Raw genomic sequence first — 56,459 nt, 5'->3', positions numbered from 1 at the left:
GTATTCGGCATGGGCCGGCACCGTGAGGTCGATGGTCTCGCACGGCACCATCTCGACGTCGAGGCCGGTGATGGTGCCCACCATCTCCATCTCGCCCCACAGGTCCATGTGCAGGCCCGAGAAATTGGCCATGATCTCGTAGGCCGGGTGCACGCCGAAGATGAGGGCGATCGGCATCTCGGCGCGGCCGATGCGCCGATACTTGTCCATGATGAGATGAGTGTGCGGCGTGGCGAAGCTCATGACGCCGTGGTCGGGGCCGAGCGGGTTGGTGCCGGCGTGGGAGGAGTTGTAGAAGCCGGTCTCCGGGTCCTTCACGATGTTCATCGCCGTGATGTAGGGTAGCGGGTCCTGCTCCGAGTGCACCGGCACCGGCAGCTGGCGCAGCCAGTCGACGCGGTCACCGGTCAGCACAACCTCCTTCACCGGCCCGCTCGCCACGGGCACGAAGCCGCGCGGTGGCAGGCGCAGCCGGTAGGCCAGGGTCTTGAGATAATCCCGCTCCGGCACGCCCAGGGCGCGGGCCTGCAGGTGCCGGTGCTTGACCAGGATGTCGCACAGGCGGCGGCCGGGATGCTCGACGATCGTCTCGAACAGGATCGGCTGCTCGCTCTGCGCCGAGAGGGCGCCCACGTCGTCGATGCTGACCGGCTTGGCGATGGTCGTCACCACGTCGGCGTTGCGGGCGAGGAAGCCGCGCAGGTCCTTGTCGAGCCGGGCCGGGCCGGTGTCCGCCACGGCGGGTGTGAGAAGCTCTGACATGACGGCTCCGTGCGGGATTGGTGACGACGGCCGCGACGCGGCCGGCCGCGTTCAGGTGCGGGCGAAGGTCTGCAGCAGCGTCCAGCCGCTCTGATCGATCTGCATCACGTAGGCGGGCTTGACGGCGTCGCGGTCGCGGTCGAACGCGATCACGCCCTCGATCGTCTCCGCCGGCGCCATCGTCTGCAGAGCATCGCGCACGGCGCGGCGCTCCTGCTCCAGGCGTGCCGGATCGCCGGTGGCGTTCGTCGCCGCCAGCGCGCGGGCGTAGAGGTGCACGATCGAGTGGGTCGAGGCATCGAATTGGGCCGGCCGGGTGCGCTGCAGCCCGGCCGCCTTGGCACGCGTCTCGAATTCGGCGGCGAACGCCCGGGTGCGGTCGTTCAGCTGCCACCAGAACGTGGTCGGCACGATGGTGCCGTCGCCGCCGGCGCCCATGCGCTGGGGCAGCTCGACATCGAAGATGGTCGCTCCGGCGATCAGCCGGCCGCGGTGGCCCTGCCGCCGCATCTCGCGTGCCAGATTGATGGCGGCCTCGGGCGGTGCGCCGACGGCGACGAGGTCCGTCGGGCGGCCCATCAGCTTGGAGACCTGCGGGGCGAAGTCGAAATCGGCGACGCGAAAGTCGACGACGGCCTCGACCGGGATCTGCGCCTGCTGCAGCGCGGCGGGCATGACCTTGGTGCCTACCGCCTTCGATACCGCGTCGTCGGTGGCATAGGCGATGGCGGCGGAGGTCGCCGGCAGGCCCTTGCTGCGGATCGTCTCGACGACGCTGGCGAACATCTTCTGCTCGCCCATGTTGTTGCGGAAGGCATAGCTGTAGGGGGCCGAAAGGCCCGGTGCCGACGAGGCCATGGACATCGTGCAGATCATCAGCCGCTCGCCCTGCGGGAACGCCACCTGGCATTCGGTGGTGGAGAACGGCCCGATGACCGCCAGGGCGCCCTCGTCGGCCGCGAGCTTACGCAGGCCCGCCACCGCCTGCTCGGCGCGGCCGGCGGTGTCGAACTCGACAAGGCGCAGGCGGCGCCCGCCGATGCCGCCCTGGGCATTGATCTCCTCCGCCGCCATGGCGGCGGCGATGCGGTTGCTGCGCGACAGGCTGACGAAGGGCCCGGAGCCGGCGGTGAGGTAACCGAGCACCAGTTCGGCGGGCGCGGCCCTGGCCGCGTGCAGGGAGCCGAGGGACAGGGCTCCCGCAAGGAAGCCGCGACGGTCGATGGCCATGGTGTTCCCCTTCCGATCGAGATACGGGCGCCACGCCCCGGCCGAGGGGGCGTCGCCGCGCCGCAAGTGTGCCGGGCTTGAGCAGGATTGCTAAGATACTAATTTACTAGATTAGCTTCTTTTATAAGCTAAATGATTGCCGTGCGGGCAATGCGACGGGCTCCGCCCTCGCCCTCAGCCGGACGATTTGCCGGCGGCGCGCGACAGCCGCCGCGCCGCCGTCTTGGCATCGAGCAGGGTGTGCTCGCCGCTGCCGATCAACTCCGACACGATCGTGGCGAACTGCTCGAAGCCGACGCCGCTCAGCGACCGGAAGAAGCGGTCGTTGAAGGCGCGGATCAGCGGCGCGACGCGCTGGATCTCGCTGCGCCCGAGTGCGGTGAGCACCACCAGGACGCCGCGGCCGTCCTCCGGGTTCGGCTGCTTGGCCAGGAGGCCCCGGTCGACCAGGCGGTTGACCTGGGTGGTGACGAAGGCCCCGCTGACGTGCAGTTCGGCCGCGGCGTCGGCGACGCTGACGCCACCGCCGGCGTGGTGCTCGGCCACCACCATCAGGATGTTGTACTGCGGCGGCGTCAGGTCGAACTGAGCCGCCAGGTGCTGTCGGGACTGGGCCAGGAGCTCGCCCAGGTGGTTGAGGTCGTAGAGCAGGCGGCGGAAGCGGTGATCGCTGCCGCGCACCAGGAGCGCATCGCGCGAGATCGTCGCGGGCAGGGCGAAGGACGGTGGCTCGGGAGCGGCCCCCCGCGCTCTTGCTTTAGCCATGAACGTATTTCGCATCCTCGATGAGCTCCGCCTCGACGGGGATCCGCAGGGCGTCGTGGACGGTATTGTAGAATTTCCAGAAGCCGACGACACAAGCAAGCTCGACGATCTGCGGCGGCGTGAGGTGCTGCTTCAGCCGCCCGTAGATCTCGTCCGGCATGGCCGTGGCGTCGGTCGAGGACAGCCTGACGAAGTCGAAGCACACGCGTTCGAACTCGTCCTTGGGCTCGAAGTCGTCGGCAAGCAGGGCTTCCACCTCGCCTTCGGCAAGGCCCCAGCCCTCCGCAAGCGAATCCCGGCCCTTCTTCAGCATCGAGCAGCTGTGGGCGGTGCAGTAGGCGCAGCCGTTGGTCTTGCTGGCGAGAGCGGCCAACCTCCGCTTGAGGAACTGCGGCAGCGTCTGGCTGGTATCGCGCATGATGTCGCTGTTGAGCTTCCACAGCGTGCCGGCGATCTCCGGCCGGTGGGCGTAGAGCTTGAGGGCGTTGGGCAGGAAGCCCATGCGCTGCTTGTAAGGCTCGACGAGGGGCCGCAGGTGCGGCGCAAAAGCGTCCTCCGGCACGTAGGGAATGAAGGGCTCGGCCTCCGTGCGGGGTTGGGTCTCGACAGGCTCGTTCATCTGCTGCCCTCGGCGTGTGGTGCGGTTGGCGACGATCGAGCCGGCGGTCGCGGCCCGATGTCGAAGGCAATTTACTAACTAGATTAGCTAAGTCAATAAGCATTATATCGACGACCCGAGCCGCCGCGCGACCGCCGGCTCCGCATCTAGCGCAGGATGAATCTCCGATGGCTCATACGCATACCAAGCTTCTCATCATCGGCTCCGGCCCGGCCGGCTACACCGCCGCCATCTATGCAGCCCGTGCGATGCTCGAACCGGTGCTGGTCTCCGGCTATCAAGCGGGCGGCCAGCTGATGATCACCACGGACGTGGAGAACTATCCGGGCTTCGCCGATCCGATCCAGGGCCCCTGGCTCATGGAACAGATGCGGGCCCAGGCCGAGCACGTCGGCGCTCGGCTGGTGTCCGACCACATCGTGCACGTCGACCTCGCCGTCTATCCGTTCCGGGCAACGGCCGACAGCGGCGACACGTTCAGCTGCGACGCCCTGGTGATCGCGACGGGCGCCCAGGCGCAATGGCTCGGGCTGCCCTCGGAAGAGGCGTTCCAGGGTTTTGGCGTGTCCGCCTGCGCGACCTGCGACGGCTTTTTCTTCCGGGGCAAGACCGTGGTGGTCGTCGGCGGCGGCAATACCGCGGTCGAGGAAGCGCTCTACCTGGCTAACCTTGCGGCCAAGGTCACGCTGGTTCACCGGCGCGGCACGCTGCGCGCCGAGCGCATCCTGCAGGAGCGGCTGTTCAAGCACCCGAAGATCGAGGTGCTGTGGGACCAGGCGGTCGACGAGATCTGCGGTGGACGCGAGCCCCCGTCGGTGACCCACGTGCGCCTGAAGAGCACGCGGACCGGCGCGATCACCGAGCTTGCGACCGACGGCGTGTTCATCGCCATCGGCCACAAGCCGGCGAGCGAGCTGTTCGCCGGCAAGCTCGACATGAAGCCGGCCGGCTATATCTGGACCGCGCCCGACTCCACGGCGACCAACATCCCCGGCGTCTTCGCCGCGGGCGATGTCACCGACGACGTCTTCCGGCAAGCGGTGACCGCCGCCGGCATGGGCTGCATGGCGGCCCTGGAGGCGGAGCGCTGGCTGGTGGCCCAGGAGCTCGACCGGGCTGCCGCGGAGTGATGCGGGACGGATTGCATCCGAGCTGGGAGCGCCCCCGGCATGGCAACGCGGACGAGGCTGAGGCTGCGACGCGCGGAAGGCGGCTTGGGTGCTACTCCCGCCCGGTCCGCAAGCCATCCACGAACACGTCCACCAGCCTGAGCACGCTCGCCTGCCAGCCGGGCTGGTCGTTCATGTAACACATGCCGATCAGCGCCCTCAGGATGTCGTCGGCGCTCACGTCGGCGCGGATGCGGCCGCTGGCGGCGGCGCGGGTGAGGAGGGCGCCGATGGCCTGGGTCAGCCGCTCGTAGGAAAACGCAGCGAGGTCGGTCTTGCCGTGGGCGGCGACGGCAAGCGCTGCGGCCATGCCCTTCTTGGTGGCGACGAAGGCGACGTTGGAGTGCAGCCAGCGGCGCAGCGCCTCCACCGGGTCCGGCTCGCCCTTCAGGGACTCGGCCAGCTCACCGAGCTGCTCCACCTCGCGCCGGTACACCGCCTCGTAGAGCGCATCCCGCGTCGGGAAGTGGCGGTAGAGCGTGCCGATGCCCACGCCCGCCTGCCGCGCCACCGCCTCCAGGCTGGCGTCGGCCCCACCGGCGCTGAACACCACCTTGGCCGCCGCCAGCACGCGCTCGCGGTTGCGCACCGCATCGGCGCGGGGCTGCCGCGGGCGCTTGCCGGCAGGATTCATGGTGGCGGGCTCGTCGGCCGGGGGAACTGTCATGGCTCGTGTCTCGTTCCTCCTGCCGCTTGCAAGGCGGAGGCATCCTCCATATCTTGAAATGCGGAGGGGGCCTCCGCATATGTAGGCGTAGGCACCCCATGTGCCCAGCCCGCCCGGTGCCGTGCATCGGCGCCGGAGCCCTCACGCGTCCCGAACACCCCGCCGGCGTCCGCGAGCCGCCGGACCCCGCCGCACGCCCGTGCGCGCGGCCGAATCCCCTTTGCTCGAACGATAACACTGATCGGAGCAGTGCCATGCCTTTCTCCATCAGCCTCGCCGTCAACGGCGTGCGGCGGGACGTCGAGCTCGACGATCCGCGCGTCACGCTGCTCGACCTCCTGCGCGAGCGCCTCGACCTCACCGGTACCAAGAAGGGCTGCGACCGCGGCCAGTGCGGCGCCTGCACCATCCTGGTCGACGGCCGGCGCATCAATTCGTGCCTGGCGCTGGCGGTGAGCCACGACGGCGCCGCCATCACCACCATCGAGGGATTGGCCCAGGGCGACGAGCTGCACCCGGTGCAGGCCGCCTTCATCGCCCACGACGGCTTCCAGTGCGGCTTCTGCACACCGGGCCAGATCATGAGCGCCGTCGGCCTGATCGAGGAAGGCCAGGCCGGCGACGATCCGGAGCACATCCGCGAGGGCATGAGCGGCAATCTCTGCCGCTGCGCCGCCTACGCGGGCATCACCGAGGCGGTGCTGGAGGCGCGGAAACGCCTCGCTGCGCGCGAGCAGGAGACAGCGGCATGAAGAGCTTCGATTACGTCAGGCCCGCCACCATCCCCGAGGCGGTCGCCGCCGCAGCCCAGCCCGGCGCGGCCTATCTCGCCGCCGGGACCAATCTCCTCGACCTGATGAAGGGCGGCATTGCGCGCCCGCAGCGGCTCGTCGACGTGACGCACCTGCCCGGGCTCGACCGCATCGAACGCCTGCCCGATGGGGCGACGCGCATCGGCGCCCTGGTGCGCAACGCCGACCTCGCCCACGACCGGGCGTTTGCCGCCGCCTATCCGGCGGTGGCCGAGGCCCTCCTGTCGGGCGCCTCGGCCCAGCTGCGCAATGCCGCGACGGTCGGCGGCAACCTGCTGCAGAAGACCCGCTGCGGCTACTTTTACGACACCGCTAGCGCCTGCAACCGCCGCCAGCCCGGCGCCGGCTGCGATGCGCGTGGCGGCGAGAACCGGCTGCACGCGGTGCTGGGCTGGAGCGAGGCCTGCATCGCCACCCACCCGTCGGACTTCTGCGTGCCGCTGGTGGCGCTCGATGCGGTGGTGGAGATCGAGGGCAGGGCAGGGCGGCGCCAGGTGCCGGTCGAGGCCCTGCACCGGCTGCCGGGGGATGCGCCCGAGCACGAGAACGTGCTGGCGCCGGGCGACCTGATCGTGGCGCTGCGCCTGCCGGCGGAGGCCGCGCGCTTCGCCGCCCGGGCCCGCTACCTCAAGGTCCGTGAGCGCACCTCCTATGCCTTCGCCGTGGTGTCGGCGGCCGCTGCCCTGGACGTCGCGGGCGGCACGATCCGTGCGGCGCGGCTGGCGCTTGGCGGCGTCGCCGCCAAGCCGTGGCGGGCCCGCCCTGCCGAGGCGTTGCTCGTCGGTGCCAAGCCGGACGAAGCCACCTTCCGTGCGGTGGCGGAGGCGGCGCTGGCCGAGGCCAGGCCCTCCGGCGACAACGCCTTCAAGATCGAGCTCGCCCGCCGCCTCGTCGTGCGTGCGTTCACGCTCGCCGCCGCCGGCACGCCGGCGCGCCTGCCGGCCCTGCCGGCTTCCCCCTTCGCCGCCCAGCTCGGAGCGCCCTCCCATGCCTGAGATCAGCCTCAGCCCGGCGCCGGCCCATCAGCGCCACGGCTCCAACATCGGCCAGCCGCTCACCCGCCGCGACGGCGTCCTCAAGGTCACCGGCGCCGCCCGCTACGCCGCCGACAACCACCCGGCCGGCATGCTCTATGCGGTCATCGCCACCGCGACGATCGCCCGCGGCCGCGTCGCCGCCCTCGACGTCGCCGCCGCCAAGGCCCATCCGGGCGTCGTCGAGGTGATGACGCCGGCCCACAAGCCGCCGCTGGCGGAGGACCCGGACGCCAAGACCAACCCGTTCATGTTCCGGCTCGAGCTGCTGCAGAACGACGGCGTGCGCTACGCCGGCCAGGCGATCGCCGTGGTGATCGCCGAGAGCCTGGAAGCGGCCACCGAAGGGGCGGCGCTGCTTGCGCCGCGCTACGAGGCGCTGCCGGCCCGCGTCGGCCTCGACGGCGACGCGAGCTTCCGGCCGCCGGCCGTGGGCATCGGCAACCCGGCGGCGGTGGCGCACGGGGACGTGGAGGCGGCGCTGGCCAGCGCATCGCTGCGCGTCGAGGCGACCTACGAGACGCCGGCGCAGTACCACAACGCCATGGAGCCGCACGCCATCGTGGCGGCGTGGGAGGGCGATGCGCTTTCCGTCGACACGCCGAGCCAGGGCCTGGCCATGGCCCAGGGGCGCATCGCCGGGCTGTTCGGCATCGCTCCGGAGAACATCCACATCCGCAGCCCGTTCCTCGGCGGCGGCTTCGGATCCAAGGGGCTGATCTCCGGGCCGCAGCTGCTGGGCATCATGGCGGCCAAGCTGGTCGGCCGGCCGGTGAAGCTGGTGCTGCGCCGCGAGCAGATGTACGGGCCGGTGGGCCATCGCCCGCCCACCCGCCAGCGGCTGCGCATCGGCACCGACGGCGACGGCCGGCTCACGGCCATCGCCCACCATGCCAAGACGGTGACGAGCAGCTTCGACGACTTTTATGAGCCGGCCGCCGACGCCTCGCACACGCTCTATGCCGCACCCGCCATTGCCACCTCGCACGAGGCGGTGCGGGCCGACGTCGGCACACCGCTGTTCATGCGCGCCCCCGGCGAGGCGACCGGCTCGATCGCCCTGGAGAGCGCCATCGACGAGGCGGCGCACGCCTGCGGCCTGGATCCGCTGGCCTTCCGCCTGGTCAACTACGCCGAGGTCGAGCCGATCACCGGCAAGCCGTTCTCCTCCAAGGCGCTGCGCGAGTGCTACGCGCAAGGGGCGGCGCGCTTCGGCTGGTCGGGCCGACCGCTCGCGCCGCGGCAGATGCGCGATGATGACGGCTTCCTCGTCGGCTGGGGCGTCGGCACGGCGACCTTCCCGGCGCTGATGTTCGCCGCCGAGGCCCGCGCCGTGATCCGCGCCGACGGCCGCGGCGTGATGGAGACCGGGGCGCATGACATGGGGCAGGGCGCCTGGACGGCGCTGGCCCAGATCGCCGCCGACGGTCTGGGGCTCGCCATCGACCAGGTCGAGTTCCGCGCCGGCACGTCGGACTTGCCGGATGCCGGCATCGCCGGCGGCTCCGCCCACACCGCCACCGCCGGCATGGCGCTGCACAATGCGGGCGCGGCGGTGATCGCCAAGCTGGCGGACCTGGCGACGCGGGACGAGCGCTCGCCCCTGTTCGGCGCCGGCAACGCCGGCGTGATCGCCCGCGACGGCCGCCTCGTGCGCCTCGACGACGAGAGTCGCGGCGAGCGCTACGGCGACATCCTCGCCCGCGCGGGCCTTGCGGAGGTCGAGGCCCGCGGTCAGGGCGTGCCGGACCCGGCGGCCCAGTCGACCTATGCCATGCACGCGCACGGCGCCGTGTTCGCCGAGGTCAAGGTCGACCCGGAGCTCGGCCAGATCCGCGCCACGCGCCTGGTCGGCGCCTTCGCCGCCGGGCGCATCATCAACCCCAAGCTGGTGCGGAGCCAGCTCTATGGCGGCATGATCTGGGGCGTGTCGTTCGCCCTGCACGAGGAGGCGGTGACCGACCGCCGCTCCGGTCGCATCCTCAACGCCGACCTCGCCGAGTACCACGTGCCGGTCAACGCCGACGTGCCGTCGCTGGAGGCGGTGCTGGTCGACGAGCACGACCCGCACGTCAACGCGTTGGGCATCAAGGGCGTCGGCGAGATCGGCGTCACCGGCTCGGCCGGCGCCGTCGCCAACGCCGTCTGGCACGCCACCGGGGTGCGCGTCCGCCGCTTCCCCATCCGCATCGAGGAGCTGCTCGTGCCGCGGTAGGGCGGTGCGGGAGTTGGCGAGCTGGCTAAACGACCGGCCCGCCAATTGATAATGGAAGCTCAACCCAGCGCCACGCCCGCCAGCGCCAGCAGCACCACGATAATCCAGGGCGGCGCTTTCCACACGGTGAGCAGCAGGAAGCCCGCGAGGGCCAGTGCGAAGTCGCGCGGCGCCAGCACGCTGCTGGTCCACACCGGGTCGTAGAGCGCGGCGCCGAGGATGCCGACGACGGCGGCGTTGGTCCCGCGCATGGCCGCCTGCGCCGCGGCGCGGCGCCTGAGCGCGTCCCAGAACGGCAGTACACCGGCGACCAGCAGCAGGCCCGGCAGGAAGACGGCGACGAGCGCGATCGCGGCACCGGCGAGGCCGTTGGGCGCCGGCCCCATCACCGCGCCGAGATAGGCAGCGAAGGTGAACAGCGGCCCGGGCACTGCCTGGGCCAGGCCGTAGCCGGCAAGGAAGGCCTCGTTGCTCACCCAGCCCGGCGCCACCGTCTCGGCCTGCAGCAGCGGCAGCACCACGTGCCCGCCGCCGAAGACGAGGGCGCCGGAGCGGTAGAAGGCGTCGAACAGGGCGATCGGCTGCGCGCCGGTGGCGCCGGCCAGCACCGGCGGGAGCAGCAGCAGAGCGGCGAACAGCGCCAGGCAGACGGCGCCGGTGCGGCGCGACAGGGGGACGCTCAGGTGGCTCGCCGGAGCGGGTGCCTCGCCGCGGCAGAGCCACAGGCCGGCGAGGGCACCGAGCGCGATGGCGGCGATCTGGCCGAGCGCGCCGCCGGCGAACACCACGATCAGCACCGCGGCCAGCGCGATGGCGGCGCGCGGCCGGTCCGGTGTCAGGCTCCGCGCCATGCCCCAGATGGCCTGGGCGACGACGGCGACCGCGACCAGCTTCAGCCCGTGCAGCAGCCCGCCGGCTCCGCCGAGCGCAGCGGCGCCCAGCGCACAGGCGACGAGCAGGATGGCAGACGGCAAGGTGAAGCCGGCCCAGGCGGCGAGGCCGCCGAGCCAGCCCTTGCCGCGCAGCAGGCCGAGCGAGAAGCCGACCTGGCTGGATGCCGGGCCCGGCAGGAACTGGCACAGCGCCACCAGATCGGCGTAGCCGGCCTCGTCGATCCAGCGGCGGCGCACCACCAGCTCGTCGCGGAAATAGCCGAGATGGGCGATGGGCCCGCCGAACGAGGTGAGGCCGAGCTTGAGGAAGACACGGAAGACCTCGCCGGGGCCGCCCGTGTCCGTGTCGGCGCCGAGGCGCTCGTCCGGCTGTTGCAACTCGTCGGTCATCCGGGGCCTGTGGCGGGGTGGCGTGGCCGGCGCTTCGTGGCCGGCGCCGGCACGCCTGTCAACGGATGGCGCCACGCCCACCCGCCACGCTCGGGCACGCCTCCGGCGGCTGCAATCAGTTCTGCCGGGAGGTGTCGTCCGCCCCGCCGGCCGGGCCGGGCAGGCTCGTGCTCCTGGCCGGGCCGTTGGCGCTGCGCTGCGTCCCGTCCAGCAGCGCCTCCACCGGATTGCCGCCCGCGAAGCCGGCCTGGGAGAGGATGGCGTCGACGATCGGCTTCTGCGCCCCGAAGCTGAGCAACTGGCTGCTGAGGTCCGAGATCGGGCTCGCCGCGCCCGGCGCCGCGCCGCCGGGGCCGACGGCACCGAGCAGGTTGCCGGCGCTGAAGATCTTGATGTCAGAGATCTTTTCGACCGGCTTCATGGCTTGCTCGAGCGCCTCGGGGATGACGGCGATGCGTTGCTTGGTGAGCTCGAAGTCGACCATCTGCGGCGACAGCGCGTTGCGCGCTTCGTTGAGCGCCCGCTCGCGCTTGGCCTCGGCCTCGCCGAGCTCGATGATGCCGCCGGCGCGCACCTTGTTGGCGTCGGCTTCCGCCTGCGCCTGGGTGAGCATGGCGGCCGCCAGGTTTTCCGCCGCCTCACGCTCGGCCTCGGCCTTGACGGTCACTCCGGTCGCCGCCTGCTCGGCCTCCTTGCGGGCCTCGATCACGGCGATCTTCTTGGCGCGGTCGGCCACCTCGACGGCGCGTGCGGTCGCCACCTGCTCCTCGGCGGTGACGGCGGCGGCGCGGGCTTCCTCGGCCTTGGCCTTGGCCTGGGATTCGGCCTCGCTCTTCTGGGCGACGGCGATGGCCGCCTCGATGCGGGCGGTTTCGGTGATGCGCTTGGCTTCCGCCTCGTTCTCGGCAATGCCGCGCTCGGCCAGGATACGCGCCGTCTCCTTGGCCTGCCAGGCCTCGGCTTCGCTCTTGGCCACGCCGCGCTCGGTCTCCAGCCGCGACGTCTCTTCGGCCAGACGCGCCGCCTGCTCGGCGCGCGCCTGCTCGGCCCGCGTTTCGGCCGTCTTGTTGGCGATGTCGCGCTGCTGGCTGAGCTCGGCGTCGCGTTGCTCGCGCTCGATGGTCAGCCGCTGCAGCACGGCCTCGCGGTCCTTGGTGGCGATCGCCACCTCGTTCTCGCGCACGATCTCGTTGCGCTCGCGGCGGCGCTCCTCGGTGACCCGGGTGAGCGCCGTCAGGCCCTCCGCGTCGAAGGTGTTGTTGGGGTTGAAGTGGACGATGTCGGTCTGGTCGAGGCGCGTCAGCGACACCGATTCGAGCTCCAGGCCGTTCGACTGGAGGTCGGCGGCGACTGCATCCTGCACCGCCTTGACGAAGTTGGAGCGCTTCTCCTGCAGGTCCTTGAGCGTCATGGTGGCGGCGACCGAGCGCAGCCCGTCGACGAACTTGGCCTCCACCAGCGTCTTCAGCAGGTCGGCGTTGTTGGTGCGGTCGCCGAGGGTCTGGGCGGCGAGCGCGATGTTTTCCTCGTCGGGCTTCACCCGCACGTAGAACTCGGCGGTGATGTCGGCGCGCATACGGTCGGCGGTGATCAGCGACTCGCCCTGGCTCCGCTGCACCTCGAGCCGCAGGGTGCTCAGCTGCACCCAGGAATAGGAGTGGAAGATCGGCAGGATGACCGAGCCGCCGTCGAGCACCACGCGCTTGCCGCCGAGGCCGGTGCGCACATAGGCCTTGTCGCGGGTGGCGCGCGTGTAGAGCGCGGCCATGACCAGGCCGATGCCGATGATGAGCGCGATGATGACGCCGGCAATGGTGAGCATGGAAGCAAAGGTCATGAGCATGTTCCCCCTGGTTCGGCCTGGAGCGGCGGCTCCTGCGGAGGCGGAGCTGCCCGTTCGATCTCGTCACGGCACCGGATCCGCCCCGCGGCGGGGACCGGTGCCCTAGCTGGACGCGCCCAGCTCGTCCGGCGCCGGAATCGCCTCGAACACGCCGCCGGCGCCGTCGACGACGATCACCAGCGCGCCCTGGGCGATGATGTGGCCCGGGGCGGCCCGCGCCCGCAGCACGTGGACGTTGCCGTGGCGGTCCTTGATGCGCACGCGGCCGGGCTTGTCGTCGTCGAGCGGGCCGAGCGTCACGGTGCCGATGGAGCCGATGAACTCGGCCTGGCTCACCACGGCGGTCTCGTCGCGCGGAAAGATTCGTCCCGTCCAGCGCGACAGTGTCCGGGTGAGCGGCGCCGCCGCCACCAGCGCGGCGAGGCTGGCGATCAGCGTCGGCAGCGGCGCCGCGACCGCCTGGGCGACGCCCTGAAGCACCAGGCCGGCAATGGCGAAGGCGGCCAGTGCGATCATCATCAGCACCAGCAGCGGCACGCCGCCGGCGTTGAGCCAGGACATCCAGGCACCCATCACGCCGTGGTCGCCGTAGTCCGGATGCGGCACGAGGCCGTCGTCGACGAGCGTCGAGACCGACAGGCCCACGATCAGGGCGAGAAGCTCGACGGCCACCAGGCCGACGAGGATCAGCGCGGCGATGGTGAAGGGATAGAAGCCGGGCGCGGTCAGCACGCTCATGAGCCGGTGCGTCCCTTGTAGAGCGCCAGCCGCTGCTGGATGGCTTTCTCGCGCTGCAGCCGTGCCAGCTCCTCCACCTCCGAGGCCCCGGTCGCCGGCCGGGCAGGGACGCCGGTGACGCGCCCGACGGTGTCGAGCGAGCGGGCGAGCCGGTCGTCGTTGCGAACCGAGGCGCTGGCGCTGTCCGCGCCGTTCGCGGCGCCCTTGCTGCGCTTCAGCGCGGCGAGGCGGGCGACCGCATCCTGCCGCGCCGAATGCACGGCCTGCAGCGCCTTGGCCGCCTGCTCGATATCGGTCACGACTTCGGCCAACGCCGTCTCGAGCGCCGCACGCTGGGCCTCCAGGTCGATCTGCAGGCCGACCACCGGCTTCACCAGGTCCTCCCGCCCCTCGGCGAGGCCGAGCTCGATCTTGCCGGCGAGGTCCTCGATCTCGTCGTCGATCTCGGCGATCTTGGCCTTGAGCCTATGCTCCTCGGCACGCGCCCTGGCGGCGCCGCTCCGGGCGTCGTCGGCGACGGCGTCGATCTCGCGGATCGATTGCTCGACGGTGGCGACGGCATTGGCGCCCTCGAACGTGTCGACGGCTCCGTGGGCGACGCCGGCGATGACGCGGCCGATGCGCGACAGGACTCCTTCGGTGGCCATGGCGGTCTCCTTCGGTTTGATCGCGGCGGGAATGCCGACCAGGATGAGAGCTTCGCCGTCCTTGAGCACCAGCCTGGCTTCGGCATGGTCGGCCCAGCCGGCCGTATAGCCCTCGACGGCATAGGGAATGAGCCTGCGCCCCTCGACCGTGGCGAGGCTCAGATGGGTCGGGCTCTTGATGGCGTAGAGGCGGCCATCCAGCGGCAGATCGGCAATCGGCACGCCGGCCGGGCGGCCGGCATGATCGCGCAGGCCGAGCGTCACCAGCCGCGCTGGCAGGCGGGTGCGCTCGCGGATCAGCGCATAGGCCTGCTCATGCAGGGTCACGAGGTTCGCGCTGGCGCCGCGATCGTGCTCGATCTCGTCGAGAACGGCCATCATCACGGCGTAGTCCGCGAGGGTCGCCCGAATCGCCCGCATGTCGTCCGGCGTGGGCGACAGCGCGCAACTCATGGTGGATTGGAAGCGCAACACCATGTACGATATCTAAGGAACGTCTTTTGTGCTTTCAAGGTGTCGCCACGCGAGTCTGAACGCGCGGCGAGCAGACCAGCGGCGCGGCCGCACAGGGATGTCGACGGATTGGTTCGCCGGCGCAGCGCCCGACGCCTCGGTCGGCCGGACCGGCCGGTCTCGCAAGGGCGCCCTTAAGCTATCTAATCGCTCGCCAGGATCAGGTTGCGCACCAGCGGGTAGATCTGGTTCTCCCAGCGGCGGCCGCTGAACACGCCGTAGTGGCCGACGCCGGCCTGCAGGTGGTGGCGCTTGAGGTAGGGGCGCAGGCGGCTGCACAGATCGTGGGCGGCCAAGGTCTGGCCGACGGCGCAGATGTCGTCACGCTCGCCCTCGACGGTGAGCAGCGCGGTGCGGGTCACGGCCCGCGGATCGACCTTGTGGCCGCGATAGGTGAGCTCGCCGCGCGGCAGCATGGCGCGCTGGAACACCCAGTTCACCGTCTCGATGTAGAACTCCGCCGGGAGGTCGAGCACGGCGAAGTACTCGTCGTAGAAGGTCTTCACCACCTCCGCCTTCTCGGTCTCGCCGGCGGCGAGCAGGTTGTACAGCTCCCGGTGCGCCTTCACGTGGCGCTCCTTGTTCATCGACATGAAGGCGTTGAGCTGCACGAAGCCCGGGTAGACGCGGCGACCGGCGCCGGCGTAGCGCGCCGGCACGGTGGCGAGCAGGTTCTTCTCGAACCATTCGATCGGCCGCGTGGTGGCGAGCTTGTTGACCTCGGTCGGGCTGATCCGGGTGTCGATCGGCCCGGCCATCAGGGTCATGCTCTTGGGCTTGGCCGGGTTCTTGCCTTCCTCCATCAGCGAGACCGCCACGAGCACCTGCACGCACGGCTGGCACACCGCCACCACATGCGCACCGGGCCCGAGGTGCTCCAGGAACCGGATCAGGTGATCCACGTATTCCTCGAAGCCGAAGCGGCCGTCGGCCAGGCTGACGTCCCGCGCATTGTGCCAATCGGTGATGTAGACGTCATGGTCGGGCAGCATGGTACGCACGGTGGAACGCAGGAGCGTGGCGAAATGGCCCGACAAGGGCGCCACGATCATGACCCGAGGCTGAGCGGCATCGATGTCCTTCTTGAAACGCAGCAGCGTGCCGAACGGCGTCACCAGCGCCGGCTCCTCGGTGACCGCGACCTCGCGGTTGCCGACGGTGACGGTGTCGATGCCATAGGGCGGACGGCTGTGCGACAAACCGGCGCGCGAGACCATTTCGAGGGCGGCCGACAGATGGGCGAGCGCAGGCGATTCGGCCTTGCCTCGCCACACTTTCAGGCCTTCATACTGGCCCCGCGCAATTTCGCGGATCGGCGCCATCACATCGGCTTGTGCCTGAAACGCTTGATAAAGCATGGAATGGCGTTTCCCGCAGGTCCTCAACGACAGCGAAAGCTAGTGCATGTTTTGCTGCATTGCGACATAAATTCTCGACGGCGGGGTACCGCGTTCGTCGGACGGGTGGGAGGAACGGCTTAGATGGCGCAGGCGACACTGACGATCAGCAGCAAGAACTACTCCTCCTGGTCATTGCGCGGATGGCTGCTGTGCAAGATGGCGGGGCTCGAGTTCGAGGAGGACGCACGCACGCTCGACGATCCCTCGACCCGGGCCGAGCTGCTGCTGCTGTCACCCTCGTTTCTCGTCCCCTGCCTCGTTCACGAAGGTGTGAAGGTCTGGGATACCCTGGCGATCGCCGAGTACCTGGCGGAAGCCTTCCCCGACGCCGGCCTGCTGCCGAAGGACAAGGTGGCGCGCGCCCACTGCCGCTCCGTCTCGGGCGAGATGCACTCCGGCTTCGCCAACCTGCGCTCGGCGCTGCCGATGAACGTCAAGGGCTACTTCCCCAACTTCAAGGTGTGGCAGGGCGCCCAGTCGGACATCGAGCGCATCCTCACGATCTGGCGCGAATGCCTGGCGAGCTCCGGCGGGCCGTTCCTGTTCGGCGCCGCACCTTCGGTCGCCGACGCCATGTACGCGCCCGTATGCTCGCGCTTCCGCACCTACGCGGTGTCGCTCGAGCCCGGCCTCCAGGCTTTTTCCGACACCATCTTCGCCTGGGCGCCGATGCAGGAGTGGGTCAAGGCGGCGGAAGAGGAGCCGGAGGAGCTCGAAGAGCTCGACGTGGAGTTCTAGTCTCTCATGTTCCCAGTCAAGGGCAGAACGCGAGCGGGATCGACTGCTGTCCGCTTTGGCGAAGCAGTTGCGGTCGGCTGGAACTGCACAGGGCTGGAGGTGGAGCTAGAGACGACGGTTGATCAGACTCTCATCCGCGGATTGGATACCGCCTTCCGTGTGTTCGTCTCGGGGCTGTCCTCGGTCTAGAGGGCGGGCGTCGGGCGTATGCTCGGCCACATAACTAGCGACGGGAGTTCCCCACCGCGGCCCCACCTCCGGCGCTGTGTAGGGGCTGGAAGACTGGCCTAAGCCGGTGCCACCTCCCGTCCGATGGCCCACAGGAAAGCTGCCATCTCGCGCGCGATTGCGGCGACCACGACCGGCAGCTTCTTGCCTCCTGTGGTGAGCCGGCGGTAGCGGGCGCAGAGGCGGACCTGCGCCTTCCAGGCGATGTCGCGGACGGCCTTGGGTAGCCCTTCAAGCCGGGCTCGTAGAGCCTCGCTCACCCGGGCAGGATAGCGGTAGGTCCAGGCAGCTTCGACCAGGGCCCTGCGGGCTCGTCGGTTGCCAGCAAGCGTGAGGCCGGAGCGCCGCACCGTCTCGCCAGTCGAGCGCTCTGCGGGAACGAGACCCAGGAAGGCCATGAGCTGAGGCGGACTATTGAAGCGGCGCACATCCCCAATCTCGGCCGCGAAGATGACGGCGACAAGAAAGGAGGCGCCACGCATCGCCTGATAGGCCTCCACGACCGGCGCCATGGACCAGGTCGGCACAATGACAGCCAGCTGCTCGTCGAGACGGTGCAGCCGCTCGGCGGCCTCCGTGATCGCGTCGATCTTCTCCTGGAAGACGATCTGCTGGGCTGCATGCTCGAAGGCTTGGCGGGCGAGCCAGCGACGATGCGCCAAAGTCCAGTGACCGCCGCCGTCATAAATCCGCGCGTGCAGCAGCAGGAAGGACAGCAACTGCTGGCGCTTGCGGCGAAGATCGTCGCCGGCTGCCTCCCGGGCCCGGACCAGATCGCGAATGGCTTCGTGAATCGCGTCGGGAACCCACACCCCGGTCAGCTCGCCAGCCCGGTGCAACCGCGCCAGCGTGACCGCGTCCCGGCGGTTCGTCTTCACCCGCTCCCCCGCCCGCTTCGGAATCAGGGCCGGTGCGACCACCATGCAATCGTGTCCCAGGTCGCGGACTTGGCGGCAGAGCCCGTAGCCGGTCGGCCCAGCCTCGAAGCACACGTGCAGCCGGTCATACCGCCTGCCCAGCTTCTTGATCATCCGCTCGATCGTCGCCGGCTTGTTTTCGATCTCGCCGAGAAAACGAACCTCGCCGTCGCGACCGCCCTCGGCGATCGCTACCGCGTGCTTCAGTTTCGCAACGTCGAATGCAACGAAAGCCTCTATAGTCCCCATGGCTCGCTCTCCGTGCGTGAGGCTCGGCTCGGCCCTCCGAGCAACCCTCGTCTCTTCATCGCACGACAGAGCGAGCCAACCTCACCCACGGAACATGACGTCTAGCGAAGGCTCCGGGCCTTCCCTGCGTCATGGCCGGGCTTGACCCGGCCACCCATCCGCTTGAGAAAAATCACGGTGCGGCCCGACCGAGAACGTCTCGTTCTCGAGTTGATGGATGGCCGGGTCAAGCCCGGCCGTGACGCGGTGGGATGTGCCCTCGCCATGCTCGACGACCTCGTCGCCCGGATCAAGGGCAAGAAGGATCAGCTCGACGCTCTGCGTCCGCTGTCGGGCGGCGCCCTGGCTCAGCTGCAGAAGCACTACGACGTCGAGCTGACCTATACGTCGAACGCCATCGAGGGGAACACCCTCACCCTGCGCGAGACCGCCGAGGTCATCGAGCACGGCATCACGGTCGGCGGTAAGCCGCTGCGCGACCACCTCGAGGCCGTGGACCACTACGACGCGCTGCAATGGATGCGCCAGCTTGCCGGGCAGGCGGTGCCGATCGGCGAGGACACGGTCTGCGAGCTGCACCGGCGCATCGTCGCCCGCAGCCAGCCGGGGATCGCCGCGCCTATAGCCGCTTGCCGCGCCGCATTGTCGGCTCGCCCGTCGTCTTTCCGAACCCGGCCAAGATCCCGCAACTGATGGCCGCCTTCGGCGCACGGCTGACAGCGGTGGACGAGCCGGCATCGATTTTCGATGCCCACTTCCGCCTCACCTCCATCCATCCCTTCGCCGATGGCAACGGGCGGACGGCGCGGCTGCTGATGAACCTGCTGCTGCTCCGTGCCGGCTATCCACCGATCGCGGTGCGGCTCGAGGACCGCAAGACCTATCTGGACACGTTGGAGCGGGCCTCGCTCGCGGACGACCCAGAGCCGTTTCAGCGCTTCATGCGCGAACGGCTGGACGCCACCTTGGCGGAGTATCTCGCCGTCCTCGAGGAGGCCGAGCCGCCGGCTTGACCCATGCTCGCCAGAGCATTTCGTCATGGAACGGGATCATCGATCCCATGGCGAAATGCTCATAACTTTCCGAATCTGGAGCGCCGCGCGTCACGCCCCCGCGACGCCAACGGGCACGACGTCCACCTTGACGTCGAGGTCCTGCTCGCCGGCGCCGAGGATGATGCCGTCGACGGGAGAGATGTCGGCGTAGTCGCGGCCGGTCGCCAGGTCGATGTGGTCGTTGAGCGCCCGGATGTTGTTCGTGGGATCGAAGCCGACCCAGCCGATGTCGTCGCCGGCCCAGACCGCGACCCAGGCGTGGGTGGCGTCGGCGCCTTCGAGCCGCTTCTGGCCGGGCGGCGGCACGGTGCGCAGGTAGCCGCTGACATAAGCCGCGGGCAGGCCGAGGCCGCGCAGGCCGGCGATCATGATGTGGGCGAAGTCCTGGCAGACGCCGCGGCGGTGCTCGAAGGCCTCCTTGAGCGGCGTCGACACCGCGGTCGCCTTGGTGTCGTAGGCGAACTCGGCCTTGATGCGCGCCATCAGGTCGTCCGCCGCCTCCAACAGCGGACGGCCGGGCGTGAACGAGCGCTCGGCGTAGGCGGTGATGGCGGGATCGAGGCCGACGAGCCGGCTCGGATAGAGGTAGTGCGCCGGCGACGAGGCCGCGAGCGAGTTGGAGGCGAACGCCTGGGCCCGGATGTCCTCCCAGCCGCGGCCCAGGAACAGGCCCATCTGTCCCTCCCGGTCCACGTCGACGCGCGAGCGCGCCTCGACGCTGAGCTCGCTGTGCGGCGTCTCGATGGTCACGGTCACGACGACGTGGCCGAAGAAGCTGATGCGCTCCCGCCGCTCGGCCGGTTCCGGCGTGATGACGAGCCGGCTCCACAGCACCTGCTGGCCGTGGGAGCTCGTCGGGATCAGCCGCATGGTGCAGCGGGCGAAGCCGACGGGTGCTTCGTAGGTGTAGGTGGTCAGGTGGCGGATGTCGTAGATCACGCGAGGCCCGTGAGCTTCTCCGGCCGCATGGCGCCCGGTCCGTGCAGGAAATAGCGCGCCCCGATCGCCTCCGACAGCTGCAGCAGCCGTTGCTCGATGGCGAGGATCTTGCCGACGTCGAGCTGCTCCGCCTCCTGCGTCGTCATGTCGGCGGCGAGTGCGACGCTCAGGCGGCGCGGCGGCTCGAGCAGCCCGTCGGCGCGCAGCGACGGCAGCGCCGCCAGATGGTCCTGCAGGCGCAGCACCTGGAAGGCGACGGAGCGGGGATTGTAGGGGTCGAGCACCACCATGTCGCGCACCGGGGCCAGCGCGAAGCCGGCGATATAGCGCGAGCGGTAGGTGATCTGCGAATCCACCAGGTCGAGCAGCACGTCGAGGTCGTCGACGGTGGCGTCGTCGGCCGCGAACTGGCGGGCGAAGCGGCAGGTGACGACGCCGCGCTCAATGCGCCGGCCCATGTCGATGAAGGGCCAGCCGGCGACGCGGTTCATGTTCTCCTGGGCGAGCCCCGAAAGCGTGGCAAGCCATTGCAGGGCGCGGTCGGCGCGGTCGAAGGCCTCCGCTTCGGTGAGCTGCCCGTGCGGGTCGTCCGCCAGTCGGTCGCTCAGCGCCGCCAGCGCCCGCCAGGCATCGGAGCCCAGGCGCTCGCGCACGCGTGCGGCCGTGCGCCGGGCCGAGCGGACCAGCGCCACGGCCGAGCCGTAATTGGCCTCGCCGTGCAGCGCCGCCGTGGCCACCGCGCCCGGGTCGCCCAGCTGCTCGGGCGCTACGGAGCCCCAGGCGACGAGCAGGCGCTCCAGCCGCTCCAGCGCCGGGCTGGTGCCGTGGATCGCCGGATCCGCCTCGATCAGGCTGCTGCACAGGCAGCGCACCAGCCGCAAGGTCGCTTCCGAGCGCTCCAGGTAGCGGCCGAGCCAGAATAGATTGTCGGCTGCCCGGCTCGGCAGCACGCCGACGATGCGCCGCGTCTTCACCGCGTCGGAGCGCGGCAGCAGCGTGGTGATCTCGACCGGCTTGTCGGCCAGCACCCAGACGTCCGCCGACTGCACGCCCTCGCCCATGGAGAGGGCGCGGGCGTCGGGCGAATTGGAGACGCGGCAGAACCCCCCGGGCATGATCGCCCAGCCCTCGGCCGTGGCGGCGGCGTAGACGCGCAGCACGAAGGGGCGGGGGGCCAGCCGGCCGTCTTCCCACACCGGCATCGTCGACAGCCGCACCACCTCCTGGCCGACGAAGTCGACCGGCCGCCGCTCCATGGCCGCGATCAGCGCCTCGCGCGCGGCACCGGTCAGGCTGCGGCCGGGCACGGGCGAGGGGCTGCCGAGGCCGGTGACGGGGCGGTCGAAGGCGCCGGCGATGGCGAGCTCGTCGAGCCGGTCGAGCACGAAGGCTCGCTCGCCCGGTTGTCCGCACCACCAGGTCGCGATGTTGGGTAGCTTCAGGTCCTCGCCGAACATGCGACGGCACAGCGCCGGCAGGAAGCTCATCAGCGCCCGGCCCTCGACGAAGCCGGCGCCCGGCATGTTGGCGACGACCACCTCGCCGTTGCGCAGGGCCTGCATCAGCCCGGGCACGCCGAGCCGGGAGGCGCTGTTGAACTCCAGCGGGTCGATGAAGTCGGCATCGACCCGCCGCCACAGGGCGTCGACCCGCTTGAGGCCCGCCACGGTGCGCACGTGCAGGCGCCCCTCGTGCATGATCAGGTCGTCGCCTTCCACCAGCAGGAAGCCGAGGTAGCGGGCGAGGTAGGCCTGCTCGAAATAGGTCTGGCTGAAGGGGCCCGGCGTCAGCAGGCAGATGCGCGGATCGGAGCGTCGCGCGGCACCGATGAGCCCGGTGCGGAAGGCGCCGAAGAATGGCGCCAGCCGCTCCACGTTCATCTCGTTGTAGAGGCTGGGGAACGCCCGCGACGACACGAGCCGGTTCTCCAGCGCGTAGCCGGCGCCGGAGGGCGCCTGGGTGCGGTCGGCCAGCACCCACCAGCCGCCGTCGGGGCCGCGGCCGATATCGGCGGCGTAGATGCGCAGGTGGCGTCCGCCGGGAGGATCGATGCCGTGCGCCTCGGGCAGGAAGTCGTCGTTGCCGGTCACCGCCGCGGCCGGCAGCGCGCCGTCGCCGATGAGGTAGCCCGGCCCGTAGACGTCGGCCAGAATCGCTTCGAGCAGGGTCGCACGCTGGGCGACGCCTTCGGCGATGGCCCGCCACTCGCTCTCGCCGATCAGCAGCGGGATGCGGCCGAGCGGCCAGCTGCGGTCGTTCGCCTCGCCGTAGACCCGATAGGTCACGCCGGCGTCGCGGATGTGCCGGTTGGCGGCGGCGAAGCGCCGTTCGCTCTCCTCGGCGGGAACGGCCGCCAGCGTCTCCAGGAAGCGGCGCCAATAGGGCCGTGGCCGACCGTCCGGTCCGATCAGCTCGTCAGGGATGCCGGGGAGCGGCTTGTAACCCTCGATCCAGTCCAGGAACTGGCGCTCCGCCGGACCGGCGCGGTCGTCTGGCGCATGGGACACACGATGGGTCGCATCAGCGGGCACGGCTCGTCCTGAGGTCCAGCGTCAACGGGAACTCGCCCGTCCGCTCATCCGGGGGAACATCGATCGGGCCCGGAGTATGACCGTGATCTTGGAAGCGCGCGAGCCGTCGCGCCTGCGCTTCGTACGAGTTTACGGGGAATGTCTCATAATTGCGACCTGCCGGATGGGCGACGTGGTAGACGGCGCCCGCCAGCGAGCGGCCGTTCCAGGTGTCGATGATGTCGATGGTCAGCGGCGCGTGCACGGCCATGGTGGGGTGCAGGCCGCTCGCCGGCTGCCACGCCTTGTAGCGGACACCGCCCACCGCCGTGCCGGCATGGCCCGTGGCCGTCATCGGCACCCGCCGTCCGTTGCAGGCGATGACGTGGCGCTCGGGCAGGAAGCCGCTCACCTTCAGCTGCACCCGCTCGACGGAGGAATCGACGAAGCGCACGGTGCCGCCGCCCGCGGACTCCTCGGCCATCACGTGCCACGGCTCCAGCGCATGGCGCAGCTCCAGCGACGTGCTGCCGAAGCCGATGCGGCCGAGCAGCGGGAAGCGGAACTCCTGCTGGGCTTCGAACCAGGCCGGCTTGATCGGATAGCCGGCTCGGTTGAGGTCGGCGATGACGTCGAGCAGATCGGCCCAGACGAAGTGAGGCAGCATGAAGCGGTCGTGCAGGGCGGTGCCCCAGCGGACCAGCTGGCCGCTCTGCGGCTCGCGCCAGAACCAGGCGACGAGCGCCCGCAGCAGCAGCTGCTGGGCCAGGCTCATGCGGGCGTCGGGCGGCATCTCGAAGGAGCGGAACTCGATCAGGCCGAGCCGGCCGGTGGAGCTGTCGGGCGAGTACATCTTGTCGATGCAGATCTCGGCCCGGTGCGTGTTGCCGGTGAGGTCGACGAGCAGGTTGCGGAACAGCCGGTCGACCAGCCACGGTGCCGGCGGCTCGCCGGCGCCGGGCAGCGGCACTGTGTCGAGCGCGATCTGAAGCTCGTAGAGGCTGTCGTGGCGCGCCTCGTCGACGCGCGGCGCCTGGCTGGTCGGGCCGATGAACAGGCCGGAGAACAGGAAGGACAGCGATGGGTGGCGCTGCCAGTAGAGGATGATGCTCTTGAGCAGGTCGGGCCGGCGCAGGAACGGCGAGTCGGCGGGGTCGGCGCCCCCCAGCACCACGTGGTTGCCGCCGCCGGTGCCGGTGTGGCGGCCGTCGATCATGAATTTCTCGGTGCCGAGGCGGCACTGGCGCGCGTCCTCGTAGAGACCTTGCGTGATCGCCACGGCCTCGCGCCAGCTGCCGGCGGGATGGACGTTGACCTCGATGACGCCGGGATCGGGTGTAACCTTGATCAGGTTCAGCCGCGGGTCGACCGGCGGTCCGTAGCCCTCGATGCGGACGGCGGTGCCCGCGTCGGCCGCGGCGAGCTCGATCCGCGCCAGCAGCTCCAGGTAGTCCTCGGTGCGCTCGACCGGCGGCATGAACGCGTGAAGAACACCGCCGCGCTCTTCCACGATCAGCGCCGTGCGCACAATGCCCTCGGGCACCGGCGGCGGCGCGACGCCGGCGTGGATCTCGTCGAAGCTGGGCAGCTCGCCGCTGACCGCGGACGGATCCTGCTCCACCAGATGCGGATATTCGCCCGGCGGCAGCTGCGGCAGGCTGGCCAGCGGCAGGCGCAGGCCCGCCGGCGAGTCGCCGGCGACCAGGAACAGGTGGCCGCGCCGGAACGTCCAGCGCTCCGTCGTCCAAGGGCGGCTCGCCGGGGGCCGTCCGCCGCGGGGCGGCGCTGCAGCGGCAGCACGTAGGCGGCCGGCGTCGTGAGCCCGGTCTGGAGGACGCGCACCAGGCCGGTGCGCTCCTCGGCCTCGTCGAGCTTGCGCGCCAGCGGATCGATGTTGTCGGGCAGCTCCGCTTCCCGGACGATCCACACCAGCGGATCCTCGTAGGCCGGGATGACGCGGCCGTCGGCGGCGCCGAGCCGGCGGGCGATCGCGCGGGCGAGCGCGCCGGCACCAGGCCGATCGGCGTCGGCGCCCTTCGGTTCGCCGGCGACGAGGGCCGGGTCGCGCCACATGGGGCGCCCATCCTTGCGCCAGTAGAGCGTGAACGCCCAGCGCGGCAGCACCTCGCCCGGATACCATTTGCCCTGGCCGTAGTGCAGCAGGCCCTGAGGCCCGAAGCGGTCGCGCAGCCGGTGGAGCAGCTTGTCGCCGAGGGCGCGCTTGGTCGGCCCCAGCGCGGCCGTGTTCCACTCGGCCGCCTGGAAGTCGTCGATGGAGACGAAGGTCGGCTCGCCGCCCATGGTCAGGCGGACGTCGCCGGCCTTAAGGTCGGCGTCGACCGCCTCGCCGACGCGGTCGAGCGCCTGCCAGCTGGCGTCATCGAACGGCTTGGTGACCCGCGTCGGCTCGGAGACGCGGGTGACATCCATGGCGAAGCCGAAGTCGACGTTGGCCGGCTCGACCATGCCGGTGATCGGCGCCGCCGAGCGGTAGTGCGGCGTGGCCGCGACCGGCAGGTGGCCTTCGGCGCACAGCATGCCGGAGGTGGCGTCGAAGCCGATCCAGCCGGCGCCGGGAATGTAGACCTCAGCCCAGGCGTGCAGGTCGGTGAAGTCGTGGTCGGTGCCCTTCGGCCCGTCCAGCGGATCGACGTCGGCCTTGAGCTGGATCAGGTAGCCGGAGACGAAGCGGGCGGCAAAGCCCAGATGGCGCAGGATCTGGATCAGCAGCCAGGCCGAGTCGCGGCAGCTGCCGGCGGCCCGCTCGAGCGTCTCCTCCGGCGTCTGCACCCCGGGCTCGAGCCGGATGACGTAGCGGATATCGCGGGCGAGGCGCGCGTTCAGCTCGACCAGAAACTGGACCGTATTCGGCGCGCTCTTCGGCAGGGTGCTCAAAAACGCGGCAAGCCGCGGCTCCGGCGCCTCGGCTTCGAGGTAGGGGGCGAGCTCGACCTTGAGCTCGGGCGCGTAGTCGAATGGGCAGGCTTCGGCGTACGGCTCGACGAAGAAGTCGAACGGGTTGATCACCGCCATGTCGGCGATGAGATCGACCTCCACCTTGAGCTCCGAGGCGGGGTTCGGGAACACCAGCCGGGCCAGCCAGTTGCCGTGCGGATCCTGTTGCCAGTTCAGGAAGTGCTCGGCAGGCGCCACTTTCAGCGAATAGCTGGCGATGCGGGTCCGGCAGTGGGGCGCCGGGCGCAGGCGGACCACCTGCGGGCCGAGGCCGACGGCGCGGTCGTACCGGTAGTGCATCACGTGGTGGAGGGCGACGAGGATCGACACGAAATCCTTGCTCCGGCGCAAATGTCAGGCGACTGCGATTCGCCACGTTAAGCGCCTTGGGAGCAAGAAGCATGCAATGCCGGGCGAGGTGCACCGCGAGGCTGCCCACCTCGCCCTGCAGGCGGGGAGGGCACGCACCGGCTCCGTCGTGGCAGACCGTCAGAACCGGCCGCGACAGGCGAGACGCCGCCGCTCGCGCACGAGATCGGCCAGATAGCGCGTCGGATCCGTGCCGAGCGGCTGCGCCAGGGCGTTGGCGACGTCATCCGGACGCAGGCCGATGTCTTTCAGCTCGCCGTCCGAGAGCTGCGCCAGAACGGCCATCTCGCGTCGGGCTCGCATCGCCCGCATAGGCCGAGCCACCACGTCGACCGCGCGCCGCCACGCACGTCCGGGCCGCGCCGCACCGAGATCCAACGCCGTCATGATCCTCTCCTGAGCTGGAGACGATGCTATGCGCGCGATCCATTGATCGGTCTAACGAATGTTTTTAAGGTCAGGCATGACGAAATGAGATCGATCCATGCTCGACACCGATCAGCTCCGCTCCTTCCTCGCCATCGTCGACACCGGCTCCTTCACCCGAGCGGGAGAGCGGGTGAACAAGACCCAGTCCGCCGTGTCCATGCACGTGCGGCGGCTGGAGGAGCAGCTGAAGTGCGAGCTGTTCGTCAAGAACGGCCGCGGCGTGCGCCTGTCGGCCGATGGTGAGCGGCTGATCGACTACGCCCGCGAGATGCTGCGGGTCGAGGCCTCGGCCCTGTCGGCGATCGCCCGGCGTGGCCTGAGCGGCCGCGTGCGGCTCGGCATCCCCGACGACTACGCCGAGCCGTTCCTGCCGGACATCCTGGCCCGCTTCGGCGCGCGCCATCCGCTGGTCGAGCTGACCGTGGTGTGCGAAGGCTCGCTCGATCTCGCCGTGCGCATCAGCTCCCGCGACCTCGATCTCGCCGTCGTCACCGACTGTGGCGCCATTCCCGACGTGGACGTGGTGCGCGAGGAGGATCTGGTGTGGGTCGCCGCCTCGCACGGGGCGGTCGCCCGGCAGCGGCCGCTGCCGCTGGCGCTGGGCAACCCCACCTGCAACTGGCGGCGCGACACGGAGGCGGCGCTCGCGGCGGCCGGCATCGCGTCGCGGATGATCCTGGTGTCGAACAACTACTCGGCCATCGCCCCGATGGTGAACGCGGGCCTCGCGGTCACCGTGCTGCCGCGCGGTGCCGTCCGGCCGGGCCTGCGCATCCTGGAGGCAGCGGATGGCCTGCCGGCACTGCCGCGCTCACGGGTCGGCATCGTCTGGTCGAAATCGGCCCGTACCGAGGAGGCGCGCGCGCTTGCCGCCGAGATCGCCGCCACGATGGGGTCGGCGGGGGAGGGCGGATTCCAGGGCGTGGCGGACGGCCGGGTCAAGCCCGGCCATGACGCCGCCGGGCGGGCCGTCGCGCTCCCGCTTCGCCGGGCTTGACCTGCCATTGCCGCGGGAGCCGACCGTCGCCTATTTCTCGACGAAGGCCTTTTCGATGACGAACTGGCCGGGCTCGCCGGTGTTGCCCTCGCTGAGGCCCTGCGCCAGCAGCATGTCCTTGAGGTCCTTCAGCATCTCCGGGCTGCCGCAGATCATGACGCGATCCTCGGCCGCCGACAGCGGCTCCAGGCCGAGATCGCTGTAGAGCTTGCCCGACTGCATGAGGTCGGTGATGCGGCCACGGTTGCGGAACGGCTCGCGCGTCACCGTGGGGTAGTAGAGCAGCTTCTTCTCGGCGTCCTCGCCCAGAAACTCGTCGTTGCGCAGCTGCTCGACCAGGGTTTCGCCGTAGGCCAGCTCCGCCACCTCGCGGCAGCCGTGCACCAGGACCACCTTGTCGAAGCGGTTGTAGATCTCCGGGTCGCGGATCAGGCTGGCGAACGGGGCCAGCCCGGTGCCGGTGGCCAGGAGATAGATGTTGCGGCCGTTCTCCAGGTTGTCGAGCACCAGCGTGCCGGTGGGCTTGCGGCCGACGACGATGCTGTCGCCGACGGCGAGGTGCTGCAGCCGTGAGGTGAGGGGCCCGTTCTGCACCTTGATCGAGAAGAATTCGAGCTTGTCGTCGTAATTGGCGCTGGCCACCGAATAGGCGCGCAACAGCGGCTTGCCGTTGACCTCGATGCCGATCATCACGAACTCGCCGCTGCGGAAGCGGAAGCCCGGGTCGCGCGTGGTCTGGAAGCTGAAGAGCCGGTCGGTCCAATGCCGAACGTTGAGAACCTTTTCGGTGTTCAAGTTGCTCATCTGCCGTCCAAGTCCAAGTCTGCGGCCGCCACGGGCCAAGATCCCGTGTCTCGATTAGCCGTATCGACCAGGCGCAGCAAGGCGCGGACCGACGCAGGCCATCGACGGGTTCGGTTGTGCGGCGGAGCCGATCGCTTCGACCCACCATGTTGGCCCTGCGAAGCCGGAAACAAGGGGCGACGAGGCCGGGCCGGGCTTACCGCAACCCGTCGTGGCCCTGGATGTCGGCGGCCGCCAAGCCGCCGGCGCGGGCGTGGATGCGCGGGCCGGTGGTCATCACCAGCGCCAGCAGCAGCTCGTCGGCGCGCGGGGCGTCGCTGACGCCGACCTCCATGGCGTCGAAGTGGCTGCGCACGTAGGAGGCGTTGATGTGGGTGATCGGCACGTCGAGGCGGGTGCCGGGGGCGCCCACCTTCTTGGCGGACGGGACGATCGCCTTGGCGTTGCCCAGCACCTCGCGCATGGCGTAGCCGCCGGGCTCGTGCCACAGCGCGCCGTGCTCGAGCTCGCCGGCGGCGCCGATGATGGCGCCCTTGCCGTAGCCCTCGATCGCCGCCGGATCGTCGCCGAGCGCGCTCAGCAGGTCCCTTGCCATGGACAGGCCGAGCGGCTTCAGGTCGGTCATGAAGCCCTTGATCTCCTCGACGTAACGGCCGGCGAACGGATTGCGAATGACCGTCAGGATGGCGGCGCGCCGCAGCGGCTCGGGGGCGACGGGACCGCCTTCGTGGAAGATCTCCTCCACGTGCAGCACGCTCTTGCGGATTATGACGTCAGGCATGGAGCAGGCTCCCGATGATGGGCGCAACGCGCCGGCTCTGCTCTAACGCGCGAGAATCGATCTCGTCCATGGTCGGTCGCGGATCTGTCCGTCGACCGCGATCGATGACAAAGGTCGGCGGCTCATGCTCCTGCCGGACGGGGCCGAAAAGTATGCAGCGCAGGCCGTCGTCCCGGGTCCGCATCAGGCGCTTTTTGCCGATCGCGGCCCTTGCCGCGGCCGAGCCTGCGCTATATCCCAAAGGACATAGCGAAAACCGCCGGAGCCCCGCATGCGCATCCGTTCGAGACCCGCAGCCGCCGCCGTTGCCCTCGCCCTCGTTGCCGGAGCCGTGCTGGCGCCGCGCGCCGCGGTGGCCGAGGACAAGCCGGTGCTCGTCTTCGCCGCCGCCTCGCTCAAGAACGCGCTGAGCGACATCGCCGCAAAGTGGGAGCAGGACACGGGCAAGAAGGCGACGCTGTCGTTTGCCGCGTCCGGCCCGCTGGCCAAGCAGATCGAGCAGGGCGCACCGGCCGACATCTTCGTCAGCGCCGACCTGGAATGGATGGACTACGTCGACCAGCGCAAGCTCCTGAAGACGGGAACCCGCAACAACCTGCTCGGCAACACCCTGGTGCTGGTGGCGCCGGCGGACGGCGGCGCGAGCTTCAAGCTCGACAAGGGGGCCGATCTCGCCGGCTTCCTCGGCGACGGGCGCCTGGCCATCGGCGACATCCGCTCGGTTCCCGCCGGCCGTTATGCCGAACAGGCCCTGACCGCGCTCGGCATCTGGGACACGGTGAAGGACAAGCTGGCCCAGAGCGAGAGCGTCCGCTCCACCCTGGCTCTCGTCGCCCGCGGCGAGGCGAAGGCCGGCATCGTCTACGGCACCGATGCCAAGGTCGAGCCCAAGGTCAAGGTGCTCGCCACCTTCCCGGCGACGAGCCACGCGCCGATCGTCTACCCGATCGCGCAGCTCGCCTCGTCGGGCAACCCGGACGCAGGCGCCTTCCTCACCTTCCTGCACGGGCCCGCAGCGGCGGCGATCTTCGACAAGTACGGCTTCGCGCTGTGCGGGCAGGCGGCCGTCTGCGGCAAGGCGGCTTGATCGATCGATGGGTGGCCGGGACAAACCCGGCCATGACGAAGTTGGAGTGGAGCGCCCAACCTTCCAACGCGATGGCCGGACTTGACCCGGCCATCCGTCCACCAGGAACGACAGCACCTTGCCCACTCTCTCGCCCGCCGAGTGGACTGCGATCCACCTGAGCCTGCGGATCGCCGGATGGGCGACGCTCGCCAGCCTGCCGATCGCCGTCGCGCTCGCCTACCTGCTGGCGCGCGGCCGCTTCCCCGGCAAGACCCTGCTCGACGCGGTCATCCACCTGCCGCTGGTGCTGCCGCCGGTGGTGACCGGCTACCTGCTGCTCATCACCTTCGGCCGACGCGCGCCGGTGGGCGCCTTCCTCGACCAGTACTTCGGCATCGTCTTCTCGTTCCGCTGGACCGGAGCCGCGTTGGCCTGCGCCATCATGGGCCTGCCGCTCAGCGTGCGCGCCATCCGCCTCGCCTTCGAGGCGATCGACCGGCGCCTGGAGGACGCCGCAGGCACCCTGGGCGCCGGGCCGGTCACCACCTTCTTCGTGGTGACGCTGCCGCTGGCCTTGCCCGGCATCATCGTCGGCGCCATTCTCTGCTTCGCGCGGGCGCTGGGCGAGTTCGGCGCCACCATCACCTTCGTCTCGAACATCCCGGGCGAGACCCAGACCATCTCGGCGGCGATCTACACCGCGACCCAGGTGCCGGACGGCGATGCCGAAGCCATGCGGCTCACGGTCATCGCCATCCTCATCGCGGTCGCGGCGCTGGTGGCGGCGGAGCTGGTGCAGCGGGGCGCGGCCCGGCGCGTGTCCCAGCACGCATGATTCATCGGCGATGATCTCCGTCGACGTCGACAAGCGTCAGGGCGCCTTCCATCTGGTGGCGAAGTTCGCCGGCGGGCCGGGCATCGTCGCGCTGTCCGGCCGCTCCGGCTCGGGCAAGTCGACCCTGGTGCGGCTCATCGCCGGGCTCGACCGGCCGGACCGCGGCCGCATCATCCTCGGCGACAAGCACGTGCTGGTCGATACCGAGCAGAACATCTACGTGCCCAAGCACAGGCGCCGCATCGGCCTGGTGTTTCAGGACGCGCAGCTGTTCCCGCATCTCACGGTGCGGCAGAACCTGCTGTTCGGGCGCGTGTTCGCGCCGCGCGCCGAGCGTCGCATCGGCTTCGACGCCGTGGTCGAGACACTCGGCATCGGCGACCTCCTGGCGCGACGCACGCCGCGGCTGTCCGGCGGAGAGCGCCAGCGCGTCGCCATCGGCCGGGCGCTGCTCGCCTGCCCGCACCTGCTGCTGATGGACGAACCGCTGGCCTCCCTGGACGACGCGCGCAAGGCGGAGATCCTGCCGTTGATCGAGCGTCTGCGCGACGAGTTCGGCACGCCGATCGTCTATGTCAGCCACGCCATGGCCGAGGTGGCGCGCCTCGCCGAAACGGTGGTGGTGATCGAGGCCGGCCGCGTCGTCGCCGTCGGCTCGCCGCAGCAGACCCTGGGGCTCGCCGAACCCGGCGACCGCTTCGCGCAGGCGACCGTGCTCGACGTCACGCTGGGGGCCGTCGACGCGGCCTATGGGCTGACGGCGCTGCACCATCCGGCGGGCGTGCTCAACCTGCCGGCCGAACTCACGCCCATGGGCCGGCGGGCGCGGGTCATCATCCACGCCACCGACGTGAGCGTCGCCACGGCGAGGCCCGCGCAGATGAGCATCCGCAATGTGCTCACCGGCCAGGTGGCGGCGATCGAGCCGGAGGGGCCGGCCCTCGTGGCGATCCGCATCGCGCTCGACGGCGACGGCGTCCTGACGGCCTCCGCCACCCGCAAGGCGGTCGATGACCTGGCGCTGGCGCCGGGCAAGCGCGTCTATGCGCTGGTCAAGACCGTGGCGCTCGACGAGCGGCCCCTGATCGGCTGAGGCGGGCGCCTCTCAGGCGACGCCCGACGCAGCGAGCGCATCGTAGCCCGGCGTTCGCAGCAGGGTGTGCAACTGGCGCCGCCGCACGCCCATGTTGCCGCCGTCGAACAGCGGCAGGGCCATGGCGTCCTCGAGCAGGCCCGCCAGCGGTAGCGCGTGGTCATAGCTGTCGATGCCCACGATCCGCATCAGGTCGGTGATGACGCGGACCGCCGTTTCCGAACCGAAGACCTTGGCCTCGAGGGCGAGCTCCAGCGCCGCGGGCGAACCGGCGTCCAGGGCGTGGCAGGCGCGCCAGCCCAGGGAGCGCGCCGCCTCGATCGCGGTCTTGGCGTCGGCCAGGGCGTAGCCGACCGCCTGGTGCTCGATGATCGGGTGCGCGCCGCCGCGGTGCTCGGCCCGGGCGAAGTCGAGAGCGAATGCAAAGGCCGCGCGCATCAATGCCACGCCGAAGATGCCGACCAGCGCCGCCGTCCCGGTGAAGCTCGCCTCGGTGAGCTCCAGGCCGCCGCCCAGGCGTCCGAGGAGGTGGTCCGCCGGCACCCGCACCTCGTCCAGCCGGAAGCGCGGCGTCAGGTGCGCCCGGTGCCCCATGGACTCCTGCACGTGCTCGAGCACGAGCCCGCGATCAGGCCGCGGCACCGCGATGATGGAAATGGCGCTCGACGGCGGCGCCGCAGCGTCGGTCCGACAGACCACGCACAGGAGGTCGGCGCCCTTGCCGTCCCAGCCGGTCGCCGAGGACACCCATTGCTTGCGGCCCGTGATAACCCATGCGCCCTCCTCGGCCCGTGCCGTGGTCCTCACCCCTTCGCCGGGCGGCGGGGAGCCGGCGTTGGCGCTGCCGCCCGGCTCGCTGGAGGCGAAGGCGGCCAGCGGCGCGCCTTCGGTCGCCAGGAACGGGGGCAGGAACCGCCCGAGCTGCTCGGGTGTACCGCCCAGCAGCAGCGGCGTGAGGCCGAGGACGCTGCCCAGCATGGTCAGCGTCACGCTGGGGTTCACGGCATAGAGTTCCTCGGAGAGGATGGCCAGGTCGACGAGGCTCGCGCAGTCGCCCCCGGCGGCCACCGGAATGCATTTCCGCAGGAAGCCTGCGGCGATCATCTGCTCGTAGAATGGCCGCGTGGCGGCAAAGCGCTCCGCAGGCGTCGGCAACGCGCGGGTGGCGGCATCGACCTTGGAGAGGACGTCATGGGCGAAGGCCCGGGCCTGCAGCCGCAAAGCGCTCTGCTCCGGTGTCGGGGTGAAATCGATCGGCATCGCAAAACCTCGCCTCCGCGCGCCGCTGCGAAAGCGGCGGGCGCTTTCAGTCGATCATGCCGATCCGGCCGGCCGTGTCCTCGGCGCCGCGTCCGCGATACTTGGCAAATCGTCCGCGCGTCTGGCCTGCTGCTTGCCTGGCAAGTGTGCTAGTCTTGTCGCGAGCGGCCCGGGAGGGCTACCGGCCATGCGTGCAGCCTGGACCACATCCGACGTTGCGCCGCGCGAGGGCTTCGCCTACTGGCGCGAAGCCGTGTCGCAGGCGTACCTGCCGCTCGAGCCCGAGAACCGGGCGAGCCGATTCTTCACCGGCTCGATCGACATGGGGGCGGCAGAGCGCCTGTCGGTCTCGCGCGTGCGCAGCCTGGAGAGCATCGTGCACAGGACGCGTGGCGGCATCGCGCGGCGCCAGGACGGCACCTTCTTCGCCAACCTGATGATCTCCGGCGACGCCATCGTTCACCAGCGCGGCCAGGCTTCGGGCGTGCGCCCGGGCGATGTCATGCTCGTCGATACGAACGAGCCGTTCGCGCTCGACTTCGCCGAGGGCGTCGACATCGTCTGCGTCGCGATCCGGGGCGATGCGCTCCGCCGCGTCATCGGGCGCCATCCGGGCCTGCCGAATGCGATCCCGGCGCGACGCGGCATCGGCCGCCTCGTCGCCGGCTACATCTTGGCCCTGTCGACCGACCTCGACGGCCTCGCGCCGATGGAGGACCTGGTCGAGGACCAGCTGTCGGCGCTCATGGTCCGCGCCCTGGCGTTCGGGTTGTCTGCGGACGGAGCGGCGCGCAGCCGCGCGGCGCTGGCGCAGCGGATCAAACAGTTCATCGCGACGGACATCGGCAACCCGGATCTCGGCGCCAAGCTCATCTGCGCGCGGCTCGGCGTGTCGCGCAGCTCGATGTTCGAGGCGCTGGCGGCCGAGGGCCTGACGCTGGCCAGCCATATCCGCGGCCAGCGGCTGCGCTGCGCGATGGCCCAGCTCGCCGATCCGGCGTGCCGGGGCCTGTCCATTCTGGACATCGCGGAGCGTTGGGGGTTCCGGGATCCGGCCGCCTTCTCGCGTACCTTCAAGGCGGCCGTCGGGCAAAGCCCCAGCGTCTACCGGCGGGATAGGCTTCGCGGCTGATGTCGGCACACGTCGGGTGTCGGAAGGCGCGGACGTCATTCGTCCTGTGGCGGGAGGCCAAACCAACCGCAACCAAGCCAACCGGATGGAGTTGACCGATGCAGAACCATGCCATCGTCTCACGTGAGGAGTGGATCGAGGCCCGCCGCGCGCTGCTGCTGCGGGAGAAGGAGGAGACGCGGCTGCGCGATGCCGTGAATGCGGAGCGGCTGGCGCTGCCGTGGGTGAAGCTCGACAAGGTGTACCGCTTCGACACGCCGGCCGGCGAGAAGACGCTGGCCGACCTGTTCGACGGCCGCAGCCAGTTGCTGGTCAATCACTTCATGCTCGGCCCCGACTGGGACGCGGGCTGCCCCGGCTGTTCATTCCTCGCCGATCATTTCGACGGCGCCTTGCCGCACCTCAATCATCACGATGTGACGCTGGTCGCTGTCTCGCGGGCGCCGCTCGCCCGGATCGAGGCCTACAAGCGCCGCATGGGCTGGCATTTCCCCTGGGTCTCGTCGCACGGCAGCGACTTCAATTTCGATTTCCACGTATCGTTCGCGGCCGACGAGCTGAAGAGCGGCACGATCGAGTACAATTTCACGCGGATGCCTGCCGGCAACGGGCTCGACGAACTGCCCGGCGTCAGTGCCTTCTACAAGGATGACGCCGGCCAGGTGTTCCACACCTACTCCAGCTACGCGCGCGGGCCCGAGCAGCTCATTGGCGCGCTGATGATCCTCGATCGGGCGCCCAAGGGCCGCAACGAGCGGTCGACGATGGATTTCGTGCGCCGCCACGACGAGTACGAGACGGCGCCGGCGGCGCGGGCCTGCCACGAGGGGAGCGCCTGAGCGGCGGCGGCCGGCGCTGCTCGCTTCAGTCGCGCGCCTCCTCGGCGGCCCGGGCGTCGTTGGTCCCGCCGACGGCGCTCGCCACCACGTGCGCCGCGAAGACCTTCAGGTCGGCGTCGGCCTGGCGCACCATCTTGGCTTCGAGCGCCCGGTAGGCCGCCACCAGCTCTTCGCCGAACGGGGTGAGCTGTGCGCCGCCGCCGGAGCGGCCACCGGCGATGGCTTCCACCAGCGGGCGGTCGAACAGGTGGTTGACCGCATCGATCAACAGCCACGCGCGCCGGTAGGACATGCCGAGCGACCGGCCGGCGGCCGAGATCGAGCCGGTTCGGCCCACCGCTTCCAGGAGCGCGATCTTGCCGGGCCCGATACGGGCCTGGGGCGAAGCACCGGCGAAGTCGATGCGCAGGTGCAGGCCGAGCGGACGCTCCTGGCGGGTCTGCGATGCGGCCGGAGCCGGCGTGGGCAGGGGTGGTACACGATCGGACATGGGGGCACCCGTGATATCCGACCAGTTAGAGCCGCGCGCCTGTTTTGCCTAGAGCCTTTCCAGATCAGATGGGATTGTCCGAGTCGGCAGGCATGCTCCAACATCTTGAATCTGGAGCGTTTCTCGCCGGTCGGATCGGCCGGCGCCGTTGGCGGGATTGGGGGCGTGGGCTTGACCCTGCCGCCCCATCCCGCCAACAACACGGCGAAGCACTCGGGCGGGATCGGCGCACGCCGCATGGTGGACCTGGCACTCTTGATCGGCCTCGTCGTCTTCGTCGCCGTCTTCGGCGGCGCGATGCTCGCGATCATCTATGGCAAGCGTCTGCGCCCCAGCCATCGCTCTGCCGATACCCGGGACGTGGTGAGACTCACCGTCGGCATGGTGGCGACCATGACGTCGCTCATCCTGGGGCTGCTGATCTCCTCGGTGAAGGGCTCGTTCGACGAGACCAATCAGAACATCCGCCAGTTCTCGACCTACATCATCATGCTCGACAGCGCCTTCCGCCGGTTCGGCCCCGGCGCCGACGCGGCGCGGGCCGACCTCGTCGCCTATACGCGGCTGTCGCTCGAGGACACCTGGCCGGACGACGCCTCCCGGATCAGGATCGACGATCCCAAATCCTTCGCCCTGCTGGGGCGGGTCGCCGACGACATCCGCGCCATGGCCGCCGAGGACGAGCGGCAGCAGTCCATCAAAGGTGCCATGATCGACCTCTACCGCAATCTCGTCGAGATGCGCTGGCGCGTGGTCGTCGGCAACACGAGCAGCGCGACGCCGATCGTGATCATCGTGCTGACCGCCTGGATCACCTTGACCTTCGCCAGTTTCGGCCTGTTCTCGCCCCGCAACGGGCTGACGGTGGCAACGATGTTCGTGTGCTCCCTCTCGGTCGCCGCAGCCATGGCGCTGATCCTCGACATGGGCGAACCCTTCGGCGGCATCTGCTCGATCTCGCCCGAGCCGATCAAGAACGCCCTGGTGCACCAGCTGGCGCCCGTTGCCCGCCCGCCATCGTAGGCGCCCCGCTCGTCGGGGGCCGCTTTCGCGGCGCGGCGCCCGGTGCCGGTCCGCGCCAGGAGCGGGAACAAAGCCCGTCACCGCCGACTTCGCCTTCCATGCCGCGAGCCGTCCCCGCACCTGCTTCGCAGGCGTTCGATCTCCAGTCCTTGATCGAGAACGCGCGCCTTTTCGCCGCGCGCTCCAGCCATCGGGCGCCCGCGCTTGACGCCGACGGTGCCATCCCGGAGGAGGACTTGGCCGAGCTCGCCGAGCTCGGCCTGTTGCGGGCGCCGCTTCCCGTGGCCTGCGGCGGGCTGGGGCTCGCCACCACGGCAGGCGCGGCGCGGGACGGCGTCCTCGTCCTGTCGCTGATCGGCTGGGGAAGCCTCGCCGTCGGCCGCCTCTTCGAGGGCCATGTCAACGCCATCCAGCTGGTCGCCGCCTACGGCACGCCTGGGCAGCTGGCGCGGCTCGCCCATCAGGCGGCGCGCGGCCGTCTGTTCGGCGTGTGGAACACGCAGGCGCCCGGAGGCGGCGTGCAAATGCTGCCACGTGGCGACGGCGCCATCCTCGCCGGCGCCAAGACCTTCGCTTCGGGGGCGGGATTCGTCGAGCAGCCGCTCGTCACCGCCCGCACGCCGGCGGGCCAGCTCCTGATGGTCATGCCGCGGCTCGACGGCGATCCGGCTCGCGCCGATCTCTCCGCCTGGCGCGCGCACGGCATGCGTGCCTCCGCCACCGGAAGCTACGATTTCACCGGGCTCGAGGTGGCGCGCAGCGACATTCTCGGCGCCGACGGCGACTACCATCGCGAGCCGCTGTTTTCTGCCGGGGCCTGGCGGTTCCTGGCCGTGCAGCTCGGCGGCATGGACCGGCTGCTCGATGAGCTGCGCCTGCATCTGCGCGACACCGGGCGCGACGGTGATCCCCATCAGCTGGCACGGGCGGGGCAGGCGGCTCTTGCGGTGGAGACGGCGCGGCTCTGGGTCGAGCGCGCCGCCGACATGGCGTTCCACCGCAACGCCGCGGTCGAGGCCGAGCGGGTCGTCGCCTACCTGGCGCTGGCGCGCACGGCCGTGGAGCGGGCGGCGCTCGATGTCATGGAGCACGTGTCGCGCTCGATTGGTCTGGCGGGCTTCCTGCGCCACCACCCGGCCGAGCGCATCGGCCGCGACCTTGCCACTTATCTGAGGCAGCCTGCGCCCGATCGGGCCCTGGCGGTCGCGGCCGGCCGCGTCCTGGCCAGCCCGGCAGCGAGCTGCGATCTCTGGCGGGATGCCCGCGGGGCCTGACGGGGCGGGGAGCACGACAGTGAAGCTGGGAACATTCCTGCTGCAGGCGGCCGAGCTGCCGCTGCGCGGCCTCGAGGCCTTCGGGCCAGGCGGCTTGGTGGTCGTCGCGCCCCATCCCGACGACGAGAGCATAGGCTGCGGCGGCACCATTGCCAGATGCGGCGCGGAGGGACGTGCGGTCGCCGTGGTCGTGGTCAGCGACGGCTCCGCTTCGCACCCGGCCTCGCGCAGCCATCCGCGCTCGCGGCTGCGCCGTCTGCGAGAGACCGAGACCCTGGCTGCCGTGGAGCAACTGGGGATGTCGCCGCGCGCCGTGCATTTCCTCGCCCTGCCGGACCAGTTCGTGCCGAGCGCGGGGCCCGAGGCCAGCCGGGCGGCGCGCGCCATCGCTGACATCGCCGACGGCATCGGCGCCTCCGCCATCTGCGCGGCCTGGCATCACGACCCCCACCGCGACCACCAGGCGTCCTTCGCCATTGTCGAGCTCGCCATGCGCATGCGGCCGGGACGGCTCCTTGCCTATCCAGTCTGGGGCTGGACGCTGCCCAAGTCCGCCGAGCTGGACAAGGGGCCACTGGCCGGCTTCCGCGTCGATATCCGCTCCTACCAGGCGGCCAAGCACGCCGCGATCGCCGCCCATGATTCGCAGCACGGGCGAATCATCGTCGACGACCCCGACGCCTTCCGCCTCGAGGCGGATCTGCTCGTGCATGTCGAACGGCCGTATGAAGTCTTTCTGGAGATCGGCGCGTGAAGGCGGCCACCAGCCTCGGCGCTGCCTATTTCCGTGCGCTGTACGACGCCGACCCGGACCCGTGGTCGTTCGCCACCAGCGATTACGAGCAGGCCAAGTACGCGGCGACGCTTGCAGCCCTGCCGCGTCATCGCTACCGCAACGCCTTCGAGGTCGGCTGCTCGATCGGCGTGCTGACAGCGGCGCTGGCCGGCCGCTGCGACCGCCTGCTGGCGGTCGACATCGCCGAAGAGCCCCTCGCCGCGGCCCGGCGGCGCTGCGCGGACCGGCCGCACGTCCGCTTCGCGCGCCAAGCCGTTCCGGGGCAGTGGCCCGAGGAGACCTTCGATCTGATCATACTGTCCGAGGTGGTCTACTACCTCGCTACCGCCGATGTGGACCGCCTGTGCGCGCGCCTGCGCGACAGTCTGGAGCCCGGCGGCCATCTCGTGCTGGTGCACTGGCTGGGCGAGACCGATTATCCCCTGTCAGGCGATGCGGCGGCGGAGCTGGTCATGGCGAGGATGGTGCCGGTGGCGCCGGTGCTGCTGCAACGCCGGACGGAGGCTTACCGGCTGGATCTGGTTGCCCGGCTGTCATGATGATGGTCCCGGCGCCGGCCGCGCGCGACGCAATGCGGCAAGCGCAATCTCGGCTTGCCCGATGGCGCCCGGCAACGCAGCCGGGGCGAGCGGTCGATAGACCAGTGCAGGGCTCGCCACTTCGGCCACATTCCAGGCGGCGCCAAAGCAGGGAAGGCGCGCAGCGTTCGCGGCGTCGATCGGCGGCATGCCCAATTCGCCCAGTGCCGCCGCCAGGGTCGCAGTCCGCTTGGCCCCATGCAGCCGGCGCAGATGGTTGCGCGTCCGGTAGCGGCTGAGGGCAGAGACGACGGGCTCGAGCCTTGGGTCGCACGGGCTGTCCGGATGTTCTCGGCGCAGGCGCAGGGTATCGGCCACGCCGCCGCCGGCGCGGCCGACGAGCCGCCCGGATGTAGTGACGACGATCGACGGCTCGTGCCGCACCGTGAATCCATGCGCCACGAGCGCGCCGATGAGGGCGCGGTCCTCGCCGACCGGCAGCATGGGGGCGCCACCGACCGCCATGTAGGCGGTGCGCGTCACCGCGATCGTGGCGCCCGACGCCGTCCAATGGTTCGGCCAGGGGTCATGGGGCAGGGGATCGAGCCGCGCCGCTGCCTCCATTAGGAGGGCCTGGTAGCGCTGCTCGAAGCCGCCGCGCTGCCGCAGCGTGTGCCCCAGCCCGGCTTCGTCGTGCGCGGCGAGGGCTACGAGCCCGGCCACCGCGTCGACGCCGCCGGCCAGGATGGCCAGATTGGCGTCGACCCATGTGGCGGGCACGCGGCTGTCCGCGTCGGTGGTCAGGATCGCGCCGTTGTCATGCCCCGCGGCGCGGAGCCAATCGCTGGCCAGATCCATCGCTGCTCGCCGGGCCGTTCCGGCATGGGCCGTCTCCGCGGGCAGCCGGACGTCGACGATATGGACGGGGCGCGGTGAGGCCCGAGCACAATGCGCGGCCACCGAAGCGCTGGCGTCGTCGCAGTTGTTCAACAGCAGCAGGATGCCGAACGCATCGGCAGGCAGCGGCCGGCCCTGAGCGTCGCGCTGGGCGAACAGCGCGTCGAGGCTGGCGGGCAGCAGCTCCGCCTCGTTGCGAGCGGGAATCGCTACGACCGCGGCGGGCTCGGCGAAGGGGTACGTGGTGGATAGCAGGCGATCGGCGCGTGTCCCTACGCAGCTCACGGGATGAAACTCCAAGGCCGCCGTTGGAAGAGCGCGGCGGTGACGGAAATGTTGACGCGAGGGGCCTAACGCGCGCGGGAAACGCTGGTTCCGAGCCCGACGCCGTCCAGGCCGGATGCGGCCCCGCCTGGCTTCCGGGCCCCCTGGCGGAGCCGCCTTGCATTGGACGCATTTCGGAAGTATCTGAGCCCGATCGACATTTGGCCGGACGACTGGGCCGAGTAGCCTCGTGAGGCGCACGCTCCTTCTATCCCCAAACATCGAGACATGAGGCCTCAGGCGCCCGATCGGCGTCTGCGGCCGTACGCGTAAACCGTCAGAAAGGACATTCCATGGAGACGGGAACCGTCAAGTGGTTCAATGATCAAAAGGGCTACGGCTTCATCCAGCCGGATGCCGGTGGGAAGGATGTGTTCGTGCACGTGACCGCTGTCGAGCGTTCCGGCTTGCGCGGTCTGGTCGAGGGGCAGAAGATTTCCTACGAGATCGAGACGGACCGCCGCACGGGCAAGCAGGCCGCTGCCAACCTCAAGGCCGCGTAAGCCTCAACAAATTCGGTTTTCCGACGCGCGGCCTTGCCCAAAGGCCGCGCGCTTCGTTTGTGGGGCGCCGCGATCGGCGGGGCGCACCTGGAGCATGTCCCGATCAGAGGCGGTGATCGGCTCGGATGGAAATGTTCCAACTTTTTGAATCTGAAGCGCTTTTCTCCAATCGGGCGAATCCGCTCGGTCGCGAGGCGCGCTCGGCCGCGGCCCGCCGTCCGGTCCCTTGATCCGCTTCGGGCTGCCGCATATCTCACTGGATGCAGGCCTGGGTTTAAGATCGTCCCGAAACGTGCTCTAAGCGGCGGTTCGTGGGCGTCCCCGTCAGGGAGGCAGCCCGACAGATGCCGTCTGCCGCAAATGACCCGTCGAGCCGAACGACTTGACGAGATTGGCTTGGGCAAGCGCATCGCTACCCGGAGCGGCTCTCTGCGTGCCCTCCCACTTGCGAGTTTGGCATGGCGAAAGAAGAGTTGATCGAATTCGAAGGGCTTGTGACCGAAATCCTGCCGGACGCCCGCTTCCGCGTCCAGCTGGAGAGCGGGCACGAGGTGGTCGCCTATACGGCGGGGCGCATGAAGCGCAATCGCATCAAGACCTTGGCGGGCGACCGGGTCACCGTCGAGATGTCGCCTTACGATCTTGAGAAGGCGCGCCTCGTCTATCGCCACAAGGACGAGCGGTCGTCCGGGCCGGGCCGCCCGCCGCCGCGGGGCGGCGGACAGTTCCGGCGGCGTTGACGGCGCCGGGTGTGGATGGGGCCCGCGTCAAGCTCGGCCATGACGCGGAACATGGAGAGCGGCCGGTCCCGGGCCGTCCTGGCGAGCCGCAAGGCGGCCGCCCTGTGGACTTGAGGCATTTGCCCGACGCAACCGCTGCGGGCGTTTCTCAGATTGCGAAAACGCTTTGCAAATGAGCGCCTTAACGCCCGATTAACCATTCTGGGTCACCCAGTACGAAGCCAGGCAGCCTGCGATTCTGCCGGACCTCGTCATGGGACCCAACGATGGATCAGGCTCTGACACGACCGGTGCGCGTCCGCGAATGGCTCACGCGCCCCCGAGGGTCGGGGCGCGGGCGACGGCGGGGCGCGATCGCGATCGGGGTCGCCATGGCGACCGCAGCCGTGTCGGCGCCGGCTCATGCCACCGACTGGTCGTCGGGCTACAGCTCGACGCCGACCCAGGCCGGCGGCTCCATCATCGCCGTCGACACGTCGGTCACCGCCACGACCAAGGGCTCGCTGTTCGTCGACACGTCCGTCACCGCGGCGCTGACCGGCGACCTGGAGCAGGTGTCGGGCTGGCGTGTGCGCGGGCAGGGCCAGATCGGCACCTTCGATTACACCACCAACGGCGAAAAGATCACCGGCAACCAGCAAGGCGCCTCGGGCCTCATCGGCTATGAATGGGCCGAGCCGGACGTCCACGCCGCCGCTTACATCGGTTTCAACTATCAGAACATCAAGCTGAACCCGAACGACCCCGACAACGACACACGTGGTCACGGTTTCGGTGTGCGTGTGGTCGGCGAGATATACGCCAACCCGACGGATTATACGCTCGCCACGGCATATGCGACCTATTCGTCGTTGCACAATGCATATTATACTCGCTTCAAGTTGGGATATGCACTGTTCGATAAGACATTCATCGGTCCGGAATTCTCCTATCTTGGCGACGATTTCTACCGCCAATGGCGCCTCGGCCTTCACCTGACCGGCCTGACCTTGGGCAGATTCCAGTTTGGCCTTGCCGGCGGCTACATGAGGGATAGTAAGCGTGGCCCAGGCGGCTACGTTTTGTTTGACTCCCGTGTCACGTTCTGAGCAAATCCCGGCCGAGCCTGGGGGGTAGTGCGGTAGGCTTACGGGTCTGTCGGGGCAGGGGGTGCGACCGACATCGTTTTGCTGCAGTTCACCTCTTGGAAAGTCCGTTCGTGCGAGGACGGGGCGACTGGGAGCGGCGTGAGATGATTGCAGCTTTCCGATGGATCGCGTGGGGCTCCCTGGGGTTCGTCACCCTGGTGTTCCTGACCCTGCCGGTCGGCGTTCCGATCCAGCTCGTGCTTGGCCTGGCCGTGATCGCGGTCATGATCGGCCTGTGGCTGTTCACGACGGGCTTCCTGTCGCGCCAGATCTTCCTGGCCCTCGGCACCCTGCTCGTCATTCGCTACGCCTTCTGGCGCATCACCGACACGTTGCCGCCGGCCAGCGATCCTCTCGGCTTCTCGGCCGGCCTGCTGCTTCTCTTCGGCGAGCTGTACTGCGTCTTCTTCCTCGGCATGACGCTGCTGATCAACGCCGATCCCCTGCAGCGCAAGCGGGCCCGGCGTCTGCCGGATGGCGAATTGCCCGCCGTCGACGTCTTCGTGCCGAGCTACAACGAGGCGCCTAGCCTGCTGGCGCTGACGCTGGCGGCCGCCAAGGCGATGGACTACCCGCCGAGCAAGCTGACCGTCTGGCTGCTCGACGACGGCGGCACCGACCAGAAGTGCAGCGACAAGGAGCCGGAGAAGGCGCTGGCGGCCCGCCAGCGGCGGGCCACCCTGCAATCGCTCTGCGCCGAGCTGGGCGTCAGGTATCTGACGCGCGAGCGCAACGAGCACGCCAAGGCCGGCAACATGAACAACGGCCTGCAGCATTCCAGTGGCGAGCTGGTGCTGGTGCTCGACGCCGACCACGTGCCCTTCCGCGACTTCCTGCGGGAAACGGTCGGCCACTTTGCCGACGATCCGAAGCTGTTCCTGGTGCAGACTCCGCACGTGTTCCTCAACCCCGATCCCATCGAGCGGAACATCGGCACGTTCAAGACCATGCCGGCCGAGAACGAGATGTTCTATTCGGTGACGCAGCGCGGCCTGGACAAATGGAACGGCGCGTTCTTCTGCGGCTCGGCGGCGGTGCTGCGCCGCACCGCGCTCGAGAGCGCGGGCGGCTTTCACGGCATCACCATCACCGAGGATTGCGAGACCGCCTTCGAGCTCCATTCCAGAGGCTGGCACAGCATCTACGTCGACAAGCCGATGATCGCCGGCCAGCAGCCGGAGACGTTCGCCTCCTTCATCGGCCAGCGCACGCGCTGGTGCCAGGGCATGTTCCAGATCCTCATGCTCAAGAACCCGGCCTTCAAGGGCGGGCTCGGGCTGATGCAGAAGATCTCCTACCTGTCGAGCATGAGCTTCTGGTTCTTCCCGGTATCGCGGCTCATCTTCCTGTTCGTCCCGCTGCTCTACATCTTCTTCGACGTGCGCATCTTCGTGGCGACGGTGGACGAGTCGATCGCGTTCACCTTCACCTACATGGTCGCCAGCCTCATGCTGCAGAACTACCTGTACGGCCGCGTGCGCTGGCCCTGGGTCTCCGAGCTCTACGAGCTGCTGCAGAGCGTGTACCTGATCAACGCCATCGCCTCGGTGATCGTCAGCCCGCGCAAGCCCAGCTTCAACGTCACCGTGAAGGGCGACGTGCTGCATGACGATCATCTGTCCGATCTCGCCTGGCCGTTCTTCGTGATCTTCGGGCTGCTGCTGCTGGCCGCCATCGTCACCGTCTACCGGTTCCTGTTCGAGCCGGGCGTCAGTGCCGCGATGATCATCGTCGGGCTGTGGAATGCGCTCAACCTGATCATCGTTGGCGCGGCACTCGGCGCCGTCGCCGAACGGCGCAGCACCGGCCGGCAGCCGAGCCTGACGATCGACCGGCGGGGAGTTTTAGTCACCGAAGGCCACAAGATCCCGGTCGTGATCGAGAACGTCTCGGCGGGCGACTGCGTCGCGCGCGCCATGGGCGAGGTGCCCAAGAACCTACCGACGGGCCGCAATCCCGGCCGTCTCCTGATCCAGCCCGTGGGGACGATACCGACGCGCGACAGCATTCCCGTGGTCTTTGAGAACCAGAGCCTGCCGACGGAGCGCGGTGTCTACACGCTGGCGTTCGAGAGCCTCGAGCCCCGCCACTATGCCGTGCTGGCCGACCTCATGTTCGGCCAGAGCGAGGCGATGATGAAGTGGCTGGCCGCGCGGCGTAAGCATATGGACCTGTTCCGCGGCACGGCGACGATGATCCGCTGGGGCGTCGTCGGCCCGATCCGGGCCCTGAGCTACGCTTTCAAGGCGGCCAATGCGGCCCCGGCGCCGACCAGCCCCACGTCCGCCGGACGGCAGCTCGGCCGCGACGGTGTCAAGGGCACCGATCCGTCGACGGCGCTGGCCGCCCGCTGATGCGCACGGCGATGCCCTTCCGACGGCTCGCCGCCCGGTGCCGTACCGCCGTGGTCGACGCATGGGCGCGATGCCGGCGGACGTCGATCATGCTTGGCGCCGTGGCCTTCGCCGTGGGGCTCGCTCCCCCACAATCGGCCCGGGCTCAGGCTGCCGACAATCCTCCCGGTGCCGCGTCCGCGCCGAGCCCGGTCATCCGCGGCGACCGGGCCGTGTTCGGGGCTCCGCCGAGCGGCGTTGCCGGCCAGCGAACGCGCTCGTTCCTGCCACGCTCCAACAACGACGTCCCGGCGGCGGCGAGCGCCCGGGCCGCGGACCCGGTGCCCGAGGAGGTCTGGCGGGAGCAGGGCGGGGTCCTGCACCGCATGCCGGTCAACCTGCACGGCTTCCGGCTGCGCGGTGAAATCGACGCCATGGAATGGCCGATCTATCTGACCGACAGCCAGGCGCACGCCAAGGTCCGCATCCGCGTCAGCTATCTGACGGCGATCTCGGTGATGCCGGAAGCGTCGGTGCTCAGTGTCCTGGTCAACGACGCCGTCGTCGGCCAGACCAACCTGCAGGCGCCCAACGGCGCCCGGCAGGTCGTCTTCGAGGTGCCCGGCGACCTGCTGCGGCCGGGCTGGAATTCGGTGCGCCTCACGGCCGATATGCGTCATCGCGTAGATTGCTCGCTCGGCGCCACGTACGAGCTGTGGACGCAGATCGACCCCGGCAACACCGGGCTGCTTATCTACGGCGCCAACGACAGCGGCCTGGTGGCCGCCGACATCGCGAGCCTTTCGCCGGATGCGCAGGGCGCCTTCCCCATCCGTGCGGTGATTCCCGGCAAGACGTCGCTCGCCAACGTCGACATGGTCATGCGGGCGGTCCAGAGCATCGCGCTGCGTACCCGCTATCTGCAACCGATCGTCGATTTCGGCCCCGCCGCGGGGGGCGACAGCGGCATGAACCTGCTCGTCGGGCTCTACTCCGAGATCTCCAAGCAGCCCGGCATCGAGGCGCTGGGATCCGCCAATGGCCCCACCGTGGCCTTGCTGCCGGCGACGGCGGAGCGGCGCGCCATGCTGGTCGTGACCGGGCCGACCCCCAGCGAGCTGCAGGACGCGCTGGCCCAGTTCGCGGCCATGCAGGAGCCGCGCGGCACGGGGAGTGGGCTTGCCGCGCTGGCGGTCAATCGCGGCCTGCGGGTGGCCGGCGGCGAGCGCATCTCGCTGAGCAAGCTCAACGTCCCCAGCACCGAATTCAGCGGCCGGCTGTTCCGGCAGTCGCTGGACCTCGTCATGCCGGCGGATTTCTACAGCGCGGACTATGCCAAGGTGGTGCTCTCCCTGGATGGCGGATACGCCGCCGATCTCGGGCCCGAGCCGCAGATTTCGGTCAGCGTGAACGGTCGCGACGCCGCGACGATCATCCTGCCGCGCCGCAACGGCGACGTCTTCAGGCAAAACGAGATTCCGTTCCCGCTCGGTCACCTGAGGCCCGGCTTCAACCGCATCGAGATCCTGGCGCGCGTGCCCACCCGGTCGGACGCCAGCTGCGACCCGCTCTCGGCGATCAACGCCAAGAAGCGCTTCCTGCTGCTGGATACCAGCCAGATCATCCTGCCGCGGATCGCGCGGATCGCGCGGCTGCCGAACACCGGCCTGCTCGCGTCGGCAGGCTTTCCGCTCGCGCAGAGCTCGTCGGCCAATCTGTTCATCCCGATGCCGGACAAGGAAACGACGGGTGCGGCGGCGACGCTTGCCGCCCAGCTCGCGCTGGCCGTGGGGCGGCCCATCAAATTCGAGGTGACGCTGACGCCGCCCACGAATGGGCGCGGCTCGACCGTCGTCGTTGCCCCGGTCAACGGTCTGACCCCCGAGACGCTGACGGCCGTCGGCCTCAGTCCCGATACGGTGCTGGCCGCCTGGCGCCAGCGCACCGACACGCCGGGCCGCCCGGCCGAGTCCGATCTCACCCGCTTCGAATCGGTGGCCCGCGAGCGGGTATCGCTGACGCGCAACCGCCCGGGCTATTGCCGCATGCGGATCTTCGGCAAGGAGAGGGCCACCGCCGCAGCGCCTCCGGGCGGCTCGCCGTCCGCGGGCGATGCCGGCGAGCCGCTCGAACGGGCGCCGCCGCGCGCCGGCGACGTGCTGGATCAGTGGAACGAGAACATCCACGGCCGCACCAGCGTGTTCGCCCAGGTGGCGAACCTGTTCCGGACGGTGGCCGGTTGGGGGGGCGACGCGGTTCGCGGCGTCGGCTCCTTCGTCACCGACGAGCCGGCAAAGCCGGCGGCGGCGCCGGTCACCGCCGATACGAGCCTGGTGCTCGCCCAGGGCCTGCTCGACAGCACCGGCGACAATTCGCTGGTCGTGGTGACGGCGCCCACGGGCCCCGACCTGAGCGAGGCCATGGCCTGCCTGGTGGATCCGGCGGTCTGGCGGCAGATCGGCGGGCAGGCCTCCCTCCTGGATGCATCCGACGGCACGGTGCTGCGCGTCCCCCCCACGGCGGCCAGGTTCGTGTCGACGCAGACTTTCTCGCTGATCAACACGCGTCTCATCGTCGCCAGCTGGCTCTCGCACAACCCCAGCGTCTACGTGATCTCGTCGCTGCTCGTAGCCATTTTCCTGGGCGGCACCACCACGTGGCTGTTGCGCAACATCGGTCGCAAGCAATGAGCGGACCCGCGGGCGCCATCCGCCGATCGCCGCGCCGCACAGCCATGCTGCTGGTTGCGCTGGCCGCGGGCACGCTCTGTGCCGCGTTGCCGGCATCGGCCCAGACGCCGCCACTGCAAGCGCCGATTCCGCAGCCGGCCGGCCCCGCACCGTCCGGTGGCCCGCCGCCGTTGCTCGCGCCTGACACCCCCTCCGGCGCCGACGAGCAGGCCGCGCGCCCGGCCGACGCGCCCGAGCCGGAGGAGCTCAAGCTCGATTCCCGGGCGATCCCGCTCGGCGGCGCGCTCAAGAGCACCGAGGCCTGGGATGCGTTCCGGGCTCGCTTCGTCACCGATCAGGGGCGGGTCATCGACACCGGCAACGGCGGCATCAGCCACAGCGAGGGCCAGGGCTATGCCATGGTCGCGGCCGTTGCGGCGCGCGACCGGGTCAGTTTCGATCGCATCTGGGGGTGGACTCGGGCCAACCTGATGGTCCGCGACGACAAGCTGCTCGCCTGGCGCTGGGATCCCGACAAGCGGCCCGGCGTGGGCGACATCAACAATGCGACCGACGGCGACATCCTCGTCGCCTGGGCGCTGGCGGAGGCCGGCGAGCTCTGGAACAGCGTGGCCTACCGGACCGAAGCGCGCCGCATCGCCGTCGAGGTCGGGCGCAAGACCATCCTGTTCAAGACGCGCTGGGGCGCGTTGCTGCTGCCCTCCATCTTCGGCTTCGCTGCCGAGAACAGGCCGGATGGGCCGGTGATCAATGTCTCCTATTGGGTGTTTCCGGCGTTCCAGCGCCTGCCGCTGGTGGCGCCGGAGATCGACTGGGCGGGGCTGAGCCGCAGCGGCGTCGAGCTGATCGCCAAGGGGCGTTTCGGGCCGTCGCAGTTGCCAATCGAGTGGGTGTCGGCCAGGGGCGAGCCCTTGAAGCCCGCCGATGGTTTTCCCGAGAGCTTCGGCTACAATGCCATCCGCGTACCGCTCTATTTGGCGTGGGCAGGCCTGGGTGACCGCAACACCTATGCGCCGTTCGTGGCCCTGTGGGCCAACCGCGACCGGCCGGTGTCGACCATCGATACGGCCTCGGGCCGGACCACGCAGGGGCTGTCGGAAGGCGGCTACAACGCCATCGTCGCGTTGACGTTCTGTGCGGTGAATGGAGCCAAGGTGCCCCGCGACTTCGGTAGGCTGCAAGCGAACGAGAACTACTACCCGGCGATGCTGCATCTCCTGTCGATCATCGCCGTCCAGATGAGGTATCCGTCGTGTCTGAGCGGCTGAGCTTCGCCCTGGCCGCGCGCGCTGCTGCGGTTGCTGGCCGGTGCGCCTGGGCGCTGGCCGCGGCCTTGCCCGTCGTCGGCGTCCTCGGGGCGGCCTCGCCTGTCCGGGGACAGTCGGCGGCGCCCCCCGCGTCCCTCGCGCCGTTGAACTTTTCCGGCCAAGCGCAGCCCTCCGGTCAGCCGCAGTCCGCCGGCTCGCAACCGCAGCAGCGCGCGCGGCCGAGACAACAGACGGCCGAGCCTCCGCCGCTGCCGCTCAACGCGCCGCTGTTCACCCTGTCTGCCGACGGGGAGCCGACCATGCGGCCGGGCCCCGCCGGCGAGCCGGACCTCAGCGCGTTGCGCTACTACGTGCAGAGCCGGCAGAAGGAGCGCGCCGACGCGGAGATCACCCGGATCCAGCGGCTTTATCCCGGCTGGAAGCCGCCGGCGGATATCTGGCAGGCGGCGGACGTCAACACCGCCGACGAGGAGCCGTTCTGGGCGCTCTATTCGGCCGACCGCATCGCCGAGCTCAGGCAGGCGATCAAGGCCAAGATGTCGGCCGATCCGGGCTGGCAGCCGTCGCGCGACCTGATGAGCAAGCTCCGGCGCAAGGAGCTGCGGCTCACCGTCGAGCGCATGTCGAAGGACGGGCAGCAGAAGCAGATCGTCCAGTACATCAAGCAGTCGGGCATCCCGCCGAGCGACATCGACGTCGATATTCTGTGGCTGATCGCCGAGGCGCAGGCGAAATCCGGATTTCCTGCGGATGCCCTGAATACCTACAAGGCGCTCCTCGACACTGACAACGTCCCCAAGGAGCGGCTCGCGACCGTGCAGAAGGCGATGGCCGTCCTGCCGATGAACGACGTCGACAAGCTCGTCGCCATGGCCCGGACGGTGAACGGCAGGAACGAGTTCGATCCGATCGCCATCGACATCACCCGCGGCCGCATCAGCGCCTACCTGAAGGAGGAGCGCACCGCCGATATCGACGTGCGGGAGCTGCAATCCTTCGAAGACTACGCCCGGCGCAGCGATGATCCCAATCAGTCGTCGGTGGTTGCCTGGTATTACTACAACCACCAAGATTATCAGCAGGCGCTGAGCTGGTTCAAGGTCAGCATCGAGAAGGGCGGCGACGCCATGGTGGCGCACGGCTTGGCGCTGACCTTGGTCAACCTCAAGATGTACCGGGAGGCCGAAGAGGTTTCTTACGCCTGGCGCAACGCCCTGATCAACAACCTGATCCTGTACGTCGACATCCTCGAGCGTGATCTGACCAAGGCGGTTCCGCCCTACATCGAGCCGGAGCGCCTGGCGCGCTACGGCCAGGTGGCCATGGAAACGACATCGGGCGAGGCCGCCCAGGGCCTCGCCTGGTACGCCTACAACTCCTGCCAATACGACGTCGCGCTGCAATGGTTCGAGCGCGCCATGGCCTGGTTCCCGAAGGAGCCCACGGCCTACGGCTATGCCATAACGCTGGAGCGTCTGAAGCGGCGCAGCGACGAGATGGTCATCGCCAACAGATACGACGGGCTCTTCTACAAGGTGGTCGAGCTGGTCTTCCCGGACGGTGTCGTGCGGCCGCCGAGCCCATGCGACCAGCAGGAGGCGGAGCGGCGCGACCGGCGCAGCCGCCGCGAGCGAACGGCCTTCGCCGACCAGACCATCCCGGGCGTCGCTGCGACCGGCGCGCAACCCTACATCACGCAAGGCTACGGGCAGCGCCCGCAGCAGTACGCGGCGCAGGACGCCCGCATCCCGACGCCGTCGGGGGCTGCGGCGTATGGCCAGGGCTACGGGCAACTGCCCGGTCAACCCATACCGCCGATGCCCAAGCTCGACCGCAACGAGTTTCCCATCAGCGTCGATCCGGCCAATCCGCTGCGGTTTGCGGCCGTCCCGCGGGCCGGCGCCGGGGTTGACGCCAACACGGCCGCGGGGTCTGCTGCCTACGGGGGAGCAGTCCGATTCGCGCAGGAACCGTACCGAGGGCCTTGGCCGCTCGTGGCGAGGCGCGTTCCCGGTGTCGGGCCGATGCCTTACGAACGCTATGGATTCGCGCTGCTGCCGGCATGGAACGGACGGACCGACCCCACAACGCCGCCGTATGCGGCGCAGAATGCGCCGGCTGGGACGCTGTGGGCCGATCAGCGCCACGCGGACCAGTACATAGGGGGGCGCTAGCTCCCGTACACAACGACCTCGACGCTCCGCGCACCGGTCGATGCGATGCGGTGAGGGCCAAGCGCCATACGTGGGCGCGCCTTGGGTCGATTGGCGCTTCGTTCTGGCCCGTCCCTTTGTCGGCGCCGTTGCGGCGTGCAGGTTTCATCGTCGCCGCCGGATTGCTGACAGCGACGACCGCGCACGCCGAACCGGCGACCGAGCTGCGCGGGCCGCCATCGTCCTATCTGGACAAGGCGCCGGTCGGCCGCCTCTCCGTTCCGTCCGATGTGCAGACATTGCCCGTGCCACGCGCGGCGGCAGCGTCGTCGTCTCAGGTGGCTCCGGCTGTCGGCGCGACCTCGGCCATCATATCGCTGCCGCCGGCAGCAGGACGCATCACGGACGTACGCGAGCGCCGTACGGCCGGCCGCTTCAGCCAGCAGGTCGTCCTCGCCGGTGGCATCGTCGGCGACAACGGCATCGACATCGATATCGGTTCCGGCCAGGCGCCGCCGAGCGAGGCGGCGATCGCCTCCGAGCTCGGAGCGCGGTTTCCCGGTGTCGCCATGGACGCGGTGCCGTCCCGGATCATGCGCAACCCGTATGGCCCCTTTCGTATCGCCATCGGCTCGGCCGGCGGCAGCGGGCGCTGCCTGTTCGCCTGGCAGACCGTCGACGATCTGCGGCGCGGCACGGGACGTCGCGGCGGCGGCGGGCTGCTGGGCGGCGGCGCCGGCGCCAGCGTGCGCGTCAAGCTGTGCCGCGCCGACGCGACGCTCGACCAGCTCGCCAGCTATGTCGAACAGGTCGTCATCGGCGCGCCGGCGAGCCTCGACCGCGTCTGGGGCCCCGAGCGCGTGGCTGCGGGCTCGCCTCTCGGCCAGAGCGCGTCCAATGGGGTCGGCGGCCTGATCGGCCGCCTGCAGGGCTGGGCCAGCGCACCCGACGAGACCCCCACCGGCAGCATCGGAGCAGTTGCGAGCTCCGGCAGCGCCCCCATCCTCGGCGCAGGCGGTACCTCGTCATATCAGCGCCGGGCCGCGGCGCCGTCGCGCCCGGCGGCGACGGCCGCGCCCGCGGATGCTGGCCCCCCGGTCGAAGCCGAGCGCCGGCGCGGCCTCCTCGAGCGCATCGGCGGCCTTGGCAGCGGGCCGATTTTCGGCAGCTCGTCGGTCCCTCCTTCGGCGCGGCTGCGCGAAGCCTCGGCGGCGCCATTTGCCGATCGCCGTGACGCGGGCCGGGGCCCCGGTCCCGCGGCGGAGCCGGCGGACGATCAGGCCGCCGCAGAGCCGTGCCGGACGCGGCAGGCCGGACTGCTCGACCGCTGGTTCGCGCCCTGCCGCCCCGTCTACAGCCGGCCGGCGCGACGCTATCAGACCAGGCAGCCCGGCCTGTTCGAGCGCGCCATAGCGCCGCGCCGCGACTACCGTCCGGCCTACCGCCGGGCCGCCCGGCCCGCGGTGCGGCAGAGCCGCCGGCCGGCCCAACCGCGCGTCGTCCGCCGGTCGTCGCCGAGGGATCCGCAGCTGTCCACGACGGCGCCGCCGTCCGGCCAGGACCAGTATCAGGGCGGCCCGCGCTATCTGGCGCCGGTGCAGGGCCAGCCGGGGCCATCGACATCCGGTGCCGCCGGCACCTTGCCGATGCCCGCGGTGCCGGCACCCTCGGCCATGGGGGGCCGCCCGACGACCGGCTTGCCGCCGGCCGGCCCGTCGACGCCGACCGGCCCGGGGCTGCCGGCGGCGCCCGGCACGGTCGGGCAGTCCGGCAGCGGCGGCCTCGATCCCAGCCTGCCGAGCCGCGCCTATCGTGGGCCGGGAAATTAACGCGGCCGACGCTCCGGCTTGCAGCCGTCGGTCTGTCAGGCGACCCTTTCGGGCTCCGGCGCGTCATGGCGGCGCGCTTCCTCGGCCAGGTAGCTCAGGATGCGGTCGACGCTGTAGCTGATGTCGACGGCAAGGGCCTGGCGCGCGCGGACACCATCGCCATCGCGCAGCGCCGCGATGATCCGCAGATGCGCGTGCTTGGCGCGCGGCGCGCGCGGCGGATAGTCCCGGAAGGCGTTCATGGTCGGCCCGCACTGCAGCCAGAGATTCTCGACCAGGCGCAGCAGCACCGGCATGTGCGCCATGCCGCAAAGAGCCTGATGGAAGCGCTCGTTCTCGGCCATCATGTCGCCTGCGCGCCCCTCGTCGTTGGCGACGCAGAGGCGTTCGTGAATGGCCTCGAGCTGCTCGATCTCGCTGCTGGTCGCACGTCGCGCCGCGCGCTCCGCCCCCTCGCCCTCGAGTAGGATGCGGATGTCGCTGATCTCCTTGTAGCGTTCGGCATCCATGACGGGAACGCGCACGGAGCGGCGATCGATCTGAAACAGGGCCTGCTCGGACACAAGCCGGCCGAGCGCCTCGCGGATGGGCGTGGCGCTGATGCCGAGCTCCTCGCTGACGTCCTTGAGCTTGATCTTCTCGCCGGGCTTGTACCTGCCGGCCATCAACTGCCGGCGGAAGTACCAGTAGGCCTGCAGAGCAAGGCTCTCGGTGCGCACTCCCCCCAATTGGCTCCGTTCGATATCCATGTCCCGCACACGGTTTGAGCTTTTTTTGTTTTTTATAGAGATTGCCGCGGGTCTGGGCAAATCGGCCAAAAGGCCAATGGTCATCGTCGGGACCGGCCGCAGCCCTGCGTGCGCGTCATGGCCGGGCGAGGGGAGCTGCGAGGGCCCCGGCCACGACGGTTGCGTGGGTCTCAGAGCGAGCGCGAGATCAACAGTTTCATGATCTCGTTGGTGCCGCCGTAGATCTTCTGGACGCGAGCGTCGACGAACATGCGGCCGATGGCGTATTCCTGCATGAAGCCGTAGCCGCCGTGCAGCTGGAGGCACTCGTCGACCGTCTCGTTCTGCTTCTGCGTGGTCCACCACTTGGCCATGGACGCGGTCACGGCATCGAGGTCGCCGGCGATGAGCCGCTCGACGCAATGGTCGATGAAGACGCGGGCGATCAAGGCTTCGGTCTTGCGCTCGGCCAGCTTGAAAGCGGAGTTCTGGAACGCGATCAGCGGCTGCCCGAACGCCTTGCGGTCCTTGGTGTAGTCGATGGTGAGGTCGATGGCCCGCTCGATGGCCGCGACGGCCTGCACCGAGAGCGCCAGACGCTCCTGCGGCAACTGCTGCATGAGCTGGTAGAAGCCTTGTCCCTCCTGTCCGCCGAGCAGATTCTCGGCCGGGACCACGGCGCTCTCGAAGAACAGCTCGGAGGTGTCGGAGGCGTTGAGGCCGATCTTGTCCAGGTTGCGGCCGCGCTTGAAGCCGTCGTTGCCCTCGGCTTCGAGCACCAGGAGCGACATGCCCTTGGCGCCCTGGTTGGGGTCGGTCTTGGCCACGACGATGACCAGGTCGGCGTTCTGGCCGTTGGTGATGAAGGTCTTCGAGCCGTTGATGACGTAGGATTCGCCGTCCTTCTTGGCCGTGGTGCGGACGTTCTGCAGGTCCGAGCCGGTGCCCGGCTCGGTCATGGCGATGGCGCCGATGAGCTCGCCCGTCGCCATCCTCGGCAGCCAGCGCATGCGCTGCTCCTCCGAGCCATAGGCGAGGATGTAGTGGGCGACGATGGCGCTGTGCACGCTGACGCTGGTGCTCATCTCCGGCAGATGGGCCTCGAGCTCCTCCAGCGCCGCCGCCTCGAACGCGAAGCTGCCGCCCATGCCGCCGTACGCCTCCGGGACACTGCTCAGCAGCGCGCCCATGTCGCCGAGCCCGCGCCACGCCCAGCGGTCGACCAGCTTGGCCTCGCGCCAGCTTGCGGCATGGGGCGCGAGCTCGGCCTGCAGATAGCGGCGAAATTGCTCGCGGAAGCTGTCCAGCTCTTCCGTCATCCAGCTCGAGCGATAAGCCATGCGCCGCCTCCGTTGTTACGCATCGTGCTGAATGCGCGATCGGGGGCCTGGCCGCAAGGGGGCGCACCGCGCGGGCGGCGCGGGGGGACGGCGACCGAAGGGCGCGGCGTAGGGACGGGAGCCGTGCTGCGGACGTCCGCCTGCCCGGGGCGGCGGGTCAGCGCGCCGGCGCGGGCCGGCTGTCGAGCGCGGCGAGGACGAACTCGACCATCTGCTCGTCGGTCGGCTCGGGCTTCTCGGCGAAATGGGCCACCAGTTGCGGGTGACAGAAGCGCATCCAGGCCGCCATGACGCAGTGGCTGGCGACACGGGGATCCGGGGTCCTGAACTCGCCCGCGGCACAGCCGTCGGCGATCATGCGCTCGACCATCAGCCGCACGCGATCGACGTGCGCCTTGATCGCCTCCCAGCTCTCGGTCATGGCCACTTCGACCATTTCGTGCAGCTTGACGTCGCCGGTGAACAGCTCCGCGCTCATGGTGTGGTTGGCGATCAGGAAGGCGCGCAGCCGCTCCCGGGCCGACCCGGGCCCGTGGGCCGCCGCGGTCAGCACCTCCTCCATCTCGCCCATGACGCGCAGGGCAACGGCCTCGTTGATCGCCTTCTTCGAATCGAAGAAGCGGTAGACGTTGGCCGGGCTCATCTTCAACGCCCGCGCGATATCGGCCACCGTGGTCTTCTGGTAGCCGATCTCGCGGAACAGCCGCTCGGCTTCGGTGACCACGCGCGTGCGCACGTCCAGCTCCGGACCGGCGGGACGGTCAGGGATATGAAGCGCGGTATCAGTCAAACCTCTCAGTCCCAACTCGGCGGCCACTTACCGCGGCCTGCTCTTCAACGAACTTAAGCCAACGTATTTTATCAGATCAGCGTCATGAGCGGGCGGCGATCGCCATGCGAGCCTCGCAAACGTGATCCGCGCCAATCATTCCGCCGCCACCGGCAACTGCGCCGGGACCTCCCGCAGGCGGTCCTTGCCGTGCCGTCCATCGATGCCCTCTGACTCTGCCACCGTGTCGAGCGAGCGGCGGAACCAGAGGGCGTAGAGCGCGGGCAGGAACAGCAGCGTCAGGAAGGTCGCCACGAACAGGCCGCCCATGATGGTGGTCGCCATCGGTCCCCAGAAGGCAGACCGCGACAGCGGGATCATGGCGAGGATGGCTGCCAGCGCGGTGAGCACCACCGGACGGGCCCTGCGCACGGTGGCTTCCACGATCGCCTGGCGGCGCGACGCGCCTTCCGCCACGTCGTGCTCGATCTGGTCGACCAGGATGACGCTGTTGCGCATGATCATGCCGGCCAGCGCGATGAGCCCGAGCAGCGCCACGAAGCCGAACGGCTGATGGCCAATGTTGAGCCCGAGCGAGGCGCCGACGATGCCGAGCGGCGCCGTCAGGAACACCAGCACCAGCCGCGAGAAGTTTTGCAGCTGGATCATCAGCAAGGTCAGCATGACGATGATCATGAGCGGCATCAGCTTGGCCAGCGAGGCGTTGCCCTTCTGGGATTCCTCGATGGCGCCGCCGATCT

At 69.9% G+C, this 56,459-nt stretch carries 47 protein-coding genes and 2 pseudogenes (2 of these 49 only partly in view); 25 read left to right on the top strand and 24 right to left on the bottom strand.

The window, feature by feature from the left end; genetic code table 11:
- From ACZ5PO_RS39105 to ACZ5PO_RS39090, 4 genes are all read right to left on the bottom strand, one after another.
- Positions 1–762: the 5' portion of a UbiD family decarboxylase domain-containing protein gene (locus tag ACZ5PO_RS39105; RefSeq protein WP_464188755.1), read on the bottom strand. It extends 654 nt beyond the left edge of the window; only the first 762 of its 1,416 coding nucleotides appear in the window; it begins with the start codon at positions 760–762; its stop codon lies off the left edge, out of view.
- 51 nt (positions 763–813) lie between these two features.
- On the bottom strand, positions 814–1,992 hold the full coding sequence (locus tag ACZ5PO_RS39100) for an ABC transporter substrate-binding protein (RefSeq protein WP_464188753.1): 1,179 nt from the start codon (positions 1,990–1,992) through the stop codon (positions 814–816).
- Between the two features lie 174 nt (positions 1,993–2,166).
- Complete coding sequence (locus tag ACZ5PO_RS39095) at positions 2,167–2,757, bottom strand: MarR family winged helix-turn-helix transcriptional regulator (protein ID WP_464188751.1); 591 nt, start codon at positions 2,755–2,757, stop codon at positions 2,167–2,169.
- Entirely contained in the window at positions 2,750–3,376 is a 627-nt protein-coding gene (locus tag ACZ5PO_RS39090; RefSeq protein WP_464188749.1) for a carboxymuconolactone decarboxylase family protein, read from the bottom strand. Before ACZ5PO_RS39090 ends, ACZ5PO_RS39095 begins: the two co-directional genes overlap by 8 nt.
- Positions 3,377–3,543: 167 nt before the next feature.
- On the opposite strand from ACZ5PO_RS39090, the gene trxB reads away from it, so the two are divergent.
- Positions 3,544–4,506 (top strand): thioredoxin-disulfide reductase, encoded by a 963-nt coding sequence (gene trxB, locus ACZ5PO_RS39085; protein ID WP_464188747.1) that lies wholly within the window; start codon positions 3,544–3,546, stop codon positions 4,504–4,506.
- A gap of 91 nt (positions 4,507–4,597) precedes the next feature.
- On the opposite strand, the gene ACZ5PO_RS39080 is transcribed toward trxB, so the two are convergent.
- The gene (locus ACZ5PO_RS39080; RefSeq protein ID WP_464188745.1) at positions 4,598–5,212 is read right to left on the bottom strand and encodes a TetR/AcrR family transcriptional regulator; all 615 of its coding nucleotides are present in this window, start codon (positions 5,210–5,212) and stop codon (positions 4,598–4,600) included.
- A 254-nt stretch (positions 5,213–5,466) separates the two neighbouring features.
- Here ACZ5PO_RS39080 and ACZ5PO_RS39075 point away from each other — a divergent pair, with 254 nt between their 5' ends.
- The 3 genes from ACZ5PO_RS39075 to ACZ5PO_RS39065 are packed head-to-tail and all read left to right on the top strand — an operon-like array spanning position 5,467 to position 9,273.
- Positions 5,467–5,964: a (2Fe-2S)-binding protein gene (locus tag ACZ5PO_RS39075; protein WP_464188743.1), complete on the top strand. Its 498-nt coding sequence runs from the start codon at positions 5,467–5,469 to the stop codon at positions 5,962–5,964.
- Positions 5,961–7,019, top strand: coding sequence for an FAD binding domain-containing protein (locus ACZ5PO_RS39070; protein WP_464188741.1), 1,059 nt, complete (start codon positions 5,961–5,963; stop codon positions 7,017–7,019). Before ACZ5PO_RS39075 ends, ACZ5PO_RS39070 begins: the two co-directional genes overlap by 4 nt.
- Positions 7,012–9,273: a xanthine dehydrogenase family protein molybdopterin-binding subunit gene (locus tag ACZ5PO_RS39065; RefSeq protein WP_464188739.1), complete on the top strand. Its 2,262-nt coding sequence runs from the start codon at positions 7,012–7,014 to the stop codon at positions 9,271–9,273. Before ACZ5PO_RS39070 ends, ACZ5PO_RS39065 begins: the two co-directional genes overlap by 8 nt.
- Positions 9,274–9,332: 59 nt before the next feature.
- Here ACZ5PO_RS39065 and chrA read toward each other — a convergent pair whose 3' ends face one another.
- From chrA to ACZ5PO_RS39040, 5 genes and pseudogenes are all read right to left on the bottom strand, one after another.
- Entirely contained in the window at positions 9,333–10,556 is a 1,224-nt protein-coding gene (gene chrA, locus ACZ5PO_RS39060; protein ID WP_464197228.1) for a chromate efflux transporter, read from the bottom strand.
- A 117-nt stretch (positions 10,557–10,673) separates the two neighbouring features.
- Positions 10,674–12,378, bottom strand: a pseudogene (locus tag ACZ5PO_RS39055) (flotillin family protein); the annotation flags it as partial.
- Between the two features lie 123 nt (positions 12,379–12,501).
- The gene (locus tag ACZ5PO_RS39050; RefSeq protein ID WP_464188737.1) at positions 12,502–13,137 is read right to left on the bottom strand and encodes an OB-fold-containig protein; all 636 of its coding nucleotides are present in this window, start codon (positions 13,135–13,137) and stop codon (positions 12,502–12,504) included.
- A complete protein-coding gene (locus ACZ5PO_RS39045; RefSeq protein ID WP_464188735.1) occupies positions 13,134–14,261 on the bottom strand; it encodes a PspA/IM30 family protein in 1,128 nt (375 codons plus the stop codon). Before ACZ5PO_RS39045 ends, ACZ5PO_RS39050 begins: the two co-directional genes overlap by 4 nt.
- 179 nt (positions 14,262–14,440) lie before the next feature.
- On the bottom strand, positions 14,441–15,655 hold the full coding sequence (locus tag ACZ5PO_RS39040; RefSeq protein WP_464188733.1) for a polyhydroxyalkanoate depolymerase: 1,215 nt from the start codon (positions 15,653–15,655) through the stop codon (positions 14,441–14,443).
- Positions 15,656–15,778: 123 nt separating this feature from the next.
- Between ACZ5PO_RS39040 and ACZ5PO_RS39035 the strand changes: the two genes are divergently transcribed.
- Positions 15,779–16,435 (top strand): glutathione S-transferase family protein, encoded by a 657-nt coding sequence (locus ACZ5PO_RS39035; protein ID WP_464188730.1) that lies wholly within the window; start codon positions 15,779–15,781, stop codon positions 16,433–16,435.
- Positions 16,436–16,722: 287 nt separating this feature from the next.
- Here ACZ5PO_RS39035 and ACZ5PO_RS39030 read toward each other — a convergent pair whose 3' ends face one another.
- Positions 16,723–17,829, bottom strand: a complete 1,107-nt coding sequence (locus tag ACZ5PO_RS39030) for an IS110 family RNA-guided transposase (protein WP_464188728.1) — start codon at positions 17,827–17,829, stop codon at positions 16,723–16,725.
- A gap of 264 nt (positions 17,830–18,093) precedes the next feature.
- Between ACZ5PO_RS39030 and ACZ5PO_RS39025 the strand changes: the two genes are divergently transcribed.
- Together ACZ5PO_RS39025 and ACZ5PO_RS39020 are read left to right on the top strand one after the other, a co-directional pair.
- On the top strand, positions 18,094–18,522 hold the full coding sequence (locus ACZ5PO_RS39025; protein ID WP_464188726.1) for a hypothetical protein: 429 nt from the start codon (positions 18,094–18,096) through the stop codon (positions 18,520–18,522).
- The gene (locus ACZ5PO_RS39020; RefSeq protein WP_464188723.1) at positions 18,522–18,842 is read left to right on the top strand and encodes a Fic family protein; all 321 of its coding nucleotides are present in this window, start codon (positions 18,522–18,524) and stop codon (positions 18,840–18,842) included. The genes ACZ5PO_RS39025 and ACZ5PO_RS39020 overlap by 1 nt, the downstream gene beginning before the upstream one ends.
- A 90-nt stretch (positions 18,843–18,932) precedes the next feature.
- Here ACZ5PO_RS39020 and ACZ5PO_RS39015 read toward each other — a convergent pair whose 3' ends face one another.
- The 4 genes and pseudogenes from ACZ5PO_RS39015 to ACZ5PO_RS39000 form a co-directional block, all read right to left on the bottom strand.
- Complete coding sequence (locus ACZ5PO_RS39015; RefSeq protein ID WP_464188721.1) at positions 18,933–19,823, bottom strand: transglutaminase family protein; 891 nt, start codon at positions 19,821–19,823, stop codon at positions 18,933–18,935.
- Positions 19,820–22,354 (bottom strand): circularly permuted type 2 ATP-grasp protein, encoded by a 2,535-nt coding sequence (locus ACZ5PO_RS39010; protein ID WP_464188719.1) that lies wholly within the window; start codon positions 22,352–22,354, stop codon positions 19,820–19,822. Before ACZ5PO_RS39010 ends, ACZ5PO_RS39015 begins: the two co-directional genes overlap by 4 nt.
- Positions 22,344–25,618: pseudogene (locus ACZ5PO_RS39005) on the bottom strand (transglutaminase family protein). The gene ACZ5PO_RS39010 and the pseudogene ACZ5PO_RS39005 overlap by 11 nt, the downstream one beginning before the upstream one ends.
- 159 nt (positions 25,619–25,777) lie before the next feature.
- Positions 25,778–26,044: a YjiS-like domain-containing protein gene (locus tag ACZ5PO_RS39000; protein WP_464188717.1), complete on the bottom strand. Its 267-nt coding sequence runs from the start codon at positions 26,042–26,044 to the stop codon at positions 25,778–25,780.
- Positions 26,045–26,141: 97 nt separating this feature from the next.
- Here ACZ5PO_RS39000 and ACZ5PO_RS38995 point away from each other — a divergent pair, with 97 nt between their 5' ends.
- Positions 26,142–27,083: a LysR family transcriptional regulator gene (locus ACZ5PO_RS38995; RefSeq protein ID WP_464188715.1), complete on the top strand. Its 942-nt coding sequence runs from the start codon at positions 26,142–26,144 to the stop codon at positions 27,081–27,083.
- Positions 27,084–27,113: 30 nt separating this feature from the next.
- Here ACZ5PO_RS38995 and ACZ5PO_RS38990 read toward each other — a convergent pair whose 3' ends face one another.
- Together ACZ5PO_RS38990 and ACZ5PO_RS38985 are read right to left on the bottom strand one after the other, a co-directional pair.
- Entirely contained in the window at positions 27,114–27,887 is a 774-nt protein-coding gene (locus ACZ5PO_RS38990) for a ferredoxin--NADP reductase (RefSeq protein WP_464188713.1), read from the bottom strand.
- 196 nt (positions 27,888–28,083) lie between these two features.
- Positions 28,084–28,668, bottom strand: coding sequence for an amino acid synthesis family protein (locus ACZ5PO_RS38985; RefSeq protein ID WP_464188711.1), 585 nt, complete (start codon positions 28,666–28,668; stop codon positions 28,084–28,086).
- A gap of 271 nt (positions 28,669–28,939) precedes the next feature.
- Here ACZ5PO_RS38985 and modA point away from each other — a divergent pair, with 271 nt between their 5' ends.
- From modA to modC, 3 genes are all read left to right on the top strand, one after another.
- On the top strand, positions 28,940–29,755 hold the full coding sequence (gene modA, locus ACZ5PO_RS38980; RefSeq protein ID WP_464188709.1) for a molybdate ABC transporter substrate-binding protein: 816 nt from the start codon (positions 28,940–28,942) through the stop codon (positions 29,753–29,755).
- 118 nt (positions 29,756–29,873) lie between these two features.
- Positions 29,874–30,572 (top strand): molybdate ABC transporter permease subunit, encoded by a 699-nt coding sequence (modB, locus tag ACZ5PO_RS38975; RefSeq protein WP_464188706.1) that lies wholly within the window; start codon positions 29,874–29,876, stop codon positions 30,570–30,572.
- Between the two features lie 10 nt (positions 30,573–30,582).
- Complete coding sequence (gene modC, locus ACZ5PO_RS38970) at positions 30,583–31,665, top strand: molybdenum ABC transporter ATP-binding protein (RefSeq protein WP_464188704.1); 1,083 nt, start codon at positions 30,583–30,585, stop codon at positions 31,663–31,665.
- A 12-nt stretch (positions 31,666–31,677) separates the two neighbouring features.
- Here the strand turns inward: modC and ACZ5PO_RS38965 are convergent, their stop codons facing one another.
- Entirely contained in the window at positions 31,678–32,925 is a 1,248-nt protein-coding gene (locus ACZ5PO_RS38965) for an acyl-CoA dehydrogenase family protein (RefSeq protein ID WP_464188702.1), read from the bottom strand.
- A gap of 187 nt (positions 32,926–33,112) precedes the next feature.
- Here ACZ5PO_RS38965 and ACZ5PO_RS38960 point away from each other — a divergent pair, with 187 nt between their 5' ends.
- Both ACZ5PO_RS38960 and ACZ5PO_RS38955 read left to right on the top strand, forming a co-directional pair.
- Positions 33,113–34,057, top strand: a complete 945-nt coding sequence (locus tag ACZ5PO_RS38960) for an AraC-like ligand-binding domain-containing protein (RefSeq protein ID WP_464188699.1) — start codon at positions 33,113–33,115, stop codon at positions 34,055–34,057.
- 98 nt (positions 34,058–34,155) lie between these two features.
- Complete coding sequence (locus ACZ5PO_RS38955; protein ID WP_464188697.1) at positions 34,156–34,896, top strand: DUF899 domain-containing protein; 741 nt, start codon at positions 34,156–34,158, stop codon at positions 34,894–34,896.
- 25 nt (positions 34,897–34,921) lie between these two features.
- Here the strand turns inward: ACZ5PO_RS38955 and ACZ5PO_RS38950 are convergent, their stop codons facing one another.
- Positions 34,922–35,386, bottom strand: a complete 465-nt coding sequence (locus tag ACZ5PO_RS38950; protein WP_464188694.1) for a winged helix-turn-helix domain-containing protein — start codon at positions 35,384–35,386, stop codon at positions 34,922–34,924.
- A gap of 165 nt (positions 35,387–35,551) precedes the next feature.
- On the opposite strand from ACZ5PO_RS38950, the gene ACZ5PO_RS38945 reads away from it, so the two are divergent.
- The 4 genes from ACZ5PO_RS38945 (at position 35,552) to ACZ5PO_RS38930 (ending at position 39,018) form a co-directional block, all read left to right on the top strand.
- On the top strand, positions 35,552–36,409 hold the full coding sequence (locus ACZ5PO_RS38945) for a bestrophin-like domain (protein WP_464188692.1): 858 nt from the start codon (positions 35,552–35,554) through the stop codon (positions 36,407–36,409).
- Between the two features lie 98 nt (positions 36,410–36,507).
- Positions 36,508–37,683, top strand: coding sequence for an acyl-CoA dehydrogenase family protein (locus ACZ5PO_RS38940; protein ID WP_464188689.1), 1,176 nt, complete (start codon positions 36,508–36,510; stop codon positions 37,681–37,683).
- Between the two features lie 19 nt (positions 37,684–37,702).
- On the top strand, positions 37,703–38,437 hold the full coding sequence (locus ACZ5PO_RS38935; RefSeq protein WP_464188687.1) for a PIG-L deacetylase family protein: 735 nt from the start codon (positions 37,703–37,705) through the stop codon (positions 38,435–38,437).
- Positions 38,434–39,018: a class I SAM-dependent DNA methyltransferase gene (locus ACZ5PO_RS38930; protein WP_464188685.1), complete on the top strand. Its 585-nt coding sequence runs from the start codon at positions 38,434–38,436 to the stop codon at positions 39,016–39,018. Before ACZ5PO_RS38935 ends, ACZ5PO_RS38930 begins: the two co-directional genes overlap by 4 nt.
- Here the strand turns inward: ACZ5PO_RS38930 and ACZ5PO_RS38925 are convergent.
- Entirely contained in the window at positions 39,013–40,179 is a 1,167-nt protein-coding gene (locus ACZ5PO_RS38925; RefSeq protein WP_464188683.1) for a glycosyltransferase family 2 protein, read from the bottom strand. The genes ACZ5PO_RS38930 and ACZ5PO_RS38925 overlap by 6 nt on opposite strands.
- Positions 40,180–40,511: 332 nt before the next feature.
- Here ACZ5PO_RS38925 and ACZ5PO_RS38920 point away from each other — a divergent pair, with 332 nt between their 5' ends.
- The 8 genes from ACZ5PO_RS38920 (at position 40,512) to bcsN (ending at position 52,861) form a co-directional block, all read left to right on the top strand.
- Positions 40,512–40,721 (top strand): cold-shock protein, encoded by a 210-nt coding sequence (locus tag ACZ5PO_RS38920; RefSeq protein WP_188609636.1) that lies wholly within the window; start codon positions 40,512–40,514, stop codon positions 40,719–40,721.
- A 458-nt stretch (positions 40,722–41,179) separates the two neighbouring features.
- Positions 41,180–41,461, top strand: a complete 282-nt coding sequence (infA, locus tag ACZ5PO_RS38915; protein WP_464188678.1) for a translation initiation factor IF-1 — start codon at positions 41,180–41,182, stop codon at positions 41,459–41,461.
- A gap of 266 nt (positions 41,462–41,727) precedes the next feature.
- Positions 41,728–42,549, top strand: a complete 822-nt coding sequence (bcsS, locus tag ACZ5PO_RS38910; protein ID WP_464188676.1) for a cellulose biosynthesis protein BcsS — start codon at positions 41,728–41,730, stop codon at positions 42,547–42,549.
- A gap of 143 nt (positions 42,550–42,692) precedes the next feature.
- Positions 42,693–44,942, top strand: coding sequence for a UDP-forming cellulose synthase catalytic subunit (gene bcsA / locus ACZ5PO_RS38905; RefSeq protein WP_464188675.1), 2,250 nt, complete (start codon positions 42,693–42,695; stop codon positions 44,940–44,942).
- 89 nt (positions 44,943–45,031) lie between these two features.
- Positions 45,032–47,611, top strand: coding sequence for a cellulose biosynthesis cyclic di-GMP-binding regulatory protein BcsB (locus ACZ5PO_RS38900; protein ID WP_464188672.1), 2,580 nt, complete (start codon positions 45,032–45,034; stop codon positions 47,609–47,611).
- Positions 47,608–48,879: a glycosyl hydrolase family 8 gene (locus ACZ5PO_RS38895; RefSeq protein ID WP_464188670.1), complete on the top strand. Its 1,272-nt coding sequence runs from the start codon at positions 47,608–47,610 to the stop codon at positions 48,877–48,879. The genes ACZ5PO_RS38900 and ACZ5PO_RS38895 overlap by 4 nt, the downstream gene beginning before the upstream one ends.
- Entirely contained in the window at positions 48,864–51,053 is a 2,190-nt protein-coding gene (locus ACZ5PO_RS38890; protein WP_464188668.1) for a hypothetical protein, read from the top strand. The genes ACZ5PO_RS38895 and ACZ5PO_RS38890 overlap by 16 nt, the downstream gene beginning before the upstream one ends.
- 161 nt (positions 51,054–51,214) lie before the next feature.
- The gene (bcsN, locus tag ACZ5PO_RS38885; protein WP_464188666.1) at positions 51,215–52,861 is read left to right on the top strand and encodes a cellulose biosynthesis protein BcsN; all 1,647 of its coding nucleotides are present in this window, start codon (positions 51,215–51,217) and stop codon (positions 52,859–52,861) included.
- A gap of 35 nt (positions 52,862–52,896) precedes the next feature.
- On the opposite strand, the gene ACZ5PO_RS38880 is transcribed toward bcsN, so the two are convergent.
- The 4 genes from ACZ5PO_RS38880 to ACZ5PO_RS38865 all read right to left on the bottom strand — a co-directional run.
- Positions 52,897–53,694 (bottom strand): GntR family transcriptional regulator, encoded by a 798-nt coding sequence (locus tag ACZ5PO_RS38880; protein WP_464188664.1) that lies wholly within the window; start codon positions 53,692–53,694, stop codon positions 52,897–52,899.
- Positions 53,695–53,780: 86 nt separating this feature from the next.
- Complete coding sequence (locus ACZ5PO_RS38875) at positions 53,781–54,929, bottom strand: acyl-CoA dehydrogenase family protein (protein ID WP_464188662.1); 1,149 nt, start codon at positions 54,927–54,929, stop codon at positions 53,781–53,783.
- A gap of 157 nt (positions 54,930–55,086) precedes the next feature.
- Positions 55,087–55,665, bottom strand: a complete 579-nt coding sequence (locus ACZ5PO_RS38870) for a TetR/AcrR family transcriptional regulator (protein WP_464188659.1) — start codon at positions 55,663–55,665, stop codon at positions 55,087–55,089.
- A gap of 189 nt (positions 55,666–55,854) precedes the next feature.
- Positions 55,855–56,459 carry the final stretch of an efflux RND transporter permease subunit gene (locus tag ACZ5PO_RS38865; RefSeq protein ID WP_464188657.1) on the bottom strand. The gene runs 2,539 nt beyond the window's last position, so the window shows 605 of its 3,144 coding nt (coding positions 2,540–3,144); its start codon lies beyond the right edge, outside the window — the gene reads right to left on this strand; the stop codon is at positions 55,855–55,857.

This window comes from Chelatococcus sp. KU-N122, assembly GCF_055391085.1.
This window is presented reverse-complemented; position numbering and strand designations above follow the sequence as displayed.

Excerpts from the sequence above, each read along its gene's own strand:
- modA (WP_464188709.1), top strand. The coding sequence starts at position 28,940 with ATGCGCATCCGTTCGAGACCCGCAGCCGCCGCCGTTGCCCTCGCCCTC.
- trxB (WP_464188747.1), top strand. The coding sequence starts at position 3,544 with ATGGCTCATACGCATACCAAGCTTCTCATCATCGGCTCCGGCCCGGCC.
- ACZ5PO_RS39100 (WP_464188753.1), bottom strand. The coding sequence starts at position 1,992 with ATGGCCATCGACCGTCGCGGCTTCCTTGCGGGAGCCCTGTCCCTCGGC.
- ACZ5PO_RS38880 (WP_464188664.1), bottom strand. The coding sequence starts at position 53,694 with ATGACCATTGGCCTTTTGGCCGATTTGCCCAGACCCGCGGCAATCTCT.
- ACZ5PO_RS38895 (WP_464188670.1), top strand. The coding sequence starts at position 47,608 with ATGAGCGGACCCGCGGGCGCCATCCGCCGATCGCCGCGCCGCACAGCC.
- ACZ5PO_RS38960 (WP_464188699.1), top strand. The coding sequence starts at position 33,113 with ATGCGTGCAGCCTGGACCACATCCGACGTTGCGCCGCGCGAGGGCTTC.
- ACZ5PO_RS39080 (WP_464188745.1), bottom strand. The coding sequence starts at position 5,212 with ATGACAGTTCCCCCGGCCGACGAGCCCGCCACCATGAATCCTGCCGGC.
- chrA (WP_464197228.1), bottom strand. The coding sequence starts at position 10,556 with ATGACCGACGAGTTGCAACAGCCGGACGAGCGCCTCGGCGCCGACACG.
- ACZ5PO_RS39025 (WP_464188726.1), top strand. The coding sequence starts at position 18,094 with ATGCTCGACGACCTCGTCGCCCGGATCAAGGGCAAGAAGGATCAGCTC.
- ACZ5PO_RS38900 (WP_464188672.1), top strand. The coding sequence starts at position 45,032 with ATGCTTGGCGCCGTGGCCTTCGCCGTGGGGCTCGCTCCCCCACAATCG.
- ACZ5PO_RS38990 (WP_464188713.1), bottom strand. The coding sequence starts at position 27,887 with ATGAGCAACTTGAACACCGAAAAGGTTCTCAACGTTCGGCATTGGACC.
- ACZ5PO_RS38955 (WP_464188697.1), top strand. The coding sequence starts at position 34,156 with ATGCAGAACCATGCCATCGTCTCACGTGAGGAGTGGATCGAGGCCCGC.
- infA (WP_464188678.1), top strand. The coding sequence starts at position 41,180 with ATGGCGAAAGAAGAGTTGATCGAATTCGAAGGGCTTGTGACCGAAATC.
- ACZ5PO_RS39035 (WP_464188730.1), top strand. The coding sequence starts at position 15,779 with ATGGCGCAGGCGACACTGACGATCAGCAGCAAGAACTACTCCTCCTGG.
- ACZ5PO_RS39000 (WP_464188717.1), bottom strand. The coding sequence starts at position 26,044 with ATGACGGCGTTGGATCTCGGTGCGGCGCGGCCCGGACGTGCGTGGCGG.
- ACZ5PO_RS39040 (WP_464188733.1), bottom strand. The coding sequence starts at position 15,655 with ATGCTTTATCAAGCGTTTCAGGCACAAGCCGATGTGATGGCGCCGATC.
- ACZ5PO_RS39090 (WP_464188749.1), bottom strand. The coding sequence starts at position 3,376 with ATGAACGAGCCTGTCGAGACCCAACCCCGCACGGAGGCCGAGCCCTTC.
- ACZ5PO_RS38950 (WP_464188694.1), bottom strand. The coding sequence starts at position 35,386 with ATGTCCGATCGTGTACCACCCCTGCCCACGCCGGCTCCGGCCGCATCG.
- ACZ5PO_RS39050 (WP_464188737.1), bottom strand. The coding sequence starts at position 13,137 with ATGAGCGTGCTGACCGCGCCCGGCTTCTATCCCTTCACCATCGCCGCG.
- ACZ5PO_RS39020 (WP_464188723.1), top strand. The coding sequence starts at position 18,522 with ATGGCCGCCTTCGGCGCACGGCTGACAGCGGTGGACGAGCCGGCATCG.
- ACZ5PO_RS39095 (WP_464188751.1), bottom strand. The coding sequence starts at position 2,757 with ATGGCTAAAGCAAGAGCGCGGGGGGCCGCTCCCGAGCCACCGTCCTTC.
- ACZ5PO_RS38875 (WP_464188662.1), bottom strand. The coding sequence starts at position 54,929 with ATGGCTTATCGCTCGAGCTGGATGACGGAAGAGCTGGACAGCTTCCGC.
- ACZ5PO_RS39030 (WP_464188728.1), bottom strand. The coding sequence starts at position 17,829 with ATGGGGACTATAGAGGCTTTCGTTGCATTCGACGTTGCGAAACTGAAG.
- ACZ5PO_RS39075 (WP_464188743.1), top strand. The coding sequence starts at position 5,467 with ATGCCTTTCTCCATCAGCCTCGCCGTCAACGGCGTGCGGCGGGACGTC.
- modC (WP_464188704.1), top strand. The coding sequence starts at position 30,583 with ATGATCTCCGTCGACGTCGACAAGCGTCAGGGCGCCTTCCATCTGGTG.
- ACZ5PO_RS39065 (WP_464188739.1), top strand. The coding sequence starts at position 7,012 with ATGCCTGAGATCAGCCTCAGCCCGGCGCCGGCCCATCAGCGCCACGGC.
- ACZ5PO_RS38985 (WP_464188711.1), bottom strand. The coding sequence starts at position 28,668 with ATGCCTGACGTCATAATCCGCAAGAGCGTGCTGCACGTGGAGGAGATC.
- bcsA (WP_464188675.1), top strand. The coding sequence starts at position 42,693 with ATGATTGCAGCTTTCCGATGGATCGCGTGGGGCTCCCTGGGGTTCGTC.
- ACZ5PO_RS38965 (WP_464188702.1), bottom strand. The coding sequence starts at position 32,925 with ATGCCGATCGATTTCACCCCGACACCGGAGCAGAGCGCTTTGCGGCTG.
- ACZ5PO_RS38920 (WP_188609636.1), top strand. The coding sequence starts at position 40,512 with ATGGAGACGGGAACCGTCAAGTGGTTCAATGATCAAAAGGGCTACGGC.
- ACZ5PO_RS39070 (WP_464188741.1), top strand. The coding sequence starts at position 5,961 with ATGAAGAGCTTCGATTACGTCAGGCCCGCCACCATCCCCGAGGCGGTC.
- ACZ5PO_RS38995 (WP_464188715.1), top strand. The coding sequence starts at position 26,142 with ATGCTCGACACCGATCAGCTCCGCTCCTTCCTCGCCATCGTCGACACC.
- ACZ5PO_RS38940 (WP_464188689.1), top strand. The coding sequence starts at position 36,508 with ATGCCGCGAGCCGTCCCCGCACCTGCTTCGCAGGCGTTCGATCTCCAG.
- bcsS (WP_464188676.1), top strand. The coding sequence starts at position 41,728 with ATGGATCAGGCTCTGACACGACCGGTGCGCGTCCGCGAATGGCTCACG.
- ACZ5PO_RS39045 (WP_464188735.1), bottom strand. The coding sequence starts at position 14,261 with ATGGTGTTGCGCTTCCAATCCACCATGAGTTGCGCGCTGTCGCCCACG.